The sequence below is a fragment of the Corynebacterium bovis DSM 20582 = CIP 54.80 genome, assembly GCF_030408615.1.
GTDB lineage: Bacteria > Actinomycetota > Actinomycetes > Mycobacteriales > Mycobacteriaceae > Corynebacterium > Corynebacterium bovis.
On record NZ_CP047187.1, the window covers coordinates 2,534,407 to 2,592,077 of the forward strand.

The following is a 57,671-nucleotide window of genomic DNA, read 5'->3' on the forward strand; positions in this document are numbered from 1 at the left end:
TTACCGAGGACCTTCGACTCGTCGGACTTGTCGACCAGCGACGCCGACAGGGTGTACTTCTTCCCCGGCACCAGGTCCTTGTACGTCACCGTGTCATTCACCGTGGCACCGGCGACAACAGCCTTCTTGCCGTCCAGCTTCGCCTGCGTGGCGATCTTCGGGTGCTTCGGCTCAGGCTTCGGCTGCTGCGCCGGGACCTCAGAGGTCGTCGCAGGAGCCGGCTCGGTCGTCGTCGGAGCCGCAGACGTCGTCGTCGGCGCCTCGGACGTGGTCGTCGGGGTCTCCGAGGTCGTCGTCGGGGTCTCCGACGGCTTGTCCTCCGGGATATCCAGACCCGGCTGATCGACCGGAATGATGCGCTGATTTCCGCCCTGGCCGGTCATCCACAGCTTCTCGATCGAGTAGTCGTTCGGCGGGATGACCGTGATGAACTCGTTCGGGCCGGACGTCGGGATCGGGTGATCCGAGTTGCCGGTGTACTCAAGGTACGGGTTGTTGTTGGCGTCCCGCAGCGCGAAGCCCGTGAGCTTCTCGAAGAACTCGGGGAACCCGGGGTCGTTCTGCAGCTGCTTGGACATCTCCGTGCCGAACCGCTGACGCGAGGACGTCAGGAGCGTCTGCAGCGCGACGTTGAGACGGAAAGCCTCGTCCGTGACGCTCCTGGGGCGCACACCGGACTTGTACTGCTTGATGAGCTCCTTGATGATGTACACCGCAGCATCCTTGCGGTGACCTTCCAGCGCGACCGGGGTGATCGGCTGGACCTTGTGGTCCGGACCGAGCTTCCCGTTCTCAGCCGTCATCAGCGGGGCGACGTGAGTCAACTTCTGCGGCGTCGTGTACTTGTTCGGCGCCTTGGACGGCTCAGGCACGCCGAGGTCGATGCACCAGCCGTAGCCCAGCTTGTCGTTGATGCTGATGACGCCACCGTCACCGAAAACTGTTCCGTGAGGAATGTTCGGGAAGGCCGGCTCGATATTCACCGTATCGTCGGATCCGGTGCTGGGGTCCGCGTGCGCAGACCCGTGTGGGACCACGATCGCCCACACCATGACGACGGCCACAGCGGCGAGCAGGGATAAGACCCTCCTCGCCGCCTGGCCTCTTAAGTTAAGTTCCATCTTTTCCCCTCTGAAGGTCAAGAGTACGAAGACACGTGCACAATGCCCATAATTACAATCCGCGCAGGCGGCTCACGTTTCCTCCGCTGCGGACCAATTAGGGTCAGCTCAGCCTGCTGGTGTGCCAGGTTGTGTGCTTCAGATTGCTAAGGGCCAAGGCGACGCTACCACCCAGTAGCACGACTGCTCCAGTCGAGTTTTACAGGCATTATGCTGCGCATCGACCTTCATTGAAGCCGCAGCGTATGCCGTTGGGCCCGGTGCCGCCGGCCGCGGCGAGCAGCGCGAACAGGTTCGTCGAATAGAAAATTGCCGCTTCAGACCTACCCCGCCTTCAGCCTCCTTATACGCAGCTTAAGCGTGCTGACCTCACGATTGAACGTGCGTCACGCGCGCTTTACCCGTGGATTTGGCCCGTGCACGCATTTCGTAACCGATAGCTTCACGCCCGCCACGCAGGACTGCCCGATATGCGAAAGTATACGTTCATCGATACTTTCGAAATATTGGGGTCTGCTCATCGGGACTTTAGTTTTTACAAATCCTCCCCCGGCCGGGGGTACGCAATACGTGCATTTCCCACCCATTGTCAGCCACCCTCCCCGCGGCGCCTCCTACCGGAGCGGCGGGGCGCCCGTCACTGCCGCACAATGCCGCCCCTTCGCCCGGCCCCCATGCCTACCTGCACCAATCGGACGTCGCGCCGTGTGATCGCCTCTATTTTGGCCAGAGAGCCGCGCACTGACGCTCTGTCACTGTGACGCCTTTCGTACTACTCATGGGACCGTCCTGATCGACCGTCTCACGGGTCCGGGACCGAATTCTGGCCCTCATCTCCGTTGCCCGCCCGACCCGGCCCGCAGTATTCTGCCCCGCATGACAAAGACCTCTCTTCTCCGCCGGGCTGTCTCGGCCAGCCTCGCCACTGCCGCCATCACCGGCGGACTGTCCGTCATCTCCACCGGAACGGCCACCGCCGCGGTAAGCCACGAGCAGTGTGTCGCGGCGACAGCCGCCGCCGAGGCCGGCCGCCCGATCGAGAACGTCGAGGCATTTCGCCTTCCGCGGACCTTCATCAACAAGGACCATGAGCTGCGCATCTACTTCAAGGGGGAGAACCCCAACCCGGCGGCGGTCACCAAGGCCGTCAACGACTGGAACACGGCACTGAAGGGCCGGGTCACCCTCCGCATGGTGACGGACCCCTCTGAAGCCGACGTCACCATGGTGAACGATCCCGGCCCGCTGAGCTGGTACGCCGGTCGGCTGGACATCCGGACGGGTCTCATCGAGGTCTACCTGTCGCGACTGCGCGGTGAGAGCGCGCCCAAGGTCGTGGCGCACGAGCTCGGCCACGCCCTGGGCTCCATCGACACCGGCTGTGTGAGCACCCTCATGAGCGGCCAGCCGGACAGCGCTCCGGCCTACACCCCGACCCCGCTCGACGTCGCCATCATCCTCCAGGGCCGGTACTGACCCGCCCCGGTCACCGGTCCCCCGCGCCGTCCCCGCAGGTCACCCCGCCCGGTCGGTCACAGGTCACCCCCCCCCGCCAGGTCACTCCCCCATCGGTCCCCCGCCCCCAGGCCCCCCGCCCCGGTCAGTCCCCCACCCGGTCGGCGTCGCGCCGGTGGTCGACGACGTCGAGCCGCAGCACGACCGTCGCGACGAGCAGCGCGACGGACACGACAGCCGCGGTGATGAACGCGACATGGATGCCGGCGCTGAGCGTCTCCCGCGGCCCGGCCCCGGGCCCGGCGGCGAGGGCCGACCCGATGCCCATGACGGCCACGAGCACGGTCGCCCCGGCAGCCCCGGCGACCTGCTGGAACGTGTTGACGATGGCGCTGCCGTGGGAGGCGATCCGCTCCGGCACGGCGGCGAGCGCGTTCGACATGAGCGGGGTCATGACGAGCCCCACGCCGAGGTTGAGGATGACGGTCACGCCGGTGAGGTACCAGGCGGAGGTGCTCTCCGTCATGAGGGCCAGCCCGACCATCGCGACCGTCAGGCACGCCGCCCCCGGGATGATGAGCGGGCGGGTGCCCCGGACGTCGAAGGCGCGCCCGACCAGCGGACCGGTGACGGCCATGACCACCCCGCCGGGCAGCGTCGTCAACCCTGTCGTGAACTGCGACAACCCCATGACATCCTGGGCGAACAGCGGCATGAGGATGATGAACCCGAAGAGCATGCCGAAGGCCAGCAGGAGCAGCACGAGCGAGAGGACGAACTCGCGGATGCGCATCGGTTCGAGGTTGAGCAACGGCGACCGGCCGCCGCGGCGGAGGCGCTCCTGCCGTCGGACGAACACGGCGAGCACGACGAGCCCGACGACCAGGCTCCCGACCGGCACGAACGGCGCCGCCCCCTGCGCGATCTCCCCGAGCCCGGACAGCCCGTAGAGCGCGGCGGCGAAGCCCACGGCGGAGAGCCCGACCGACGGCACGTCGAGAACCGGTCGCCCGGCCTGGCCCACGTTCTTCACGAGCACGGCCCCGACGACGAGCATGATGACGATGAGCGGCGTCATGACGCCGAAGATCCACCGCCACCCGAGGCCCTCGAGGATGAGCCCGGAGACCGTCGGCCCGAGCGCGGGCGCGGCGGCGATGACGACGGACATGAGGCCGAAGACCGAGCCGCGGCGTTCCATCGGCACGAGCTCGATGATCGTCGTCATGAGCAGCGGCATGACCAGCGCCGTGCCGACGGCCTGCACGATCCGGCCCAGGAGCAGCACCGCGAAGACGGGCGCGAACGCCGCGACGAGCGTGCCGGCGAGGAAGATCGTCAGCGCGGCGATGTACACCGCGCGGGTGCTGAACCGCTGCAGGATCCACCCGGTGAGCGGGATGACCACCGCGGTCGTCACCATGAAGCCGGTCGTGAGCCACTGGGCCGCCCCGGGGGTGACCGCGAACTGGTCCATGATGACGGGCATCGCGACGGAGAGGGTGGTCTCGTTGAGGATGACGACGAAGGCCGCCGCGACGAGGATGCCGATGAGCAGGCGCGTGGCGGGGGGCATGGGCGGGACGTCCCCCGGGGAGGCCGGCCGGGCGGCGGGCGCCCCGGCGTCCGGGGTGGTGGTCGGGCCGCGGTCGTGGTCGGGCGTGGGCACTGCTGTTCCTCCGGTGGTCGGACGGTCGCGTGGGGGCCGGCCCCGGGGAACGGGGCACGCCTCCGACGGGCCGACGCGGCGTGGCCGGGAGGGGGTCCGCGGCCGTCAGAGGCTGATCCGGCACGAACCGCCAACGGTACCGGCAGCGCGGTGGGTGCTGCAATTCCGTGCACCGCGCCCGGCCCGGCCCCGCCCGCCCGGCCCACTCCCGGCCGCCCGCGCCAGCCCAGCCCCGCCCGGCCCCGCGGTGTGGCTAAGTTTTTTGCACGAATCAGGCCCAAAACGTGCAAAACCTTAGCCACACCGGCGGGCCACCGGTGACCCACCGGCGCACCACCGCTGGACAACCGCCGCCGACCCGCACGCCAACCCTCCCCACCCCGACCCGCGGCGACGACCCGCGGCGGCGACCCGCGCGGCCCACGTACGGTGGGGGCATGGACGTTGCATGTTACGCGGCCCCGGCCGCCGGAGCCCCCCTGGAGAAGAGCACCCTCACCCGTCGTGAGCTGCGACCGGACGACTGTCTGCTCGCGATCCGCTGGGCGGGGATCTGCCACTCGGACATCCACACGGTCAACGGCGACTGGCCCCACGACAACTTCCCGATGACCCCGGGCCACGAGATCGTCGGCGAGATCCTCGAGGTCGGCCCGGAGGTCACCCGGTTCTCCCCCGGTGACGTCGTCGGCATCGGCTGCCTGGTCGACTCGTGCGGGGAGTGCACCCCGTGCTCGGAGGGGTTCGAGAACTACTGCGAGAACGGCGCGACCGGCACGTACAACGGGGTCGACCGGCACGACGGGTCGATCACCCAGGGCGGTTACTCCACCCACATCGTGTGCCGCGAGGCCTTCCTCGTCCGCATCCCGGATCCCGGGGACGGGCTCGGCGTGGACAGCCCGCGGGTCGCGGCGATGACGCCGCTGCTGTGCGCCGGGGTGACCACCTACTCCCCCCTGCGGCACTGGAAGGTCGGGCCCGGCACGAAGGTCGCCGTCGTCGGCATGGGTGGCCTGGGGCACGTCGCGGTGAAGCTCGCCGCGGCGATGGGTGCGGAGGTCACGGTCCTCTCGCACAGCCTGTCGAAGAAGGACGACGGCCTCCGCTTCGGTGCGTCGCACTATTACGCGACGTCGGAGGACGGTTTCGAGAAGGAGCACGACTCGGAGTTCGACCTTATCCTCAACACGGTCTCCGCGCCGCTGGAGATCTCCCGGTATGTGTCGATGCTCGCCTTCGACGGCACGCTCGTCATGCTGGGGCTGCCGCCCGGGGGCCTGCGGTTCGGGGCCGCCCAGGTCATCGGGAAGCGACGCAGTGTCGCCGGCTCCGCGATCGGCGGACTGCCGGAGACCCAGGAGATGATCGACTTCTGCGCCGAGCACGGCATCGTCGCGGAGTCGGAGGTCATCGCCGCCGACCGGATCAACGAGGCGTACGAGCGGGTCACCGCGTCGGACGTCCGCTACCGCTTCGTCATCGACGCGAAGACCTTCTGACCCCGCGGGCCGGTCCCCCGGCGCGCCCTGTCTCCCCGGCGCGCCCTGCCTCCCGCGGGCCGGTCCCCTCCCCCCCCCCCCGGCGCGACCGGCGTGACGGCCCCGCCGGGGTGTGCGGGCCCGCGGGCCCGCCGTCGCGGTCAGCTCTCCGCGGCGGCCTGCCGCGCCGTCGCGGTCAGCTCTCCGCGCCGCCGTTCTTCTCCGCCTCGGCGATCTGCCGGCGGACGTCCTCCATGTCCAGGGCCTCGACCTGCGCGATGACGTCGTCGAGCGCCTTCGCCGGCAGCGCCCCGGCCTCGCGGAACACGAGCACCCCGTCGCGGAAGATCATGAGCGTGGGGATGGACTGGATCTGCAGCGCGCCCGCGAGGTCCTGGTTCTCCTCGGTGTCGATCTTGCCGAAGGTGTGGTCCGGGTGGTTCTCGGCGGCCTTCTCGAAGACGGGCGCGAACCGCTTGCAGGGCCCGCACCACTCGGCCCAGAAGTCGAGCAGCGTGATGCCCTCGGCCTCGATGATCTGCTGGAAGTTCTCGCCGGTGACGGTCGTCGTGCTCATGCTGCGGTCCTTTCGTCGGTCCCCGGTGGCGGGCGTCTCCTGGCCCGACCGGTCCGGGCGGTCTGTGCCGGGGTCGTGTCCGTCGCGGTGGGAGGGGGTCGGGATCTCAGGTCCCGACGGCACCCTCCGCGGGCGACGGCGTCCCCGCTGTACGTGACCAACACTACGGATACGGCGCGTATTCCGCCCCCGGCCCGGCGCCGCGCCCGGCCTGCTCCCGGCCGTGCCGTGCCGCGCTCCTCCGTTCCGTGCCGTGCGTCATGCCGTCCCGTGCCGCGCCGCTCTCCCCCGACCCGCGCCGCACCGCGCTCCTCCGCCCGCGGCCGCCGGGAGTCACCCGGCCACGGCCGACCCGGCGACGAAGCCCGCCACCGCGAGCACCGCCATGAGCAGCGTCGAGACGACGGCGGCGACCACCGACCGGCGGCGCAGGAGCCGCACGACCTCGACGCTCGCGGTGGAGAACGTCGTGAACCCCCCACAGAAGCCCGTGCCGACGAGCGCCGTGAGCACGGCGGCCCCCGACCCGCCTCCCGACCCGGCGCCGGCCGTCGGCGCGAGACCCGCGGCGACGCCGACGGTCAGGCCCAGCAGGAGCGACCCCAGCGTGTTGACGACGACGAGCGGCCACAGCACCGGCGGCGAGCACCGGGACGTGCGGGCCGCGACGGCACCGTCGACGACCGACCGGGCCGCCGCCCCGACCCCGCCCCCGACGGCGACGAGCACGACCGTCGGGACGTGCGCGAGAACCGTCAGCATGTCCCACCCCCCGGCGTGGCGGCGGTGTCCGGGACGAGCCGCTCACCGGCGCGGATCCCGGCCCACGCCGCGACGAGCCCGAGCCCGACGCTCACGGCGACGTAGGCGACCCCGACGGGCGACGGCCCCGCGACGCCCGCCGCGCCGCCCGCCGCGGACCCCGTCGTGACGGCCGCCGCGAGGGCGGAGTAGGACGTGAAGCCCCCGAGGCCGCCCGTGCCGAGGCCGAGCCGGAGGGTGCGGCGCAGGCCGGTGTCCGGGCCGGAGCGGGCGAGAACCGTCGTGAGCAGGCCGAGGAGGAGCGCCCCGACGACGTTGACGGCGAGGAGCGGGCCGAGGTCTCCCCCGCCCGGGAGCGTGGTCGCGCACCACCGGAGGACGGACCCGAGGGCACCGCCGCCCGCGACCGTCGCGACGGCGGCCGGGCGGAGGTACGGCGGGAGGGCGGCGGGCGGGGCAGCCGGCCGGTGAGTAGGCCGGTCAGCGGGCGGGTCGGCGGGACGGTCAGCGGGCCGGTCAGCGCCCGGATCAGCGGGCGGTTCTGCGCGCGGGTGTCCTGCGGAGCCGTCAGCCATGGCGTCCACTGTAGTGGTGCCGGGGTGGCCCGGACGCAGCGCGGGAGGGGGCGCGACCGGCGCCGACGTCAGCCGTCGGGCACCCGGCCCCGGACGTCAGACGACGCCGGCCCCGGCGTGGTGGGCGCGGGGTCGGCGTCGTCGATGCACGTCAGTGCAGTTGCGGTCGTGGTGGCGAGGGTGGTGGCGGTGCTGCGGTGGTGGTGTGGTGGTGCCGTCACGACGGCCCGGGCCGGCGGTGGCCGGCCGGGTGGTCAGGCGTTCTTCGTCGCGGAGATGTCGAAGTGGAGGCCGATCTTCTCCGAGACGAGGGCGCCGCCGTTGTCGAGCTTCGTCTGCCAGGTCAGGCCGAAGTCGCGGCGGTTGATCTCCGCCTTGCCCTCGAAGCCGACGCGCAGGTTGCCCCACGGGTCGGTGGCGTCGCCACCGAAGTCGAACTCGACGGTGACCGGGTTCGTCTCACCCTTGACGGTGAGGTCGCCGGTGACGGAGAGGGTGGAGTCGTCCTTGGCGGTGACCGAGGTCGAGACGAAGGTGATCTTCGGGTACTTCTCGGCGTCGAAGAAGTCCTCGCCGAGGAGGTGGCCGTCGCGGTCCTTGTTGCGGGTGTCGATGCTGTTGACGTCGATCGAGAGCTCGATCTTGGCGTCCTCGAGGTTCGGGCCGGTGGTGGCCGTGCCCTCGAAGCTGTCGAAGGAGCCGCGGACCTTGGAGATCATCGCGTGGCGGGCGACGAACTCGATCTCGGAGTGGGAGGGGTCGATGGTGTAGGTACCGGAGAAATCGTTGACGCTGCTCATCGTTCACGCCTTTCCGGACGCGCTCGGCGTCCACTGTCTTCTGTGTGTGGTTTTCGCGGCGGGGCGGGACGTGGGCGTCCGGGCGGTGGCCGCCCGGTGTCACGGTCCCCGGGGCACCGGTGTCCGGGTGCCGGGGTCTCCGCCGTGCGGATCCCCGCGGATCACCGTGGTGTGCGTCACCCCGCTGACGGTGACCACGCTAGACCTCCCTAGGTGATGTGTCAACTACATGTCTGATGTGCAATACTTCGTCCATGACGGAAACGACAACGGCTCCCCCCGTGACGTCCGGGACGTCATCGGTGTGGTTGAGCGACGACGAACAGCGCATCTGGCGTCAGTGGCGTTCCGCGACCACCCGGATCGACTCCGAGCTCGCACGCCGGATGCAGAAGAACGGCAGCATCTCCATGTCCGACTACGCGGTGCTGGTCAGCCTCTCCGAGGCGGAGGACCAGCGCATGCGCGTCGTCGCCCTGGCCGACCAGCTGCAGTGGGACAGGTCCCGGCTCTCCCACCAGATCTCCCGGATGGCGCGCCGTGGGCTCATCCGACGCGAGGGCTGCCCCCGCGACGGGCGCGGCTCCTACGTCGTCATCGAGGACCTCGGCCTGGACCTCCTCGCCGCGGCCGCCCCCGGCCACGTCGCCGACGTGCGCGAACTGCTGTTCGCCCACCTCTCCGAGGAGGAGCTCGCCCAGCTCGACGCCATCACCGCGAAGCTCCAGGCCCAGTTCACCGAGGCCTGACCGGGTCCCGGGCGGGCCGGGCCCCTACTCGGCCGCCCCGCCCGACCCCGCCCCGAAGGCGAGGTTCGCGAACTTCGAGTAGTGCAGCTGGTGGGCGACCTGGATCGTGCCGATGGGCCCGCCACGGTGCTTCGCGAGGATGATGTCCGCCTCGCCCGCCCGCTCGTGGTCCCGGTTCTGGGCGTCCGGGCGGCTGATGAGCATGACCATGTCCGCGTCCTGCTCCAGCGAGCCGGACTCACGCAGGTCGGACACGCGCGGCTGCGCGTCCTCGCCACGGGACTCCACACCACGGTTGAGCTGCGAGATCGCGACGAGCGGCACGTCGCACTCCTTGGCCAGCAGCTTGAGCTGACGGGAGAACTCCGAGACCTCCTGCTGGCGGGACTCCACCTTGCGCCCCGAGCTCATGAGCTGCAGGTAGTCCACGACGATGAGCGACAGGTCGTGCTGCTGCTTGAGCCGCCGGGCCTTCGCGCGGATCTCCATCATGGTGAGGTTCGGTGAGTCGTCGATGAAGATCGGGGCCTCGTCGATCTCCCCGATCCGGCGGGTGAGCTTCTCCCACTGCGCGTCGTCCATCCGCCCGCCGCGCATCGCCGACAGCGGCACCTCCGCCTCCGCGGAGAAAATGCGCATCATGACCTCGGATTTGCTCATCTCCAGGGAGAACAGCGCGGAGGTCTTCCCCTGGTGGATCGAGCACGAGCGCATGAAGTCCAGCGCCAGCGTGGACTTACCCACACCGGGTCGCGCCGCGACGATGATCATCTGGCCGCCGCGCAGGCCGTTCGTGATGTCGTCGAGCTCATGGAACCCGGTCTTGATGCCCTGGGCGACGGACCCCTCGTGCAGCATGTCGAGCTCGTCCATCGTCGACTCGAGGAGGTCGTGCAGCGACTCGTAGTCCTGCGTCGACGCCTCGTTCGTCACCGCGAACATCTCCTGCTGGGCGCGGTCGACGACCGACTCCAGCTCCGCCCCGTCGAGCCCCGAGTAGCCGTACTGGACGATCCGCGTACCCGCCGACACGAGCCGGCGCAGCACCGCCTTCTCCGCGACGATGTCCGCGTAGTAGCCGACGTTCGCCGCCGTCGGCACCCGGGAGACGATGCTGTGGATGTACGGGGCGCCGCCGATGAGGTCGAGCTGCCCGTGGTTGTCCAGCCGACCGGCGAGGATGACGGGGTCGACGTCCTTGCCCTCGCCGTAGAGCTCCAGCATGACGTCGAAGATCGTCTGGTGGGCGGGGCGGTAGAAGTCCTCCGTCCGCAACCGCTCGACGACGTCGGCGATCGCGTCCTTGCTCAGCATCATGCCGCCGAGGACACCCTGCTCCGCCTCGACGTTCTGCGGCATCTCCCGGACGATCGGCCCACCGCCGGCGGCGTCCCCCGCCCGCCGGTCGCGGCCGCCCGCGGAGCCTCCACGGCCCCCGCGCGACGGGCCGGAGCCCGGTGCCCCGGCGTGCCGGCCCGGGGCGGCGGGACGCCCGGGCGCGCCCGTGACCGGCTCCGGGGGGAGGTCGTCCTCGGCCGGCGGCTCCGGCGGCAGGACGTACGGCTCCTCCGGCACGCTCGGATCGTCGAACGACATCCCGGTCTCCTTCGCACTCATGGCTGTCAGCGTAGTGCAGGCACCGGACAGTGGGGAGGGCGCGTCCCCACGTCCGCGGTCCCCGTCGACCCACGTGAGCGGGTGCGCGTCCGGGGGCTGCACACCGGTCCACCCCCGCCCTGCATGGCGGAGTTATCCACAGGGGGTTGGGGACAAACTGTGGACACTGTGTGGAGAAATCAGTTGTCCCCAGGTCAGCCTGTGGATAACATCCGCACCCCCAGGCCCCGGACCTGCGACGTTACAGGTTTCCGCAGGTCAGAGCACTTTCTGTGAGTGGCCTGGGTATGGACCATGCAGTGGATAACGACCTTTCCGCAGCGTTCGCGCAGGCCACGGAATCGACGTTCGTATAACCGCAGGTCATGGAGTTTCCCTATCATTCACCGTCCCGTCACCCCCGGACCACCGGTTTATCCACAACCCGGTCGCCCCCGGTCCCCACCTCCCCGCACCCTGCCCCGGGCACCCGAAAGGCCCCGCTCCCGGCGTCATGCCGGAGGCGGGGCCTGTCGGGGCTGTTGTCTACTGGTGTCGTCCGTCGTGCGGGCCGTGGGGCCACGTGCGCGTCGTCCGGTGACCGGGTGTCTGGGCCGGTCTGGCGCCGGGTGTCTAGGCCGGGCCGGTCGGACGGCGCGTCGGGTGGCTCGGCACCGCGACGGGCGTGAGGGGTCGTTACTCTGCGACGACCTTGAAGTTCAGGGACGCGGTGACCTCGGGGTGGAGCTTGACGTCGACGTTGAAGGAGCCGGTCGTCTTGACCTCGCCCTTGTTCACGAGGATGGTCCGCTTGTCCAGGTCACGGCCGTTGGCCTTCTTCACGGCCGCGGCGATGTCGTCCGCCGAGACGGAGCCGAAGAGCTTGCCCTGGTCGGAGGTCTTCACCGTGACGGTGACGCCCTCGAGGTGGTCGATCTCGTCCTTGACCTCGCGCGCGTGGTCGAGGTCGCGGATGGTCTTGGCCTCCTGGGTGCGGCGGATGTTCTCCACCTGCTTCTCCGCGCCACGGGTCGCCGGGATGGCGTACCCGCGCGGAAGCAGGTAGTTGCGTCCGTAGCCTGCCTTGACCTCCACGATGTCGCCGGGGACACCGAGGTTGTCAACGGCGGCGGTGAGGATCAGCTTCATGATCCGAGCCTTTCGTCGTCAATGCCGGGTTGTCCGGCGGAGTCTTGGGTGGGTGCCGACGCCGCGTCTCCGCGCGCCGGCCGCTGAACATGAGACGGACCGGGGGTCACGGTCCCGGGATCCCGGGCCGGTTCCCCGGCGCCGGGTCAGAACGGGGGCTCGTCGTCCCCGCCGAAACCGGACTGCGGGGCGGAGTTCCAGGGGTCGTCCTCGGCGGGTGCCCCGCCGAAGCCCTGGTTCCGCTGGCCGCCCTGCGCCGCGCCCGGACCGCTCTGGCCGCCCTGGGGTGCGCCCTGGCCGCCGAAGCCGCCCTGGCCACCACCCTGGGAGCCGCCGTTGCCGCCGAATCCACCCTGGCCGCCGCCGAAACCGCCGCCGCCGTTGCCGCCGCGGGGCGTCTTGGTGACGTCCGCGGTGGCGTACTTCAGGGACGGGCCGACCTCGTCGACCTCGACCTCGAAGACGGTGCGCTTCTCACCCTCGCGGGTCTCGAAGGACCGCTGCCGCAGCCGGCCGTTGACGATGACGCGGTCGCCCTTGGTGAGCGAGTTCGCGACGTTCTCGGCCGCCTGCCGCCAGACGTTGCAGGTGAGGAACAGGGCCTCGCCGTCGACCCACTGGTTGGACTGCGAGTCGAACCGGCGGGGCGTCGACGCCACCCGGAAGTTCGCCACGGCCGCGCCGTTGGGCGTGTACCGCAGCTCGGGGTCGGCGACGAGGTTGCCCACGACGGTGATCGGAGTGTCTCCCTGTGCCATCTCTGGTTCCTAACGCTGGTAGCGGTGATCTGGTAGCGGTGGTTCGGTGGATTCCGGGGGATCCGGGTCCGGGAACCGGTGCAGTGGTGCCGGCGGGTGCGGGGGTCCGCAGCCGCCGTCAGGTCCGTCTGTCCCGGTCAGCGCCTACTTGGCGTCCTTGCGGATCACCTTCGTGCGCATGATCGTGTCGTTCAGGTTCAGCACTCGGTCAAGCTCCTGCACGGTACCGGCCTCACACGACAGGTCCAGGACGACGTAGATGCCCTCTTCCTGCTTGTTGATCGGGTACTCCAGGCGACGCTTGCCCCAGATGTCGACCTTGTCGACGGAACCGTTGTCCTTGCGGACGACGTCGAGGAACTTGTCCAGCGACGTGCCGACGGTGCGCTCATCCTGTGAAGGGTCGATGATCATCATCATCTCGTATTGACGCACGGACCTCATCACCTCCTGTGGTCTCAAGAATTGTCGGCCACACCCGGGATTGGGCATGGCAGGAGGGTTCGTTGCGTCAGCAACCTGTACAGGATACAGGACCGGGGGGCCCAGGGCGAACGGCTTTCCACCGGCCCCGGGGCACCCCCGCGCCCAGCCCCCAACCGGAGCCCCGCCGAGGCCCCGTCCGGGCGTCGGGCGAGGCACCGGACGCCGACCCCGACGCGGCCCCCGGCGGCGCCCCGGCCACCCGTCGGGCACAGCCCCCAACCGGAGCCCCGCCCGCACCCCGCGCCGGCGTCAGCCGAGGCTCGCCCAGAACACCGCCACCGTCGTCGGCACGACCGTCATGCACACGATCGCGGCGGCGAACAGGGACCACACCACCTTCGGCGACCGGCGGTAGCTGAACGTCGCGAACGCCGCCCCGAACAGCAGGAACCCCACGAAGACACTGCTCATCGTCACGACGAGCTCCGGGGTGCTCACCGGGCCACCCCCCACGCCGGGTCGGCGCCGTCGTGCGCGTCGGACACCGGGTCGCGCGGGGGAGGGGTACGTCGAACCGGATCGGGCCTGACCAGCATCGACCGGAGAACGACGACGACGAGCGCGACGATCACCCCCACCCGCACGACACCGCCGACGGCGAGGAGCCAGTCCGGCGCACCCTTCCCACCCGGCAGCCGCCCCCACAGCGTGAGGTACCAGAGCACGGCCTCGACCGCGCCCCACACGAGGACCAGCCGCCACCGGGGCACGGCGAGGGCCGCGAGCGGCAGCAGCCACAGCACGGACTGCGGGTCGCCCGCGCGGCCCGTGAGGACGACGGCCGCCACCGCGAGGAACGCGACCTCCGCGACCCGGGGCACCCGTCGGGCCCGGGCGACCCCCACCGCCAACGCGACGAGGCACGCGGCCAGCAGCACCGCCTGGACGACGACGAGTGCCGACGATCCGCCGTCGGCCGCGGCACCAACGTCCGCGGCCGGGCCGCCCGCCGCCCGCCCGGCACCGGTCACCCGCGCGAGCAGGTCCCAGAGACTCAGCGGCCCCGCCGACCGGGTGAGGCCGAAGTGCAGGGCGGCGGTCCACCCGTCGCGGTCCCACAGCAGGGCGGGCACCGTCCACACGAGCCACGTCACGACCGTGCCGGCGACCAGCCGCACCGGCGAGGTCCGCCGGCGGAGGGACACCGCGACGACCGCCGCGACGACCGCCAGCGGCCACGCCGCCAGCGCCACCGCCGTGCCGAACGCGACGCCCGCGAGGACCCCCCGGCCGCGCCGCCGGGCGACGAGCCCGAGCACGACGGCCGCGACGGCGAGCATCCCCGTGCCCGTGAACGCCTGGACGACGACGGCGGGGGAGAGGGCCATGAGCAGCGCGTCCCACGGCCGGTCGCCCGCGAGGGAGACGACCCCCGCGACCGCCGCGAGCCACGCCGCCGAGAGAAGCACAGCTGTGACAGCGAAGACGAAGGTGGCGTCCGCCGTGGCGGGCAGACCGACGGCGTCCCACACCGCGCCGACGATCGCGCCGAGGAGCTCGACGACCCAGTGGAACACGCCCGCTGCCGGCGGGTACGCGAGCAGACCGGAGTCCCCGCCGACCATCCAGCCGGCGGCGTAGGGGACGTCCCCGCGGACGCCCGGGGTGCCGTGGAGCGCGAGGATGTCGGAGTAGCACGCGGCGGTGTACTGGCGGTTGCCGGACCAGTCGAGGACCGCGCCGGCGTCCGTGAGCGTCGAGCGCGTGCACGGGGCCTTCTGGAGCCAGGCGAGGCCGAGGACCGCCGCCGCGACGGCGAGGATGACCCGGGAGGGCGTCCACCAGCGGGCCCGGCCGATGAGGGCGTGCCGGCCGGGCGGGCCGCCGATGAGGTCGACGACGCCGCGCGCCGCCGGTTCCGTCTCCGAGGGGAGGACCCGGCGGTCACGGACCGAGGCGGTGCGCGGGGCAGTCAGGGTGGTCGTGCCGGTCGCGCCGGTCGCGGTACTCACGGCGGTCGCTCCGGTCGCGGGGGAGGCGGGGGGTGGACTCGTCACGGCCGGGGTCCTTCCGGGTCAGGGGCCGCGCCGGACGTCAGCGGGTGACGGCCGGCCGACCACGGGTCACTGAGAGGGGGACGACGACGCGACTACGGGTTGACGAGGTCGTTGAGCAGCTGGCCGAGGTCCGGTGCCGCCGGGGCGGGCGCCGGGGCCGGGGCGGGCGCGGGCGCGGGGGCCGGCGCCTGCTGCGGGGCGGGCGCCCCACCGCCGCCACCGCCGCCGGTTCCGCCGCCACCGGTTCCACCGGCGCCGCCGGGCGTGCCCGCTCCGGCGCCACCGTCGTCGGTCCCGGCACCGCCACCGGTGCCCGCGCCGCCGCCGGTGTCGGCCGCGCCGCCGCCCGTGCCGGACGAGGTCCCGCCGCCGGACGTCGAGCCCGTGCCGGACGAGGACCCGCCCGAGGACGAGCCCGTCCCGGAGGAGGAGCCGCCCGACGACGACCCGGAGCCGGAGGACGACCCGCCGGAGGACGAGGACGACCCGCCCTCCTGGCCGAAGTACTCGACGTCCTGCCCCTCGAGGGCGGTGTCCATGACGGACTTCCAGATGTCCGAGGGCAGGCTCGAGCCGTACATGCTCGTGCCGTTGTAGAACAGCGGCTGGTTGTTGATGTCGCCGACCCACACCGCGGTCGCGAGCTGCGGCGTGGAGCCGATCATCCAGGCGTCCTTGTTCTGGCCGCTGTTGCCGAGCTGCGCGGTACCGGTCTTCGCGGCGGAGGGCCGCCCGCCGGCGAGACTGTGCCCGCGGGAGTACGCGGCGATGGGGGCCATCGTCTGCGTCACGGAGTCCGCGACGTCGGGGTCGATGACCTGCGTGCCCTTGATGTCGCTGTTGTCGAGCAGCACCTGGCCGTCACTCGTCTCGACCTTCTCGACGAAGTGCGCGGGGTGGAACATGCCGGAGTCCGAGAGCGTCGCCAGGGCGGAGGCCATGTCGAGCGGGCGGGACTGGTACATGCCCAGGGTGATGCCCTCGAACGGCGGGGCGTCGGGCTCCGTGAGCGTCTTGCCGATGCCCGGGAGCTCCTCGGCGACGCCGAGCCGGTGCGCCATGTCCGCGACGTCCTGCGGGCCGCCCTTGAGGTCGCGGGTGAGGCGGATGAAGCTGGTGTTGAGCGACCGCTTGAGGGCCTCGGCGAGGCTGCAGTTGCCGCAGCTCTCGCCCTCGACGTTGTTGACCGTCGTCCCGCCGGTCGTGACGGGGGAGGAGTCGTACGTGGCGTAGGGGGAGATGCCCTGGTCGATCGCCGCCGCGAGGGCGAAGATCTTGAACGTCGACCCGGTCTGGAGCCCGGCGTTCGCGAAGTCGTACCCGTTCGGGTCGTCCCCGCCGTAGTAGGCGCGGATGCCGCCGCTCTTCGGGTCGACCGAGACGACCGCCGAGCGGACCGAGTCCGGCTCCCCCTCCATCCGGCTGTGGACCTGGTCCACGGCCGCGGCCTGGGCCTTCGGGTCGATCGTCGTCGTGATCTTGAGACCGCCGGTGTTCACGGCCGTCTCGCTGATCCCGGCGGCGCTGAGCTCGGAGAGGACCTGGGACTTGATGAGCCCGTTCGTCCCCTCGGCCACGGAGCCGTCGTCGACGGTGGACGGGTCGATGACCTGCGGGTACACGGCGGTCTCGCGGTGCTGCCGGTCGATCGCGCCCTCGGTGACCATCCCGTCCATGACGTAGTTCCAGCGCTCCTCCGCCGCCGGGCGGTTGGTCCACGGGTCCAGGGCCGACGGCCGCTGGATCGACGACGCGAGGACCGCGCCCTCCTCCGGGGTGAGCTGCTCGATGGGCTTGCCGAAGTAGGCCTTCGCCGCCGCACCGATGCCGTAGGCGTTCCGGCCGAAGTAGATGGTGTTGAGGTAGGCCTCGAGGATGTCGTCCTTCGACCACTCGCGGGCCATCTTCGCGGAGACGACGAGCTCCTTCGCCTTACGGGTGAGGCTCGACTCGTTGCCGACGACGGCGTTCTTCACGTACTGCTGCGTGATCGTCGACCCGCCGCCCGCGCCTTCCCGGCCGAGGATCTGGCCGACCGCCGCGCGGGCGTACCCGGTGACGGAGAACCCGGGGTTCGAGTAGAAGTCCCGGTCCTCGGCGGCGAGCACCGCCTGACGCACCGGCATCGGGACCTGGTCGAGGTCGACGTTCTGCCGGTTGCCTTCGGGCGGCACGATCCGCGCGAGCTCGGTGTTCGAGTCCGACGCGTAGATGTGCGAGATCTGGTTCGTCACGAGCTCCTCCGGCTCGGGGACCTTCGTCACCGCGTAGGCGGCGAAGAACGCCACGAGGGGGACGATGATGAGGACCGCGATGACGGCGGTGCCGATGGTCAGCAGACGGCGCCACAGCGGCGTCTTCTTGCGTGTCCTCCGGCGGGGCTTCACCGGCGTCTGGCCGCTGCGGGAGTGGTTCGCGGAGGGCGTTCTTCCGTTACTCAACTAGCTGGTCTTCCTGTCGGTGACAGTCTCGGTCTCCACCGGCGGCGCCGGCGACGGTGGCGGCCGCTCCCGGGGAACGGACCGCCGACGGTGCGGCTGAGGACGGGGGTGGCACAGGTGGCCCACCTCAACGCCCGTCGGACCGGGGGAGGGGAACCGTCCCGGGCGGGGGACCCGGGGCGGCTCCGGCGCACGTCCCGGCACCTCAGTCGCACTCTGTGCCCCATTACACTACGCGCAGTGCACGGTCCTCCCCATAATTCGACGCACCGGTCCGCGCGCCGTTCGGGTGCAACCGTGCCACTCCGGGCCCCGGGGATGACTCCGTGGAGGGGTCCCGACGCCCCGCTCCGCGGTCCCGCCACCGTCGCCGCGGCGGGCCGCTGACGGGCGGCGTCGACCCCTCCCGGGAGACCCCCGCCGGCCACCGACCGTCCCCGACCGCCCCCGCGACCGGGGGACGCCCGGCCCCGCGACTTGATCGGTACACGTCGTCGACTTGATCGGTACACCGCCCACCGGAGCCCGCGACCTGGCCTGATCCGCCGGGCGGCGGGTTAGCGTCGCGCCCATGACCGACTCGAACCCGTCCCCAGCCCGACCGTCCGACCCGTCCGCCGGCGCGTCCCCCGACGCCGCCACCGGTGCCTCCTCCCGCAGCAGCGCGGGGGCCGCCGGGGTGCGCGTCGCGATCGTCGGCCTCGGGAACTGCGCGACCTCCCTCATCCAGGGCATCCACTACTACCGCGACGCCGACGTCGACCAGGACGTGCCCGGCCTCATGCACGTGAAGTTCGGTGACTACCACGTCCGGGACGTGCACGTCGCCGCCGCCTTCGACGTCGACGCCGACAAGGTCGGCAAGGACGTCGCCGACGCCACCCGCTCCGGCCAGAACTGCACGGTGACGATCTGCGAGGTCCCCGAGACCGGCGTCACCGTCCAGCGCGGGCGCACCCTCGACGGCCTCGGCACGTACTACCGGCAGACCATCGAGGAGTCCGCCGAGCCCGAGGTCGACGTCATCGCGGCGCTGAAGGAGGCGGAGATCGACGTCGTCGTCAGCTACCTGCCCGTCGGCTCCGAGGAGGCCGACAAGTACTACGCGCAGTGCGCGATCGACGCCGGCTGCGCCTTCGTCAACGCCCTGCCCGTGTTCATCGCCAGCGACCCGGAGTGGGCGCAGAAGTTCGTCGACGCGGGCCTGCCGATCGTCGGCGACGACATCAAGAGCCAGGTCGGCGCGACGATCACCCACCGCGTCCTCGCGAAGCTCTTCGAGGACCGCGGCGTCCACCTCGACCGGACGATGCAGCTCAACGTCGGCGGCAACATGGACTTCAAGAACATGCTCGAACGCGAGCGCCTGGAGTCGAAGAAGATCTCCAAGACCCGCGCGGTGACGAGCAACGTCCAGCATCAGTTCGCCGACCGTGACGTCCACATCGGCCCGTCGGACTACGTCCCGTGGCTCGACGACCGGAAGTGGGCCTACGTGCGCCTCGAGGGCACCGCCTTCGGCGACGTGCCGCTGAGCCTGGAGTACAAGCTCGAGGTCTGGGACTCGCCGAACTCCGCCGGGATCATCATCGACGCCATCCGCGCGGCGAAGATCGCCCTCGACCGGGGCCACGCCGGGCCGGTCGAGGCGGCGTCGAGCTACCTCATGAAGTCCCCGCCCGTGCAGCTGGCCGACGACGTCGCCCGCGAGCGCCTCGAGGGCTTCATCTCCGGACGGTAGGCGACCCAGGTCACACCCGGTGGCCGGGCGCGCTGGTCACCGGCCCCGGGTGCGACGCACGTTAGTATCAAAGAATAATTTTGGGTACCTTAAAGTCATGACTTCGACCCCCTCAGAGATCGCGAAACGGCTGCGCCCGGCCCTGACGCGGCTCTACCTCCTCTACTTCCGCCAGGCCACGCACTCCCGCATCAGCATGGCCCAGCTGTCGATCATGATGAACCTCGGCGAACAGGGGCCGCTGCGGATCAGCCAGATCGCCGCCACGGAGTCCATCCGGATGCCCACCGCCTCCAACGCGGTCAACCAGCTGGAGACGATGGGCCTCGTCACGCGGGTCCGGGACGTCAGCGACCGGCGCGGGGTCCGGGTGAAGCTCACCGAGGAGGGCATCCAGGAGCTCCGCAGGATCGGGGAGGAGCGCGACGAGCAGCTCACGCACCTCATCGCGGGCCTCGACCCCGACGAGCTCGCGTTCGTCGAGCAGGCCTCCCCGGTCATCGACCTCATCCTCGAGCGCTACCAGCACTACATCAGCCACGACGTCGAGGGGTCCGCCGCCGCCGGGCACACCGCGACCGGGGCCGTGTCCGGTGCCGCGGGCGGGGCCGGCGGGTCCGGGTCCGACGCCACGGCCGCCGCGGGGTCGGGCACCCCGTCCGGGTCCGGGTCGGACGCCGCCACCGACACCACGTCCGGCCCCGCACCCCACTCCCGGTGACCCGCCCCACGCCCCGCCGCACCCGGCCGGGCTCGCGGCGTCGTTCCCACCCGGTTGCCCCCGACGACCGAACGGGTTCGCTCACGGCCCGTGAGGGGCCATACTGTTCCCGACACCCCCGACACCCCCGACACGTCGAGTTGAACAGTGGAGAATTGCCATGAGTAGCGAAGCGACCACCGCCGACCCCCGGTCGCCGCGCCCCCTGCGGATCCTCGTCACCTGGCGTCCCGAGTCCACGGGCACCGAGTGCGCCGACTACGCCGCCTGGCTCGCGCGGACCCAGCCCGTGGTCGTGCGCACCGTCACCGTCATCTCCCGGGTGTGGTCCCCCCAGCCGAACGGGCGGACGAACAGCGACTTCGAACGGTGGCTCGCCGCCGAGTCCACGGCCTGCGCCGCGAGCGCGCGCGACGCCCTCCGCGCCGCCGGGGTCCCCGCGTCGATGATCGACCCCGACCAGCCGTCCGTCGTCGAGATCGACCACTCCGAGACCACCGCGCTCATCTCCGCGGCGGAGGACTTCGACGCGGACCTCATGCTCCTCGGCTCCCACCCCGCCGCCCCCCGCGGCCGCTTCCGCATCGGCTCGACGGCGGACGCGCTGCTCCACTGCGCACCCCTGCCCCTCGGCCTCGCCCCCCGGCAGCCGAAACTCTCCAAACGGGGCGTGACCAGGGTCAACTGCTCCTACGTGGACACCGAGCAGTCCCACCAGGCGCTCCGGCACGCCGCCGACCTCGCCCACCGGTGGGGGGTGCCGCTCCGGCTCGTGGCGTTCAGCCCCCGGGGGGCGACGATGTACCCGACCGAGGTCTCGTTCGACGAGAGCTCCGACATGATGGTCGAGTGGCGCGAACAGGCCCTCGCCCTCCTCGACCGCGGCCGCGACCGGGCGCTCGAACGCCACGGTGACCTGCACGTCCTCACGGAGACCGGCAGCGGGTACGGCTGGTCCGGGGCGATGAACGCGCTGAAGTGGAAGAAGGGCGACCTGCTCGTCCTCGGGTCGTCCGTGCTGGGCGACTTCAACCGGGTGTTCATCGGCCCGTCGACGAACCAGATCGTGCGGCACAGCCCCGCGCCGGTGCTCATCAGCCCGGTGTGACAGGGGGCTCAGGGGCTCGCCGGCGTGCCCGGCCGGCGTGCGACAGCCCGGTGTGACAGGGGCGGTGGGGTGCGGGTGGGGCGGGGAGTACCCTCGGCCGTGCCATGCCACACGATCCACGCACCGCCGACGAACCGTTGCCACGCCGCTCCAGCGATGAGCTCGCGGCCGACCCCCTGCTCCGCCTCGACTACGAGACCGCCCGGCGGAACAGCCGCCAGGCCTGGGCACTCGCGGTCGCCGTCCCGGTGCTCACGCTGCTCGTCTTCGCCGTCATCCTCGTCGCCGGGCGGCTCGTCGGGGGGCCCGACTGCGAGCCGGGGGCGGCGCACCCCGCCCACTGGCTGTGCTCGGACGGGTTCGTCACCGCGTACGCGTTCATCCCGCCCGCTGTGCCACTCGTGGGGCTCGTCACCGCGATGGTCACGTGCTGGCGCCGCTACGCCCGGCACCAGCGGTGGTGGCCGTGGCTCGCGGTCGTGTGGTTCTTCATCCCGCTGTTCCTGCTGGTCATGACGACGACGACCCCCTCCGTCATCGTCCCCCGGAACTGAGCCGCGGCGCGCGCGGTGGGTGGGCGGCAACACCGCCGGTCAGCGGGGCCGCCGCGCGTACCGTCCGCCGCCGCGCCCGCCGCGCCGCGCGTGACGCGGGCTGGCGCACCACGCTCGGCGGGTGGGTGAGCGGGCCGCGCGCTACGGCGCGACGATGTTCACCAGCGTGCCCGGCACGACCACGACCTTCTTCACCTCGCGGTCCCCGATGCGCGCGACGATGGACGGCTCGGCCAGCGCGGCGGCCTCGAGGTCCTCGCGCGAGGCGTCGGCCGGCACGGTGATCCGCGCGCGGACCTTGCCCATGACCTGCACCGGGATCTCCACGGTGTCGTCGACGAGCCACGCCTCGTCCCACTCCGGGAAGTCGGTGTACGTGATGCCGCCGTCGTGGCCGAGGCGCTCCCACATCTCCTCGGCGATGTGCGGGGCGAGCGGCGCGATCATCTGGACGAGCGGTTCGACGGCGGCGCGCGGCGCCGGGGTGTCGCCCGGGTAGGCCTTCGTGAGGTGGTTGACGTACTCGATGAGCTTCGCCACGGCCGTGTTGTCGTGCAGCCCGGCGAAGTCCTCGTGGACGCCGGCGACGGTGCGGTGGAGGGCGCGCAGGTCGTCGTCGGTGAGCTCGACGTCGGCCACGGCGGCCTCACCGGTCGTCTCGTCGACGGCGAGCCGCCACGCGCGCTGGAGGAACCGCTGCGCGCCGACGACGTCCTTCGTGGCCCACGGCCGGGACGTGTCGAGCGGGCCCATCGCCATCTCGTAGACGCGGAGGGTGTCCGCGCCGAACTCGTCGCAGATCTCGTCGGGGGAGACGGCGTTCTTCAGCGACTTGCCCATCTTGCCGTACTCGCGCCGGACCTCGGTCTCCTCCCCGGTGTCGGGGTTGACGTGCACGAATGTGCCGTCGCGCTCCTCGACCTCGGCGGCGGGGACGTACACGCCGCGGGGGTCGGTGTACGCCCAGGCCTGGATGTAGCCCTGGTTGTAGAGCCGGTAGTAGGGCTCGTAGGAGCTCACGTGCCCGAGGTCGTAGAGCACCTTGTGCCAGAAGCGGGAGTACAGGAGGTGGAGCACGGCGTGCTCCACGCCACCGACGTACAGGTCGACGCCGCCGCTCGGCCGTCCCTCGCGGGGGCCGGTCCAGTACCGTTCGTTCTCGATGTCGACGAGCGCGTCGTCGTTCCGGGGGTCGATGTAGCGCAGCTGGTACCAGCTGGATCCGGCCCACTGCGGCATGACGTTCGTGTCACGGTGGTACGTCTTCTCGCCGTCGCCGAGGTCGAGGCGCACGTCGACCCAGTCGCGGGCCTTCGCCAGCGGGGGCTGGGGTTCGGTGTCGGCGTCGTCGGGGTCGAAGCTCACGGGCCGGTAGTCCTCGACCTCGGGCAGTTCGACGGGGAGCATGGACTCGGGCAGGGCGTGGGCGACGCCGTCGTCGTCGTAGACGACGGGGAACGGCTCGCCCCAGTACCGCTGGCGGGCGAAGAGCCAGTCCCGGAGCTTGTACTGGATCGTGCCCCGGCCCGCGGCGTGCTCCTCCAGCCAGGTGACGACGGCGGCCTTCGCGTCGTCGGTCGCGAGGCCGTCGAGGTCGAGTCCGTTGTCGTTCGCGCTGTTCACGGCGGTGCCGGTCGCGGTGAGCGCACCGTCGGCCGCCTCCGCGCCGTCGCCGCCGGCGGCGTCCCCGGCCCCGGTGTTCCCGGCCCCGGCGGCATCGCCCGCGGCGTCACCCGCCGCGACGACCTGCCGCACCGGCAGCCCGAAGGCCCGCGCGAACTCGTGGTCGCGGTCGTCGTGCGCGGGGACGGCCATGATCGCGCCGGTGCCGTACCCGGTGAGCACGTAGTCCGCGATGAACACGGGCACCTGCTCGCCGTTGACCGGGTTCACGGCGTACGCGCCGGTGAAGCAGCCGGTCTTCTCCTTGTTCTCCTGCCGCTCGAGGTCGGACTTCGCCGCGATGTCGGAGCGGTACGCGGCGACGGCCTCGGTCGGGGTCGCGGCGCCGTAGGTCCAGCGGGGGTCGACGCCGTCGTACGCCGCACGTCCCGCGGCCGCCGCGGCGGCCTCCGCGTCGGCGACGTAGCGGTCGACGAGCTCGTGCTCCGGGGCGAGGACGACGTACGTCGCGCCGAAGAGCGTGTCCGGCCGGGTCGTGAACACCCGGATGTCCCGGGGGAGCGTGGCGTCGTCCCCCTCACCGGAACCCTCGCCGGCCGCCGGGAGGGCCGGGGCGAAGACGACCTCCGCCCCGCGCGACCGGCCGATCCAGTTGCGCTGCATGCTCTTGACCTTCTCCGGCCAGTCGAGGTCGTCGAGGTCGTCGAGCAGCCGGTCGGAGTACGCGGTGATGCGCATCATCCACTGGCTGAGGTGCTTGCGGAACACCGGGAAGTTGCCGCGTTCGGAGCGGCCGTCGGCCGTGACCTCCTCGTTCGCGAGGACCGTGCCGAGGCCCGGGCACCAGTTGACCGTCGAGTTCGAGCGGTACACCAGGCGGTGGCCGTCGAGAATCTCCTGGCGCTGGGCGGGCGTGAGCTCCGCCCAGTCCGCGCGCTCCGCCGCGAGCCGCTCCTCCAGCTCGGCGATCGGGCGGGCGCGGCCGGGGGCGCGACCCGGGCCGTTGTCCCACTCCGCGTCGAACCAGGAGTTGTAGATCTGGAGGAAGATCCACTGCGTCCACCGGTAGAAGTCCGTGTCCGTCGTCGCGACGACGCGCCGCCGGTCGTGGCCCAGGCCCAGGCGCCCCAGCTGGCGCTCCATGTTCGCGATGTTCGCCGCCGTCGTCTCCCGCGGGTGGGTGCCGGTCTGGACGGCGTACTGCTCCGCGGGCAGGCCGAAGGCGTCGTACCCCAGGGTGTGCAGGACGTTCCGGCCCTTCATGCGGTGGAAGCGGGCGAAGACGTCCGTCGCGATGTAGCCCAGCGGGTGGCCGACGTGCAGACCCACCCCCGAGGGGTAGGGGAACATGTCCTGCACGAACAGCTTCTCGCCGGGCAGCTCCCGGCTGTCGTCCGCGAGGGCGCCGACCGGGTTCGGGGCGTTGAACGTGCCCCGATCCAGCCACCGGCGCTGCCACCGGGCCTCGATCTCCCCCGCGAGCTGCGGGGTGTAACGGAAGGAGGGGGACTGGCTGGGGTTCGTCATAATCGGCCATTGTAATAGACTGACGCCCATGATCATTCTCGCTGTCCTGCTCGTCGTCGTGGGCCTTGCCGTGCTGGTCGTGGGGGTCATGGGGCTCACGGGGACGCTGCCGGGGAACAGCGTCGTCGGGTTGCGCGTCCCGGAGGTCCGGGCGTCGCGGACGATGTGGGTCACCGGGCACCGGATCGCCGGGCCGGCGTGGATCGGGTCCGGCGTCGCGGTCGTCGCCGCGGGCCTCGTCGCGTGGCGCGCGTCCGGGTGGGGGTGGCTCGTCGTCGCGCTGCTCGTCGTCGGCGGGCTGTTCCTCCTCGGCATGGGGGCGGCGCTCGCCGCGCACGCGGTGGCGCGGATCGAACTGCGCACGGGGCAGGAGGCGGAGGCGCGGCGCGCGTCCGCCGGGTGCTGCTCCGGTGGGGGAGCCGGTGGCGGGGCCGGTCGGGGTGCGGGTGCCGCAGGCCGGGCCGCCGCCCCGACGGCCGCGCCGGACCTCGACGCCGCCCGGCGCGCCGCCGCCGCGCAGGACGGGCGTTAGGCCCGGGGCGGGGGGGCGTTCCCCGGCCCGCCCGGCTGCACGATCATCCCACCGGACGACATCCCCGGCCCCACGTCCGGCCGTAGGGTCAGGACCATGACAGCCAGCCTCCGCAGAGTGATCGGCCGCCCGTGGTGGGCCACCGCCGCCGTGGTGGCGGCCGCCGCCCTCGCCGGCGTGTTCACGTTCATGCTCTCGTTCGGGTTGTGGCTCGACGGTCAGCCGGACGACGTCGGACCCGCCGGTCCGGAGACCGCCTACACCTACGCGACGCTCGCCGCCTGGGTGGTCGCCGTCGTCACCCTCCCCCTCGCCATCCACCACGACCCCCGCGAGGCGGACCCGGAGCACCGGTTCCCCGGCACGCGCCTGACGTTCATCGCCGGGGTGGTGTGCACGGCGACGGGGTGGAGCGCCGCGGCGGGCCCCCTGGCGCTGGTGGCGTTCATCTCGATGGTGTCCCGGCGGTCGGTGCGGTGGGCGGTGGCCGCGGTCGTGGTGACGATCGCCGCGGTGCTGCTCGACCTGCAGCTCAGCCCGATGGACGCGGACCGGCCGGAGAATGCGGCGGAGAGCGTGACGTACATCCTGCTGGTGTTCGCGATGACCATTGCCGCGCTCCTGTTCAGTGTCGCCCGCGGGTCCCGTCGCGAACAGAAACTCATCCTGCACAACCGTGCCACTCTGAACGACGCGCTGCTCCGCGAGCGCGAGGAGGGCGCCCGGCGCGACGAACGCACCCGGATCGCGCGGGACATGCACGACACGATCTCCCACCGCCTCAGCCTCATCGCCGTCCACGCCGGCGCGCTGGAGTACCGCCGTGACCTGCCGCCGGACCGCGTCGCGGAGACCGCGGGCATCATCCACACCGAGGCCGAGCGGGCCGTCGCCGACCTCCGCACGGTCCTCCACGCCCTGCGCGACCCCTCGCCGGAGGACCCCCGGGGGACGGTGCGGCAACTCGTCGAGCAGGCCCGCGACGCTGGTATGGATGTGTCACTCGAGGTAACGGACGGGCTCCGGGACGACGACCTCGACCGGTTGTCGACCCTCGCCGTGCACACGATCCACCGGACCGCCCAGGAGGCGCTGACGAACGCGCGGAAGCACGCGCCGGGGCAGCCGGTGACCGTGACCGTCGGGCGCGCGCGCCGGGGGGTGCGGCTGACCGTGAGCAACCCCACGCCGGCCGTGCCCGTCGACGCGCCGGGGAGCGACACGGGGCTCGTCGGGCTCGCCGAGCGCGCGGAGCTCACCGGTGGCACGCTCACGGTGACCGGCCCCGGCGCGGGGACGATGACACTCGAACTGGAGGTTCCCTGGTCATGACGGATGCGACGGACGGGACGGCGGCGCCGGGCGAGATCCGGGTCATGCTCGTCGACGACGAGGCCCTCATGCGCTCCGGCCTGTCACTCATGCTCGACGGCGCGGCGGGGATGCGCGTCGTCGCACAGGCGGCGAACGGGCGGGAGGCCGTCCACACCCTCGCGACCCGCGACGACATCGACGTCGTCCTCATGGACATCCGCATGCCGGTCCTCGACGGCATCGGGGCGCTGCGGATGCTCCCGCCGTCGGCCCCGCCGGTCATCGTGCTCACGTCCTTCGACACGGACACGTACGTGCTCGACGCCCTGCGCGCCGGGGCGGCCGGGTTCCTCCTGAAGTCCGCGTCGCCGGGGGCCATCGTCGCGGCCGTCGCGGCGGCGACCGAGGGGCAGCCGCTGCTCAGCCCGGAGGTGCTGGTCTCGCTCGTCCGGCTCGCGGGGACGGAGGCCGCCACCGGGGGGTCCGACGCCGCCCCCTCCGCCACGCCCGCCCCCGCCGCCGCGGGCGCCCCGGCGGTGCCGGCGCGGGGCGACGGGGGAGACGGGGGCGACAGCGCCCCGGCCGGGCCGCTCGGGCAGCTCAGCGCCCGGGAGCGGGAGATCGCGGAGCTCGTCGCCCGGGGGATGTCCAACCCCCAGATCGGGGCGACGCTGTTCATCTCCCTGCCGACCGTGAAGACGCACGTCACCCGGATCATCGACAAGCTCGGGGTGGACAACCGGGTCCAGGTGGCCCTGGCGGTGGTGGAGGACCGGCAGCGTCCCGGCACGCGGTAGCGTGACCGGCATGAGCAGAGAGTCCTCGCCCCGCCCCGCCGGCACCACCGGCGCCCCCGCAGCACCCCGCCCCGCCGGCCCGACGGTCGTCGTGTGCGGCACGGTGAACATCGACACGTTCGTCGGACTGGAGACCTTCCCCCGCCCCGGCGAGACGGTCATCGGCCGCCAGGGCCTCCGCTCGCTCGGCGGCAAGGGCGCGAACCAGGCCGTGGCCTGCGCGAGGATGGGCGTCCACACCGTGCTCCTCGCGTCGGTCGGGTCGGACCCGCTGGGGGACAGCGCCCTCGCCGACCTGCGCGGCCACGGCGTGGACGTCACCCACGTCCGGCGCGTCGCCGAACCGACCGGCCAGGCGTTCATCATGAACGACCGCGCCGGGGAGAACATCATCGTCGTGACCTCAGGGGCGAACGAGGCGACGGACCCGCGGGACAGCGTCGGGACCGTCGGGAGCCTCCGGGAGCAGGGGAGCGTGCCTGTCGTTCTGGCACAGGGTGAGCTCACGCCGGAGCACAGCGTGCGGATTCCGGGGCTGCTCGCCGAGGGCACGCGGCTCGTGCTCAACCTCGCGCCCGTGACGACGCGCGACGCGGGGCTGCTCGCGGCGGCGGACCCGCTCATCGTCAACGAGCACGAGGCCGCCGACCTGCTCGGGGCCGACGCCGCGACCGCCGGTGGGGGTGCGGCCGGTGGGGCGGCGGCCGGTGGGTCCGCCGGTGGGGGTGCGGACGGGCTCGCCCGCGGGCTCGCCGGGCTCGCGCGGTCGGTCGTCATCACGCTCGGCGCGGAGGGGGCCGTCGTCCTCGACCCCCGCACGGCACCCGACCCCGTGCACGTCCCTGCACCGCAGGTCAGCGACGTTGTCGACACGACCGGGGCCGGCGACGCCTTCTGCGGCACCCTCGCCGCCGCCGTCGCGGAGGGGGAGGGGCTGGTCGACGCGGCGCGCCTCGCCGTCGCGGCCGGGAGCCTCGCCGTGCGCGCGCGGGGTGCGGCCGCGTCCTACGCCGACGGGGCCGAGGTCCGCGCGTCCGCCGTCGGCGGGTGAGGGCAGCCGGTGAGCGGGGCCGGGTGAGCGGGGGTGACCCCCGCGGGTGACGGCGCCGGCAGCCGGGGAACGGGGGCGGGTGAGCGGGTGTGACTGTCCGGGCGTGGCTGTCCGGGGGGGCGTGGCACAATCGGCGTCATGACTGACCCGAGCCCGATCATCCTCGACTGCGACCCCGGTCACGACGACGCCGTCGCCATGCTCCTGGCCTGGGGGAACCCGGCCGTCGACCTCCTCGCCGTGACGACCGTCGCCGGCAACCAGACGCTGGACAAGGTCACGCGCAACGCCCTCGGCGTCGCCCGCGCCGGGGGGATGGACGGGCTCACCGTCGCCGCCGGGGCGGACCGGCCGCTCGTCGGACCGCAGCTCATCCCGGAGGAGATCCACGGCGAGTCCGGGCTCGACGGCCCGGCCCTGCCCGCCCCCGACCGGGAGGTCGACCCGCGCCACGCCGTCGACCTCATGGCGGACATCCTCCGCGAGCGCGAGCCCGGCACGGTCACGCTCGTCCCCACCGGCGCGCTGACGAACATCGCGCTGCTCACGCGCATGCACCCGGACGTCGTCGACCGGGTGCGGCAGGTCGTGCTCATGGGTGGCGGGCACCACACGGGCAACATGACCCCCGCCGCGGAGTTCAACATCCTCGCCGACCCGGAGGCCGCGGCGCTCGTCTTCGACGCCCCGTGGACTGTCACGATGTGCGGGCTCGACGTGACACACAAAGCGCTCGCGACACCGCATTTCGTGCGGGAACTCACGGAGATCGGCACGCCGCTCGCCGGGTTCGTCGCCGAACTCCTGGAGTTCTTCGGCGCCAGCTACACCCGCGAGCGCGGCTACCCGGCGCCGCCGATGCACGACCCGGTCGCCGTCGCCGCCGTCATCGACCCGACGCTGGTCCGCACCGTCGCCGCGCCCGTCGCCGTCGAGACCCGCGGCGAGCACACGCGGGGGATGACCGTCGTGGACCTCCGGCGCACGTTCGACCCCGAGGACCCGTCGTCGCTGCTGGTCAGGGACACGCCCGGCGCGGTCGGTGCGGCGGGTGCGGGGGGCACGGTCGAGGGGGACGACGGCGACCTCCCCGCGGCCCCGCCCGTGCGGCACCGGGTGGCCGTGGACCTCGACGTCCCGCGGTTCCACCGGCTCATCCTCGACGCGATCCGCACCATCGGGACCACCGACCTGGGGTGACGTGACGGGCGGGCCGGCACCGCCGACGCCGGCCGGACCTCGCGCACCTGTGGACACACCGCGCCGGTGCCGCCCGGCCAACGGCGGACCTGTGGACAACCCACCGGCCCGGCCCCCCGTTGTCCGCCCCGTCCGCTAGTGTCACATCCGACACACCGCGCCGTCGGCCCCGGGGACGTCCCCGCACCCGCCGGTGCCGGACCGCACACCCGGAAGGGACCCCATGACCGCGCACCCGACCAGCCCCGTCGGCGACCACACCCCCACCTCGACCGGCCCTGACCCGGTGGACACCCGCCCGGGTGGCGTCGTCGTCCTCATGGCCGTGCTCCTCACCGCCTGCGTGGCGTTCCAGCTCAACGCGTCGATGCTCGCGCCGGTGCTCACGACGATGGCCCGGGACCTCGGCACGGACGAGGCGACCGTGGGGCTCACGCAGACGGCGTTCTTCACCGCCGGCGCGATGTGCGGGCTGTTCCTGCCGCGGCTGTCGGACATCGTCGGGCGGCGGCGGATCCTCACGATCATGCTCGCCGTCATGGCCCTCGGCGGGTTCATCGCGGCCGTCGCCCCGTCGGTGGAGCTGCTGCTCGTCGCCCGGGCGCTGCAGGGCATCGCCGGGCCGACGATTCCGCTGACCCTCCTCATGCTCCGCAGCCAGGTCCGCGACCAGGTGCGGCTCGGCACGCTCATGGGTCTCATCGCCGCGGTCAACGGCGGCATCGCCGGGATCGACGTGCTCCTCGCCGGGTGGATGGCCGACGCCGGCGGGTTCCGCGTCGTGTTCTGGTTCATCGCGGCCGTCGGCGCCGTCGCGGCGGTCGTCGTCCGCACCTGGGCCCCGGAGTCCCGGCCGAGCGGCTCCGTGCGCATGGACTGGGTCGGCGCGGCCGTACTCGTCGTCTCCGTGCTCTCGGTCACCCTCGCGGCGAACGAGGCGGGCAAGGCCGGCGACGCGGACTGGGCGTTCGTCATCGGGCTGGTCGTCCTCGGGCTCGTGGTCTTCGCGCTGTTCTGGCGCTGGGAGTCCCGCCACGCGCAGCCGCTCGTCGCCCCCGTCTACCTGCGGCGACGGGCCACGTGGGCGCTGCTGCTCACCACCGTCCTGACGATGGTCGGCGTCTTCGCCGCCGTCAACGGCGTGGCGGTGTCCCTCGCGCAGAACGGCACCGCCGGGTTCGGCCGGGACTCCGGGTTCGTGGCCCTCGTCATGCTCACCCCGTACGCGCTCATCGGGTGGCTCGTCGGGCCGTTCGCCGGACGGTTCGCCCCCGTGCTGGGCTACGGCACGCTCCTGCGCGTCGGCAACATCTCCTCCGCCGTCCTGCTCGTCGTCCTCGCCGTCGTCGGGGTGCGCTCGGAGGTCGTGCTCGTCGGGGCGGTCGTGCTGCTCGGCGTCACGTACGCGGGCATCGGCAACATCGTGCTGAACAACCTCGGTGTCGTGAACTCACCCGCCGACAACGAGGGCTTCCTGCCCGGGATGAACTCCGCGGCGTTCAACCTCGGGGCGGGGATCTCCTTCGCCGTCCTGCCCGTGTTCATGGTCGCCGGGTCGCCGAAGGACTCCTCCAGTGCCGCCGGGTACACGACGGCGTTCATCGTCGGCGCGGTGATCCTCGACCTGTCCGTCCTCACGTCCTTCCTCATCCCGCGCGTCGCGACCGACGAGCCGCTGGAGAGCGGGGACGCGGAGGTCCCGGTGTGAGCGCCCGCGCCACCGGCACCGGACTCCTGGACCGCATCATCCACTGGCGGCCCGACCGGCTGATCGTCCTCATCGTCCTCGCGGTCGTCGTCGCCGTGCTGTTCCCGGCGCGCGGCGCGGTCGCCGACACGATGGGCGGGGTCACGACCGGCGCGGTGGCGCTGCTCTTCTTCCTCTACGGCGCCCGGCTCTCTCCGCGGGAGGCGGTGCAGGGCCTCACGCACTGGCGGCTGCACCTGCTCATCCTCGCGTTCACGTTCGTCGTCTTCCCCCTCATCGGCGTCGTGCTCCACCCCCTCGAGGGGATCATCGGCCGCGACCTCTACCTGGGGATCCTCTTCCTCTGCCTCGTCCCCTCGACCGTGCAGTCCTCGGTGGCGTTCACCTCCGTGGCCCACGGCAACGTCGCCGGGGCGATCGTCAGTGCGAGCGCGTCGAACCTCCTCGGGGTCATCGTCACGCCGGTGCTCGTGCTCGTGCTCATGTCCGGCGACGGCCTGCACATCGACGCCTCGGTCTTCGGCACGGTCGCCCTCCAGCTGCTGCTGCCGTTCATCGTCGGGCAGCTCACCCGGCGGTGGGTCCTGCGGATCGCCGCGTCGCCGACGACGAAATGGGTCGACCAGATCTCCATCGCGCTCGTCGTGTACTCCGCGTTCTCCGAGGGGATCGTCGAGGGCGTGTGGAGCTCGGTGTCCTGGGTGACGGTCGTCGGGCTCGTCGTCGGGTCCGTCGTCTTCGTGTACGTCATGCTCACCCTCACGTCCTTCACCGCCCGGAAGCTGGGGTTCGGCTACGGCGACCAGGTGGCCATCCAGTTCTGCGGGACGAAGAAGTCGCTGGCCTCCGGGTTGCCGATGGCCGCCGTGATGTTCGGCTCCGGGGGACTGGGGCTGCTCATCCTCCCGCTCATGGTGTTCCACCAGGTCCAGCTCATGATCTGCTCCGTCCGCGCGGCGGCGTACGACCGCCGGGCACCCGACGACACCTGGTGACCGCCGCCCCGAATTGTTGCGGCATATCCACAACAATTCGCCGACAATGTCGGCGGGGGTCCGGTCGGCCCGCGGGCCCCGACAGCCCCGCGGAGATCGTTGTTTCCGCTGGTCAGGGCCGCGCCGCCGCGCGGGGGCGGAATTGTTGTGAATTGTTGTGAATTGTTGCGGGTTGTTGCGGGTTGTTGTCCGGGGGCGCGTCGCAGGGGGCCCGGAGTGGTGCAGGCCGTCGTGTGGCGTCACGGATGCCCGCGCACCGTGCCTCTCACGCCCCTCCGGCACGACGCCGGATCCACCGTGTTCCCCGTCCCCGCGACGGGCCGGACGGATCCTTCTCGATCGTCCCGTCGGCGCGCATCTGGCGGAGGATCTCCGTGACCTCCCTGGACGCTGCCCCGGTCCCGGCGACGATCATCGCGTTCGTGAGTGCAGCCCCGTCGGCCAGCTGCTCCGTGATCCAGCGTTCCACGCTCACCGTCGCCGGCTCAGTGGTGACACTCGACCCCGCCACCTCGCGGGCACGGTTCGTCAGCGCCCACTGCGTCCCGTCACCGTCGACCGTCCGCACCACCCCCTCCCGCGCCAGGAACCGCAGGTGCCGGACAGCGTCCGGCTGGGCCGACTGCATGGCCGACGCCGCCTCCCTGTCGGACAGCATCGGCCGATCGACGAGCAGACGGACAGCCACCAGGGTGTTGACGTCGTCGATGACCTCCTGACCGAACTCCGAGCGCAGCGCCTCCAACCCCCGGATGAACGCCGTGTCCGGGCGCTCGACGTAGAGCGTGACATCGACGGTGAACTCGTCCGTCTCCACCCGGGGAAACCCCGGCCCGCCATGATCATCGCCGCCCACATCCGGTCGAAGCCGCGGGAGGTCTGCTCGACGAGACCCAACGCGCCCATCGCCCGCATGAGCAGGGGGTTCCGCGGCCGAGACGGCGTCGAGAGCAACCGGTCCGGACGCACCTGCGGCGGAAGTCCACCCGGTGAACTGATGCGCACCGCAACGGGGGAGACGTCGATCTCCACCGCGGACGTCGCCGTCCAGTCGCGGTGCACCAGGGCATTCGTCACGGCCTCGTCCACGGCCGGTGCTGGCACCGACGGGGCCGACGCCTCCTGTCCGCCGCCGAGGTCGACCTGGGCGACCGGCGTCGCGGTCCTCCTCGTCACCGCCTCGACCACCGTCGTCGACGCCAGGACGAGCGGATCACTGAACGCCGTGGTCACCGGTTCCCCTGCCGGGGTGGACCTCACATGCAGGCGGACAGCCGGTCGCAGGCGGTGCGGCCGGGCAAGGAGGATCTCCGCGGCGACGGTGAGGCGGCCGTCGTCGCAGAAGAGATCGAGCATGTGGAGCAGTCCCTCAGCCGTCCCGGGTGCCGGGGACCGGTCGCCCTTCGCCCTCCACTGCCGCTCGATGAGTGCCCGCGCCTGCGCCACCGCCGCCGGATCGAGGTCCTCGACGCCGATCCGCGACGCCGTCGCGGTGTGGTCGGGGTTCCGCCGCCTGTACTCCAACTCCCGGCGCTCGTGCCCGGTCAGGGGTTCGCACCGGTTGCCGACCCGCCTCCGTGCGGACCCGTTGGTCCGTTCGTACACGTCGAGGCCCCGCGGGACACGGATGACGACGAGGCGTGTCCCGTGAACGAACGTCTCCTCCGCCTCGACGCGGAGACTGGGCCTCGTCTTGAGGAAGATCTTGGAGACCAGGTCGTCACCGGAGCGCTCGGTGCCGGTGAACGCGTCCGGCCCGCCGGTCCGGTCGTTCACGCCCACGACGATGAACCCGGCCTCGGCCGGGCCGTTCGCGAAACACACCGAGGCGTCGAGGAGGACGTCCACCATCTTCGCGTCCGGGTTCCCGGCTCCGTGGTGGACCGGGTCCTCCTTGAAGTCCAGCCACTCGCACTCCAGCGCATCCGCGGTCTCGCCTCGCCAGATCTGCTCAAGTGCGTCGGCCAGGGGTTTCGGCAGCAGCCCGTTGCAGGGGTCGGTCATGGGGGTCAGCGTAGCGCCCCCGGAAGAATTGTTGCGGCATATCCACAACAATTCTCCAACAATGTCGGCGGGGGTCCGGTCGGCCCGCGGGCCCCGACAGCCCCGCGGTGATCGTTGTTTCCGCCGGTCAGGGCCGCGCCGCGGCGCGGGGGCGGAATTGTTGTGAATTGTTGTGAGTTGTTGCGGGTTGTTGCGGGTTGTTGTCCGGGGGCGCGGCGCCCCCGCCGTCACCGCTCCCGCTTCGCGTACCCCATCCGCGGGCGGAACCCCGCCGGGTGCCGCATCTGCGCGACGGCGTCGCCGACGAGCAGCCGGAACCGCGGCGCCATCGGCGGCATTGCGGAGACGGGGAACCAGCCGACGTCGGTGGATTCGTCGTCGGCGACATGGGCGGTCGTGTCGCCCACGACCGAGCAGCGCACCGCCGTGTCCACGTAGCTCACGCGGTCCCCGTTGGGGTACGTGACCTCGCCGACGGCGCCGACGCCGAGGAGCGCCTCCACCCTCACGTCCACGCCGGTCTCCTCCTTCGCCTCGCGGACGGCGGCGACGTGCGGTTCCTCACCGGGCTCGATGATGCCGGTGACGGGCGTCCACTGCGCGTCGTCGGCGCGGCACACGAGCAGCACCTCCGGGACGGCGTGGATCGGGGCGTCGGCGGGGACGTCGCTGAGGACGACCGCGGTGACCCCGGGCAGGAACAGCGGGTCGTGCCCGATCTTCCTGCGGAGTTCGACGATGTACTGCGGGGTCGCCACGGCGGCCCACCTCCCTGTCTCACGTGCCTCGACGGCCGTGCTCGTGTCGTTCGTGCTGCGGTGTCCTGCGGCGGAACCCGGATCGACGGTCAGTGTAACCGCCGCCCCACCACCGCCGGCTCACCCGGCGCGGCCGACCACACCCCACGCGCCCGGCCGTCCACCCGCGGCCATGCGCCGCCCCACCACCGCCGGGTCACCCGGCGCGGCGGGCCCACCACGCCGCGACGGACTCGGGCCGCCTCCCGGTGAGCTGCAGGACGGCGTCGGACACCACATCGAGTTCCCCGGCGGCGATGGCCGTGTAGGTGCTGATCCAGGCGTCGACCTCCCAGTCCGGGGCCCCGTACCCGGCGCGCGACGCCCGGGCCTGCGCGAGGGTCTCGTCGACGTACCTCACGTCCCGGCCCGTCGCCCCGCGGACGATCTCCACGACCTCGCCGAGGGTCAGCGCCTCCGGCCCGGTGAGCGTGTACGTGCGCCCCCGGTGCGCGGCCGGGTCCCGCAGCACCGCTGCCGCGCACGCCGCGACGTCGGCGGTGGTCACGAACCCGGTGCGGCCGTCGGCGGCGGGCCCCGCGATCGCCTCGCCGCTGTCGCGCCACGGGTCGGGGACGATGAACTGCCCGGTGACCTCCGTGTAGAAGCTGTCGCGGAGGATCGTGAACGCCGGGCCGGAGTCCGCGGCGGCGGCCCGGAGCGCCTGCTCGGTCGCGTGGTGCTCGCGCGCGTGGGTGAAGACCGCGTCCTCCGCGGCGCCGACGAAGGACAGGTAGACGATGTGCCGCACGCCCGCGTCGCGCGCCGCGGCGACGGCCGCGCGGTGCGCGTCGACCCGGCCGGCGCTCTCGGTCATCGACACCATGAAGAACGTGTCCACCCCCGCGAGGGCGCGGCGCATCCCCTCCGGGTCCGTGTAGTCACCGACACGGATGTCACACTTCGATACCTGCGGGAGCGGCTCGCCGTGCTCCGGGTCCGTCAGGGTCTCGACGGCCCTCTCCGGCGTCCGTGACAGAAGAACCAGGTCAGACAGGTCAATGGGCCGGCCGCGGGTCGAGCCGGCGAGGCCGCCGGTGAGGAGGTCGGCGACAACCTGGCGTGACACTCGCCCCGTCGCGCCTGCCACAGCTGTGATAGTTCTGCCGGTGCGCGGGGTGGCGTCCGGGCTGGTTGCGGTCCCGGCGTGCGGGCTGGTTGCCGTGCCGGCGTCCCGGCTGTCGTCCCTGCTGGTGCCCATCGGTGTGCGCTCCTCCACGGTTGCGTGCGTCGTCTCCGAGCGTAGGCGCCCTCCGCGCGCCCGCCCACGTCCGCGACCGGCAGCGCCAGGTCACCGCGCGCCCGCCCATGTCCGCGACCGGCAGCGTCGGGTCAGAAATCGCCCCGAAAACGACCCCGAACTGCCGGTGACGGACACAGTCAAGGGCCGGTGCACAACACCAGGTCAGAACGACAGGTCAGAACACCACGCTGACGAGCAGCATGTACACCACGGTGCCGACGAGGATGGACACCGTCGCGGAGCGTCGCCAGAGGTGCAGGGCCACCGTCACCGCGAGGGCGGGCAGGACCGCCGCCCACCCGCCGGGACCGGCGCTGTTGCCGTGCGCGGTGTACATGACCAGCACCGTCATGACACCGACGGGCATCGCGAGGCCGAGCCACCGGACAAGTCGGGACTCCCGGAGCATCCGTACCGCGGCGAACGGCAGCGCGCGCAACGCCACGGTCACCACACCCACGCAGACGAGGATGAGCAGCGTGTTCGTGAGGTCGACGCCCGCCGGCAGTCCGTGCGCCCCCGTCAACGGTCACCACCCGGTCCGTCGGCGCCCGCAGCGCCGTCACCACCACCGCCGGCACCGCCCGCACCCACGCCGTCGCCGCCGGCACGCACGCCGGCACCACCGCCACCGCCGTCTTCACCGCCACCGGCGGGGGAGCCGACGGTCCAGCGGAGACGCACGTCGAACCCCGTCCACCGGTGCCGCGCGACGAGCAGCAGGAAGTACAGCACCAGCCCGATGACCAGCATCTGCGACGGGGACACCAGGTACCCCACCACCCCGCACACCGCCGCGGACACCGGCAGGGACAGGTCCCGGGCGGCGTCGAAGGACTCGATGAGCAGCACGGCGAACAACGCCGTCAGCGCGAAGTCCATCCCGTGCAGCACCGGCGGCACCGCCGACCCCACGAGCGCGGCGACCACCCCCGACCCGACCCACGCGACCTGGCACACGACCTCGACGGTGATGACCCGCGCCCCCGTCCACCGCACCCCGGGACGCGCGGAGAGCACGGCGTACGTCTCGTCGGTCAGCGCGTACACGCCGTACGCCCTGGCCAGCGGGTTCCTCACCGCGCCGGTGGGGAAGCTCAGCCCGTAGAACACGTGCCGGAAGTTCACCAGCAGCCCGTACAGCGCCGCCGCGGCCGGGGCGACGCCGCCGGTGACGAGGGACACGGCGAGGAACTCGATCGACCCGGCGTAGATGACGACGCTGAAGACCGGCGCCCACCACCAGGCGAACCCGGACTGCGTCACGAGCAGCCCGAACGCCAGGCCGAGGGGGACGAGACCGAGGGCGACGGTCCACGCGTCGGCGAGGCCGGCGGCGATCTCGCCGCGCCGGGGGGAGTCCTCGTTGGTCATGGACCCCGATCCTACGACGTGCACCCGCCCCGCCACGCTCAGTTCCGGTCCGGGTGCTCCGCCCACGTCGACCACAGCAGCGCCGGGTACGGCTGCCGCCGCTGGATCCGCCGCCACGTCTCCCACGGCCGGTCGCCGAAGACGTCGTCGGGCAGCGCGGGCGTCACGGCGACCGACCCGACGCGCCCCAGCGCCCGCAGTTCCGCGCGGCTCACCCGGACGTAGCTGTGGAACACGCGCAGGGCCGTGATGCTGTCGCGGTACTCGGCGGGGGAGTGGCCCGTCTTGACGTGCATGAACGCCCCGCCCGCCGGGGGTTCGACGCCGACCTCCGCGGGCCTGCCGAACCGGCGGGGGTCGTAGGGGTTGGTGCCCTCCCGGACGAGCCCCACGCCGATGAGCACCGGCTCCCGGTCCCCGCCGATGAAGAGCACCTTCGGGACGGTCATCATGTCCGCCCACTCGGGGAGGTGGGTCACGGCGGCCTCGTCGCTCATCACCCCGAGCTGGACGGCGAGGACGGAGGAGGCGTCGGTCTCGACGACGAACAGCACCTCCGCCCCGGCGGGGGCGAAGCCCTCGAGCGCGGTGCGGTCGACGTCCAGCCGGGACGTCACGGCGAGGAAGACCAGGTCACCGGGGACGACGTCCCCCGCGTCACCGCCGGTCACGCCCCCGGGCCGGCCGCCCGCGCCGTGGCCGGTCATCCCCGGTCGCCCTCCCCGCGCCGGCGCTTCCTCCCCGACTGCTCCGCGGCGGCGACCTCCGCGGACCCGCCGTCGTCCCACCACCGCCGGAGTTCGGCGACGGCGGCCTCCCGGCCGAGCGGGCCGCGGTCGAGCCGCAGGTTCAGCAGGAACGTCCGCGCGACGCCGACGCCGGGCCCGGGCCGCAGGCCCAGGACCTCCATGATCTCGTCGCCGTCGAGGTCGGGGCGGACGGCGGCGAGGTCCTCCCGTTCCCGCAGCTCGGCGATGCGCTCCTCCAGCTGGTCGTAGGACCTCCGGAGCCACGCGGCCTTGTTGACGTTGCGGGTCGTGCAGTCCGCCCGCACGAGGAGGTGCAGGTGCGGCAGCAGGTCCCCGGCGTCCGCGACGTACCGGCGCACCGCGGCGTCGGACCACAGGCCCTCGGAGTAGCCGTGGAAGCGCATGTGGAGGAACACGAGCGTCCCGATGTTCTCGGTCATCCGCTTGGGGAACTTCAGCGCCTTGAGGCGGCGGCGGACCATCCGGGCCCCGACGACCTCGTGGTGGTGGAAGGTCACGCCGCCCTCCTCGGTGAACTCGCGGGTCTCCGGCTTGCCGCAGTCGTGGAGGAGAGCCGCCCACCGCAGCTGGAGGGAGTCGTCGTCGGTCTTCTCCCGGACCTCCCCGTCGCCGAGGGGGATGCCGTCGGCCCACCGCTCGGCCTCCAGCTCGACGGCGTTGGAGAGCACCTGGAGGGAGTGCAGGTAGACGTCCTTGTGCTGGTGGTGCTCGTCCTGGGTGAGGCGGAGGGCGGGGAGCTCGGGGAGGACGACGTCGCCGAGGCCGGTGTCCACCATGAGGTCGAGGCCCTGACCGGGGGCGACGCCGAGCAGCAGCGTGTTGAGCTCCGCCTGCACGCGTTCGACGGTGATCCGCGCGATCTCGCCGGACATCGCGGTCATGGCCTCGCGCACGCGGGCGCTGACGTCGAACCCGAGCTGTGCGACGAACCGGCAGGCCCGGAGCATCCGCAGCGGGTCGTCGTGGAACGACGTCTCCGGGGCGGCGGGGGTGTCGAGGATCCCGGCCTCGAGGTCGTCGAGGCCGCCGAGCGGGTCGTGGAAGACGTGCTCGCCGACGGGGGAGAGCTCGAGGGCCATGGCGTTGCAGCGGAAGTCGCGGCGGACGAGGTCGCCCTCGAGGGTGTCGCCGTAGGTGACCTCCGGGTTGCGGCTGTCACCGTCGTAGGTGTCCGCCCGGTAGGTCGTGATCTCGACGACGGTGCCGCGGATCATCGCGGAGACGGTGCCGTAGGCGATGCCGGTGTCCCACACGGTCTCCGCGAGGGGGGTGAGGATCTCGACGACCTGCTCCGGGCGGGCGTCCGTCGTGAAGTCGAGGTCGTGGGAGAGCCGGCCGAGCAGCGCGTCCCGGACGGACCCCCCGACGAGGTGGAGGGTGTGGCCCTGCGCCCGGAAGGCCTCCGCCACCGGGAGGAGGTCGCGGTCGAGGCCGCGGATCGTCCGCCAGGCCGTGGCCAGCATCACGCTCCTGTCCTTCGTGGTCGCCACCGGCCGGTCCGTCGTCGTCACCCTCGTCTCGTCTGTCACGCGCCGGATACTACCCGGTCCGGGGAGGGACAGGGTCCGGCGCCGGGTGCCACGCCGGGTCCCGGGCCGGTCCCACGCCGGTGCCACGCGGCGTTCCCACATTCACCGCCCGGGATACTACCCTGGTGAGAATGAGTGACAACGCAGGACCGGGTGGCGGCGAACGCCGTCGTCGGCGTCGCCGGGGGGGCCGTGGCCACCGGCGCGCCGGCGGTGACGCGGCCACCGGGCGGGGCACGTCCGCGTCGTCACCGACGACGTCGGACGGCGGGTCGCAGGGGGCCTCCCCGGAGGGGGCCGCGGACCGGGGCGCGCCGGCCGCCGGATCCGGCACCGGCTCGGGTGCCGGCCCAGCCACCGGCTCGGGCGCGCGGAAGGCCGGCCAGGGCGGCCAGGGCGGACGCCGCTCCGGCCGGCGGCAGGGCGCGAAGAACCCGCGGACCGCGCGGACCGCGAAGGGCCCGAAGGGCGGCCGGACGGCGGCCCACGGCTCCCGCGCGGACCGCCAGGCCGAGCGCCGCGCGGGCGGCGGCGACCGCCACACGCCGCGCGGCCCCCGCACCACCCCGGCCCGCCAGGCCGCACCCCGCCAGTCGACGGCCCGCCGCAGCCCGGCGCGCCCGGTCACGGCGGAGCACAACGACCTGCCGACGTCGGTGGAGACCTCGGCCGGCGGCCTCGTCCTCTCGGGTCTCCCGGAGGCGGTGCAGCCGGACGGGAGCGTGGACTTCTCCCGCATCTACGTCGCGCTCATCGGCCGGTTGGACCGCCGGGGCCGGCTCCTGTGGTCCATGCCGAAGGGCCACATCGAGCCCGACGAGTCCCACCACGCCACCGCCGAGCGCGAGGTGTGGGAGGAGACCGGCATCGCCGGGGAGGTCTTCGCCGACCTCGGGACGATCGACTACTGGTTCGTCTCGGACGGCGTGCGCATCCACAAGACCGTCCACCACCACCTCCTCCGGTACGTCGACGGGGACCTCAACGACGAGGACCCCGAGGTCACGGAGGTCGCCTGGCTGCCGGTGAGCCACCTCGTCGAGCGCCTGGCCTACGCCGACGAACGCACGCTCGCCCGCCAGGCCTACGACCGGCTGCCCGACCTCGCCCGCGCCGACGCCGCCGCCGGGCGTGCCACCCCGCGGTAGGTGTGGACGTGCAGGTGATCGGATGAGAACGCTGACGCGCGCCGCCGCGGCCGTCGCCGCCGCCGCCCTCGTCGCGGGGGCCGGGGCGACCGGCCCGACCGGCCCCGCCGCCGGCCCGTTGGGGGCACCCGTCGCCGCCGCGCAGGACGGCGTGGCGGTGAACCCCCGCGACCCGGACTCGGCGGGGGTGTGGGACAACCCGGACGCCCGGGGCTCGGACCCCCGCACGGGGGTCGAGGTCGCCCTCACCTCCGTGTCCCCGTCGCGCCCGACGGTCGACGGCGTCGTCACCCTGGGCCTGCGGGTGCGCAACACGACCGCGGGGGACGTCACCGGGCTGTCGGTGCGGCTGCGCACGCGGCCGGCGGTGACGGACCCGACCGGGGTCGGGGTGGCGCTCGTCGCGAACCGGGGCGACTACCCGGTCGCGGGTGACTTCGTCCCGGTGCCGGGGGACGTCCCCGCCGGCACGAGCCGGGACATCACGCTCACGGTGCCGGTCGGGAAGGACCGGGTCCCGGCCGGTGGGGGGCAGGGGGAGGGGGACGACGCCCCCCTCCGCGGCGACACCACCGCGCCCGGGGAGCCGACGGGGGACGCGGCGTCGACCCCGACGACGGCGACCTCCCCCGACCGGGACCGGTCGACGGTGCGCACACCCCCGCTCGGCGTGACCTCCGCCGGCGTGCACCCGCTGCTCGTGTCCGTGAGCGGGACCCCGGCCGACGGCGACGCCCGGCCCCTCGGGGAGACCCGGACGATGCTCCCGGTCGCCGCCGCCCCGGACGACGGGCGGGGCACGGGTGCGGCCGCGGGGGAGGGCGCCGACGCCACCGGCGACCCGGACGGGACCGGTGCCGACCGCTCCGCGCGGACCCCGGCGACCCCCCTGACGTTCCTCTGGCCGCTCGCCGCGACGACCGGGGCGACACCCGGCCAGACCGGTGACGCCCCCGACCCCGCGGAGCTGTACCTCAGCGACGACCACCTCGCCGCCGACCTCCGCGAGGGCGGCCGGCTGCGGAGCCTCCTCGACGTCTACCGGGACGCCGTGGGCGGGCCCGACGGGGCGGCGGTGCGGCAGGCGTCGTGCGTCGCCGTCGACCCGGAGCTGCTCGAGGTCGTCAACCGGATGACGCACGGGTACCGGGTCGGGCCGCGCGTGCCCAGCCCGGTCGACGAGCCGACGCGGCTGCGCGACCGGTGGGAGCACGGCTCCGACGGGCCCCCCTCCACCCCCGGCGCGGGGGTGGAGGACGCGCGGCGGTGGCTCGCCGACCTCCGGGAGCTCGTCTCCGGCGGCTGCAGCGTCGCCCTCCCGTACGCGGGGGCGGACCCGGACGCCCTCGCGCAGACCGGCGACGCGTGGCTGAGCACGCTCGCGGTGAGCCGGGGGCCGCGGATCATCCACGACGTCCTCGGCGTGTGGCCCGTCCAGGACGTGGTCGTCCCCGGGTCGGGGATGCTCGCGCAGGACACGGTGCCGTCGCTCGCCGCGGCGGCGACGCAGGGGCGCGACGTCGACGTCGACCGGCTGTTCGAGGAGACGGTGGCCGGGGCCTCGCCCCTGCCCACCCCGTCGCAGGTCACGGCGCTGGTCAGCGACAACACCGTGGAGGTGACCCGGCCCGCGCCCGCGTCCCCGGCGGGCTCCGGGTCGGGCCCCGGTGACGGGTCGGGGTCGGGGGACGACGACGGTTCCGGCTCCGGTGACGGGTCCGGGGACGACGACGGTTCCGGCGACGGCGGCGCCTCCACCGCCGCGGACGACGCGTGGAACGACCGCCTCGTCAACGTCTCCGGCGCCGGCACGACCGTCCGGGCCGTGCGCTACTCCGGGCAGCTCGGCGCGGCGCTCCTCGCGACGGGGTCCCGCCCCCAGGTCGCGGGCTACTCGAACCCGGCCACCCGCTACCGCCTCGAGGAGGACAGCCCGGTCGCCCGGATGTCCGACGCCGTCGGCACCCTCGACCTCGAACTCCGCGACGGGGCCCCGGTCCTCGCCGTCCCCCCGGCGGAGTGGTCCGTCGACGCCGCCGGGGCCCGGACGTGGCTGGACGCGCTCACCGACGCGCTCACCGACGGCCGCGCCGCCCCGACGGGGTTCAGCACGACGGTCTCCCCCCGCGGCCGGGGCGCGGACGAGCTCGCCACCGGCGAGTTCACCCGGCCCTACACCGACCCCGGCGCGCCGACGTCCCCCGACGTCAACCGGATCCGCCTCCTCGCGCAGTACATCCGCGACCTCACGCTCATCATGAGCAACGACCGCTCGATCGCGCTGCACCGCCAGACCTTCACCCAGCCCCTCCTCAACGACCTGCTGCGGGCGTCGTCCTCGAACGCCGCGCGGAGCCGGGACCAGTGGGACAGCCTGCGGCGCGACCGCTCGGACCGGATGAACACCGTCGAGTCCGTCGTCGGCGGGCTCCGCCGCTCGGTGTCCCTCCTGCCGCCCGGCAACGTCTTCACCCGGACGTCCGAGTCCTCCCCGCTGCTCGTCGTCGCCCGGAACGGCCTGCCCCTCCCGGTGGCCGTCGACGTCGACTACACGGCCGGGGACGGCGTGGACCTCAACGTGCCGGGTCGGCAGACCCTGCCCGCCAAGGGCTCGGTCACCCTCCAGATGACGACGGACATCCCCGACCCGACGGCCCGGACAAGCCTGACGATCTGGCTGTCCACCCCGAGCGACGAGCAGATCTCCCAGCCCGTGACGCTGCAGGTCGCGTCGGTGCCGGGCATCGGCCTGCTCGGCACCGGGGCGGTCGCGCTGCTCGTCGTGGGCGTCGGGATCGTCGGCCGGGTCGTGTGGAACCGTCGGAACCGGCGGCCGCGGCGCTGAGTCCCCCGGGGCGGCCCACCGCCCCGCCCCGCCCCGGCCCCGGCGGGGGTCCCCGCCCTCCCGGCCGCACTCCCGCCGCCCTCCCCGCCGCCCCGTCGCCACCCTCCCACCGCCCCGCCCCAGGTCCAGGCACTTCCGACACGCCCCGGGGGGCGTTCGCCATCTCCGGGCGACGTAAAGGATGATGGGGGGGTGCATTCCTCCAACGGATCCCCTGACGACAGTCAGCCGACGGCCCCGCAGGACCCCGACCGACCATCGGGGGCGGCCCCCGCCGCCGGGCAACGCGGCCGCTTCCGGGCGGCCCGGCCCCCGGCCCAGGCGCCCGCCCCCCGTCGCCGGTCCACCGCGCGCCCGGCCCCGGCCGAGGACCACTCACACCTGGACAAGTCGCCCGCCGAACGCGCGGCGACCGGGTCCTGGCCCGCCGCCGGGGGCGCCCCCGGGGACCCGTCCCGGGACCCCTCCCACGCGGGCGACCACCCCTCCCCCCGGGGTGACGGCGACGCGCACCGGTCCGCCGCCCGCGGCACCACCGCCGTCGCCACCGTCGAGGACGACCCGCACGCCCACCGCCCCACCGGGACCGGCGGCGACGGTCGGCGTCGTGACCCCGACGGCGGGTCCGGCACCACCGGCGGGGACCAGGCGCAGGAGGCCAGCGACGCCGACGTCGTCCGCGCCGGCGGGTCGATGGCGGTCGCGACCCTCCTGTCGCGCATCACCGGCTTCCTCCGCACGGTGCTCATCGGCGCGGCGCTCGGCCCGGCGGTGAGCTCGGCGTTCAACGTCGCGAACACCCTGCCGAACCTCATCACCGAGCTCGTCCTCGGCGCGGTGCTCACGTCGCTCGTCGTCCCGGTGCTCGTCCGCGCGGAGAAGGAGGACGCGGACCACGGCGAGGCGTTCATCCGCCGGCTGCTCACCGTGACGATGACGATGACCCTCGTCATCACGGTCGCGTCGGTGCTCGCCGCGCCGCTCCTCACGAGGGTGACGCTCGACGCGGACGGCCAGGTCAACGTCGGCATGTCCACGTCCTTCGCGTACCTCGTGCTGCCGCAGATCGTGTTCTACGCGATGTTCGCGGTGTTCATGGCGGTGCTCAACACGAAGGGTGTCTTCCGCCCCGGGGCGTGGGCGCCGGTGGTGAACAACGTCGTCACCCTCCTCGTCCTCGGCCTGTACTACATGCTGCCGCAGGACACGAAGCTCCACGCGACGGACACCGTCACCGTCGCGAACCCGCACGTGCTGCTCCTCGGGCTCGGCACGACGGCGGGTGTCGTCGTCCAGGCCCTCATCATGGTGCCCTACCTGCGGAAGGCCGGCATCCCCCTGCGGCCGCTGTGGGGGATCGACGAACGCCTCCGCTCCTTCGGCGGCATGGCCCTCGCCATCGTCGTGTACGTCGCGATCTCCCAGCTGGGCTACGTGCTCAACAACCGCATCGCCGGTGACGCGGACGCCGCGGCGCCGACGATCTACGCGAACGCCTGGCAGATGCTCCAGGTGCCGTACGGCGTCATCGGCGTGACCCTGCTCACGGCGATCATGCCGCGGCTGTCCCGCAACGCGGCGGACGGCGACGACCGCGCCGTCGTCCGCGACCTCACGACCGCGACGCGCCTGACGATGCTCGCGCTCGTGCCCGTCATCGTGTTCTTCACGGCGTTCGGCACGGTCCTCGGCCCGGCGCTGTTCAACTTCCGCGAGTTCGACCTCGCGTCGGCGAACGTGCTCGGCCTGACGATCAGCTTCTCCGCGTTCACCCTCATCCCGTACGCGCTGGTCCTCCTGCACCTGCGGGTGTTCTACGCCCGCGAGGAGGTGTGGACGCCGACGTTCATCATCACCGGCATCACGGTCACGAAGGTGGCGCTGGCGTACACGGCCCCGCTCGTGGCGACGGAGCCGCGGATGGTCGTCGTGCTCCTCGGGGCGGCGAACGGGTTCGGGTTCGTCACCGGCGCGGTCGTCGGCCACCTGCTGCTCCGCCGGTCCCTGGGCAGCCTCGGGGTGCGCGAGGTGTCCCGGACGGTCGTGTGGGCGCTCGGCTCGTCGGCGGTCGCGGCGCTCATCGTGTGGCGGGTGGACGTGCTCCTGGAGACGTACGTGTTCCCGGCGGAGAACCCGTGGTTCATCGTCCGGCTGCTCATCATCGGCCCGCTGTTCCTCCTCATCACCGGGCTCATCCTGTCCCGGTCGCGGCTGCCGGAGGTCCTCACGGTCGGTGCGGCCCTGTCCCGGCTGCCGGGTCTCGGCCGGGTCATCAGGGTCAGGGGGGAGGACGACGCCGTCCCGGCCGCCGGCCGCCCCGCCCCCGTCAGTGCGGTGGACCTCGCCAGCGAGGCGGTGCTCGGCGGCGGCGACAACATGACGACGCTGCTGCCCCCGCTGTCCGCGGGGCGGGTCCGTGGCCCGCGGCTCGTGCCCGGCGCGCCGATCCTGCGCGGCCGGTTCCGGCTGCTCGCCGACCACGGCGGGTCCCGGGCGGCCCGGCTGTGGCAGGCCCGCGAGATGGTCAACGGCACGGCCGCGACGGGCGACGTCGTGGCCCTCACGATCCTCGACCCCGTCGTCGCGGCGGGGTCGCAGGACCGGGCGGCGGTCGCGGAGGCGCACCGTCGCATCCTCGACGACACGGCGCTGCTGGGCCGGGTCACCGGGCCGGGCATCGCCCGGGTCCGGGAGGTCGTCGACGGCGGGTCGCTCATCGTCGTCGTGGCCGACTGGGTCGAGGGCGCGCCGTTGCCGTCGGTCGCCGAGTCCGGTCCGGACCCGCTCGCCGCCGGGTACGCGGTCGCGGACCTCGCCGACGCGGTCGCGCTCGCCCACGGGTGCGGCACGTGCCTCGGCCTCGACCACCGCAACCGGCTGCGCATCTCCACGGCGGGGTCGGCGGTCGCCGCGTTCCCCGGTGTGCTGCCGGGCAACAGTCCGCGGCAGGACATCCACGGCATCGGCGTGGCCCTCGACCTGCTGCTCGCGAACGTGCCGGAGGAGGAGGTCCCCGGGGCGCTGCGGGACCTGTGCGAGGAGGCGCGGGGTGTGGAGGGCGTCGACCCCCACGACCTCGCCCGACGACTGCGGGAGATCACGACCGGCGGTGCCGGGACCGGGGACGTCCGTGACGACGGCGACGACGGGGTCGACGGCGGCTCCGGCGGCGGGCGCGGCGGGTCCGGTGCCCGGGCCGGCGCCGGGTCGACGGCCCGCCCGGCCGGGGACGCGGTCGCCCAGGCGTGGGACGTGCGCGCGGACGAGACGCCGGACCCGCACGCCCGGGCCGGCTTCGGCGCGGGCAGCGCGACCCGGACGCGGGTCGTCCTCACCGCGGTCGGGGCGGTGCTCGCGGTCATCGTCGCCGCGGTGGTCATCGCCGTCGCGGTGACGACGCTCGGCGGGGACCGGCAGGACGCGCCGCTGACCTCGGACTCCCTGCGCCAGGGTGTCGAGCGGTCCGGTGCCCCGGCGACGGTCACGCCGACCTCCGCGGAGGAGTGGATGCCCGTCGACGGGCGCGGCACCCCCGACAGTCCCGCCGACGCCCCGCGGATCATCGACGGTGACCCGGCGACCGCGTGGCGGAGCGCGACGTACGACGCCCAGCTCGGCCCGGACGCGACGTCGGTGAAGGCCGGTCTCGGCCTGCTCCTGCGCCTGCCGTCGCCGACGACGGTGACGTCCGTCCACGTCGAGGGCGGCCGCGCCGGCACGGCGGTCGAGCTCCGGGCCGCGACGGGCGACCCGTCGACCCTCGGTGACACGCACCTGCTGACGACGCAGACGCTCAGCGACGGGGCGACCGACATCACCGTGCCGGACGGGGTGCCGGGCGACCGGCTCCTGCTGTGGATCACGGCGCTGCCGATGCCCGACGCCGCGAGCGTCGGCGAGGTCACGGTCGCCGGGACGGTGTCCGGTGGCGGGAGCGGCAGCGGCTCCGAAGGCGGGTCCGGGTCGACGACAGCGCCGGAGCCGGCCGTCACGGGCGCCGCGGGGGCGCGCTCCGCGCACTAGCGCAGATCCCGGCCTGGGCGGGGGCGGGGGCGGCGCACACTCCGGGGGGCGGGGGCGGAGGCGCGGTTCGCGCACTAGCGCAGATCCCGGCGCGGTGCACGCCGCGACCGCGGCCCTGTGGACACCGCCCCGCGTCCCGCCGCGGTCATCCACAGGCCCGGCCGCGCGGCGCGGTGGCGGACCCGCCCGGCCACCCGGAGCAGTTACACTGAAGCCCTGCATCCGCCTGTCTCCGACGGGCACGACTCCGCCGGGGGGAGGGGAGGGGGACGACGCCTCCCGGCGCCACAGCCGACACGGACCACGGGCCGTCAGGGGGCGGGGGACCGCGGCCGGCGGCCGGACCCCGGGGACAGGAGGTGCAGGGAATGCAGGGGATCACGGAACGGGGGAACCATGGAGGGACACGCACGGTCGAGCGGCCACGCGCGCACGGGGCCGGCAGGCGTCCTGCCCGGGCGGGAGGGCGTCGGGGCCGGGGGTGTCGGGCGGGCGCAGGGCGAGTCCGGCGCAGCGGGGGAGGACAGCCACGCGACCGGCGTCGACCCCACCCACGGCGACCCCGACACAGCAGCACACGACAGCGACGCGGCGGGGGACGCGGACCTGCTCCGCCGGTACCGCGCGGGGGACGCCGAGGGCTACCGCGAACTGCTGCGCCGACACCAGGTGCGGCTGTGGTGGGTCGTCCACCGGGCCGGTGTGCCGTGGGACGAGTGCGGGGACGTCCTCCAGGAGGCCATGTTCAGCATCCACCGGGCGGCGCCGGCCTTCCGCGGGGGCAGCTCCGTCGCGACGTGGATGCACGCCATCGTCCGGAACGTCGCACTGACCTACATGCGGCAACGGTCGCGCGCCCCGGAGACGACGTCCCTCGACACGCCCCGGTCCCTCGACGCGCTGCAGGCCGTCGCGGACGTCGGCGTCCCCGACCCCGCGGACAACGCCGTCACGCAGGACCAGCTCCGGGCCGTCCGCGGTGCGCTCGCCGCACTCGACCCGCGGTTGCGGACCGTCATGGAACTCACCGAGATCGAGGGGTTGTCCGTCGCCGGTGCCGCGGCGACCCTCGGCATCCCGCCGGGAACGGTGAAGTCGCGACGGGCCCGGGCGCGCCGGCACCTCCGCCGCCGGCTGCTCGAGGACGGGCCGTTCCGGTGCGACGCCTGACGCCCCCGCCCCCGGCACCCCGGGGACCGTCACGGCCGGGGGCCTGCGCCGCCCGTGCAGCCGTTAGACTGGTCCCCGCACGGACCCGGGCACGCCCCACGGACACGCCCGCGGCCCACCCCGGGAATAGGTCCGCCGACCACACGTTGATGCCGGTGGAGACGCCGGTGAGCCGGGTGGTGGCGTCGAACCCCCACCTCCCGACCCCGCACGGCGCGTGCCCGGACGCCACCGACGACAGACCCAGGAAACGAGGATCCCGCATGAGTGAATCCACCACCGGCACACCCACCGGCACCGTCACCGCACCCCCGACGTTCGTCACCGCCGGCGCCGGCGTCACGGCGGGCGGCCCGACGGCCGGCGGCACCACCGGGGACAGCGGGACGGTCCACGACGTCATCATCATCGGCTCCGGCCCCGCCGGCTACACCGCCGCCGTGTACGCCGCGCGCGCGGAACTGCGGCCGGTCGTGTTCGAGGGCATGGACTACGGCGGACTGCTCATGCAGACGACCGAGGTGGAGAACTTCCCCGGGTTCTCCGAGGGGATCATGGGCCCGGCGCTCATGGAGGAGATGCGCGCCCAGGCGGAGCGCTTCGGCGCGGACCTGCGGATGGAGGACGTCGAGAAGGTCGAGCTCGACGGGCCCGTGAAGACCGTCCACGTCGACGGCGAGGTGCTGCGCGCCCGCACGGTGATCCTCGCGACCGGGGCCGAGCCCCGCTACCTCGGGGTCCCCGGGGAGCGCGACCTCCTCGGGCGCGGCGTGTCCGCGTGCGCGACCTGCGACGGGTTCTTCTTCAAGGAGAAGCAGATCGCCGTCATCGGCGGCGGTGACTCCGCGATGGAGGAGGCGGACTTCCTCACGAAGTTCGGGGACAACGTCACGATCATCCACCGCCGCGAGGAGTTCCGCGCGTCGAAGATCATGCTCGAGCGGGCGCAGAACAACCCGAAGATCTCCTTCATCACCAACGCCGTGGTGTCCCGGGTGATCGGCGACACCGCCGTGACCGCGCTCGAGATCACCGACACGGTCACCGGCGAGACCCGGGAGGTGCCGATGGACGCGATGTTCGTCGCGATCGGACATGATCCGCGCACCGCCGTCTTCGAGGGGCAGGTCGAGCTCCGCGAGAACGGCTACGTCCGGGTCGACGAGCCGACGACCGCCACGTCCGTCCCCGGCGTCTTCGCCGCCGGCGACCTCGTGGACTCCCGGTACCAGCAGGCGATCACCGCCGCGGGCTCCGGGTGCCGCGCCGCGCTCGACGCGGAACACTACCTGTCCGCCCTGAACGCCTGAGCGGGCCCGGGGGCGGGCGACGCCCCTCCGGCGCGGGTCTCCGCACCTGTCGGCGGGTGCCGCGCCCTCGCCCGACGCCCTGCCCCCTCCCGCACCGGCCCTCATCCCGGCACCGGCCCCCTCCCGCACGGGCCCCGCACCCCGGCGCTGGGCCCCTCCCACACCGGCCCCCACCCCGGCGCTGGACCCCTCCCGCACGGGCCCCGCACCCCGGCGCTGGACACCAGCAGCGGGTCCTCACCGGCGCGGACGGCCCGCCGGAGTAGGCTCAGCACACGTCCGTTCCACCACCGACCCCCACACACTGGAGGCTTCACCATGGCCAGCCCGGTCCACGTCACCCAGGACACCTTCCGGTCCACCGTCGTCGAGTCCGACGTCCCGGTCCTCGTCGATTTCTGGGCGGGATGGTGCCAGCCGTGTCTCCGCATGGACCCGGTTCTGGCACAGATTGCTGAAGAGTTCGACGGTCGTGCCACTGTGGCCAAGGTCAATGTGGACGAGCAGCGCCTGCTCGCGTCCATGTTCCAGGTGATGTCCATTCCGGCCCTGCTCATCTTCAAGGACGGCAAGAAGGTCGCGGAGCTCCACGGTGTTCAGCCCAAGGACGACTTGAGCGCTAAGCTGGACTCGCTGTGTTGACAACTGTCACACGAGTAACTGGAATTGCTCGTCGTGATCGTGGAGTCCAAGCCGCTGTCTGACTGGAGTGGAACGTATTTTGTACTACAACAACTCTTTCCAGGTGGGTGACCGGAGCCCCCGCATCGCGGAGGTCCGTGGGACACTCGCCCGCCTGGGCATGATCGAAGGATTCTCCGGGGACGCCACGGGTGCCGAGTCCCAGCGGTGGACCCAGGAGGACGAGTACTTCGACAAGGACCTGGCGAACGCCCTCCGCGCGTTCCAGCAGCAGCGGGGCATCATCGCGGACGGCCGGATCACGGAGACCGTCCTCCGGGCGCTCCGGGAGGCCTCGTACACGCTCGGCGCGCGGGTGCTCAGCCTGGAGGCGAACCAGTTCGTCGGTGACGACGTCGCCCAGCTCCAGGGCCAGCTCCACGACCTGGGGTTCTACACGTCCCGGGTCGACGGGCACTTCGGCGTCGCGACGCACCGGGCCCTGCAGAACTACCAGCGGGACTACGCCCTGACCCCGGACGGCATCTGCGGGCCGGAGACGCTCCGCGCGCTGTCCTACCTCGGGCGACGGATCACGGGCGGGTCCCCGCAGGCGATCCGCGAGACGGAGCAGATCCGCGCGGCCGGGCCGCAGCTGTCCGGCAAGCGCGTGGTCATCGACCCCGGCCTCGGCGACGGTGAACCGGGCCTCACCGTCCGTGGTCCGTACGGTCCCATCACGGAGGAGGAGATCCTCTGGGACCTCGCCTCGCGCCTCGAGGGGCGGATGATCGCCGCGGGCATGGAGACGATCATGTCCCGCCCGCGGTCGGGCAACCCGTCGTCCCAGGACCGGGCGTCGCTGGCGAACGCCTTCGGCGCGGACCTCATGATCTCCCTGCGGTGCGACTCCTACCCGAACGACCGCGCCAACGGGGTCGCGTCGTTCTACTTCGGGTCCGAGCACGGCTACTCCTCGATGACCGGCGAGAAGCTCAGCGGGTTCATCCAGCGCGAGGTCGCCGCCCGCACGCCCCTGCGCAACTGCTACAACCACGGCCGGACGTGGGACATTCTGCGGCTCACCCGCATGCCCACGGTGCAGTTCGTCACGGGGTACCTCTCCAACCCGTCCGACGTCGCGGTCCTCACCGACCCGCACCTCCGCGACACGATGGCCGAGGCCATCCTCGTCTCCGTCAAGCGCCTGTACCTCATGGACAAGGACACGCAGCCGACCGGCACGTACACCTTCACCGAGCTGCTCGCCCAGGAGGCCGCGCACTCCTGACGCCGCCCCGCCGGAGCGCGGAATGTCAGCAGGTCAGACGGGAATTCCTCCGCCGAGGACGGTCCGCAGCGGCTTCACCTCGTTGACGGCGGTGTGGTCGTCCTCGGCGAAGCGGGCGAACATCGAGTACCCCGCATCCAGTTCAATGCGGTACCGCGGGTACCGCGGGTGCGCCGCCACGACGCTGAACCCCTCCTGTTTGAGGATGTCCACGCTGAGGATCGGGGCCCGCAACAGGGGATCGCGGTCCGCGTCGGCGTGTCCACGCAGGTCAGGGAGTTCCCACCCGCGGTAGCCCTCGGGTACGTAACTCGCCCCGTCGAGCAGCGGGTCCCGCCACCGCTTGATGCCCGGGTAACGGCCGCGCGGTGGTCCATCGTCGGCGCCCTCTGGGCCTCCCTCCGAACCGCTGTCAGGCGAGCTCTCCGGGCCGCTCTGCGACCCACCGTGCGGCCGGCTCGGCTGCCCACCCTCAGGCCCGCCCTCCGGGCCCCGCTGCGGTCCGCTCTCCGGCCCGTCTCCGCTGCTGCGTGCGTGGCCTGGCCTCGTGGCCGCTTCCCCCCGGTCCGACGTTCCCTCGCCGGGGAGCCGCCCCGACCAGGTCCCCTCCGCTCCGGCACCGCTCATCCCGTCCTCGTCGCCGTCCGCGCCCCGGCCGCCACCGTTCGCCACGCCGCCGTCGCCGTTCGCCCCGTGGCCACTCGCTCCACCGGCACCACCGGCCCTCCCGCGGGACGGATCCTGCCCCTCCGGCCCCGCGGACCGCTGTCCGCCGTCCGCTGAGCCGTCCCCGTCGGAACCACCGGGGAAAAGGCTCCCTGCGTCCGGCTCGTTGCCGGCCACGATGTCGTCGTCGTTCCTGCCGAAGGCCTCAACGGCCTTGATTCCGCGGCGCGCCGCCGCGGTCATGACGGTGTCGATGAGCGTGTGCTCGAGGTAGAGGCCCATGTACGGCTCGTCGACCCAGACGTTCGCGATCAGCACCGCATCGGGCGAGGCCGGCGCCGTGGGCAGCGCGAGGTGTCCGGGCAGGTAGCGGGCCGGGGCGAAGGTCACGGTGGCGGCGGGCCGCTGTCCCGTCCCCGCGTCACCGGTCCCGACGTACGCCGTGTACCCGCAGATCCCCCACTGGAACAGCACGGACTGCAGCCAGAGTTCCTTGTCGAACTCGGGGTCGTCGCTCCGGCACGGTGTCCCCCCGTGATCGCAGGGCAGCTCCCAGAAGACGCTGCGCGCCGCCGCATGTTGGATCTCCGCCCCGTTGTCGTGCGTCAGCGCTCGAACTGTAATTTCCACTGACTACCCTTCCTGCGATCCCGTGCCCATCACACTGTAGTTCGCCGAGGTATCCCCCGGTCCCGAAATTCCGCTCCGGGGGGCTTCACATGTCTGATTTTCCCGGCTTCTCGACGTCACGCTTCCCCCCTCTCGCCCTCCCGACCCCCGCGACCGCGGTCCGGCACGACGCTCGTCCCCCCGAGCCTGCCGACCCGCCCCCGCCCGTCGTCACTGCCCGCCGGTCCCCGCTCTCGCCCCCCGAGGCCACGTCCCCACATCTCTGCGGAGGGTCCCGGCCCCACGGCGACGCCCCCACCCGTCGTCACTCGCTGCCGTTACCCGCCCCCGGCCTCGATGTTTCACGTGAAACATCCCCTCCACCGGCGCCCTGGGCCGGCACCAGCGCGGCCGGCCCCACCCGACCGCACCGCCCCCCGGTCCGAGTTCCGTCAGTCCTCGCTCCGGAACCTCAGCAGCTCGGTGATCCGCTCGAAGTCGTCGGCATCACCGAATTCCACGACGATCTTCCCCTTTCGCTTGCCCATCTGGACCGACACCTTGGTGTCGAGCACATCGGAGACGTCTGTGGCCCACGAGGTGAATCGCTCGGGAGGCTCGATAGACGACCGCTTCTTCCCGACCTTCTTCTCGTCACCGCGGTTCAGGAGCGTGACAGCCTCCTCGGTCGCGCGGACGCTGAGCCCCTCGGCCACGATGCGTCCGGCGAGCCGCTCCTGGGCCTCCGCGCCGACCTTCACCCCGAGCAGCGCCCGGGCGTGCCCGGCGCTGAGCACCCCGGCACCGACCCGCCGCTGAACCGAGACGGGCAGCTGCAGCAACCGGATCATGTTGGTGATGAGCGGCCGCGAGCGTCCCAGCCGGTCCGCGAGCTGCGCCTGCGTGACCCCGAACTCCTCGAGCAACTGCTGGTAGGCCGCCGCTTCCTCGAGCGGGTTGAGCTGCACGCGGTGGATGTTCTCCAGGAGCGCGTCCCGCAGCATGTCCTCGTCCTGGGTCTCGCGGACGATCGCAGGAATCGTCGTCAGCCCGGCCTCCCGTGACGCGCGCAGGCGGCGCTCACCCATGATGAGCTCGAACCGTTCGTCGCCCTCGCCTCCCGTGGGGGAGGGGAGTGGCCGCACCACGATCGGCTGAAGAAGCCCGAACTCCTTGATCGAGTGCACCAGCTCCCGCAGCGCGTCTTCGTCGAAGACCTCGCGCGGCTGCTTCGCGTTCGCCTGGATGCTGTCCAGGGGCAGCTCCCGGTACGTGGCCCCGAAGTCGTTCCCGGTTGTCTGCGCCTCGCCGCCCGTCGTGGCCTGTCGACTCCGGCCGCTCGTCGCATCGGCCCGGGTCGGTGTCGCCCCGCGCCCGGCTCCGGTCACCGCGTCGGTGCCCCGGCCCGTCCCGGGTGTCCCGTCGGTGCCCCGGGCGGTCGCGGCGTCCTCACGGTCGGCTGCCGAGGAGGGTGTCCGGGTTCGACGCCGCCCTCCCGCGGCCCCGGCCTCCGACGTCGTCGCCGACGCCTCTCCATCGCGGCGCGGCGTCGATTCCGCGGCCTCGGGACGCGCGTTATCGGCATTTTCGCGGCCGTTCCCGTCACCCCGCCGGCCCGCGTCCATTTCGTCACGGTGACGCGCGGGACCGAGGATGACGTCAGCCGCACTGTGACCCAGGGTCGGCTTCGAGGGGCCGGTGGGGATCAGGCTGGCGAGTCCCCGCCCGAGCCCGCCTCGCTGTGCACTGCCGCCCGCGGCCTTGGGCATAGCGGACGTCGCCGGCTTCCGGGCAGCCGTCGACTTCTTTACAGGTGTGCCACCGCCTGTCGAAGCATCTCCGCTGGTCATCGCACCCTTCTTCCTCGATCGTGTTACTTTAGACTGCGTGCCGTCCATCGATCTGTCGTCCTGACTATTGGATTCGTCCATTATCAGAGACTCCCGTTATGGAGGTCCGGGGCGATCCCGATCGGAGCTGTTTCATCTGAGGGCAGGAAGTCCCCACGTTCTGCGAATTCAACTGCTGCGTCAAAGTATGCGAGAGCCCCACGGGATCCGGAGTCGTACTGGAGGACGGTCTGGCCGTACCCCGGCGCCTCGGACACCTTCACGCTCCGGGGCACCTGATTCGTCAGGACCACAGACCCGAAGTGCTCCCGAACCTCCTCAGCGACCTGCTCCGAGAGCTTCGTCCGGGCGTCGTACATCGTGAGCAGAACGGCCGAAATGTGGAGGTTCGGGTTGAGGTGTTCACGGATCATCGAGATGTTGTTGAGCAGCTGGCCGACACCCTCGAGCGCGTAGTACTCACACTGGATCGGGATGAGGACTTCTGTCGCGGCATTCATGGCGTTGATCGTCAGGAGCCCGAGCGATGGGGGGCAGTCGACGAAGACGTAGTCGAAGCCTTCGGCTTCGAGAAGATTCGCGTTGACCGCGTCGTGGAGGCGGTACTCCCGCCGCACGACGCTGACCAGCTCGATCTCGGCTCCGGCGAGGTCGATGGTGGCGGGGATGCAGTAGACGTTTGGGTTGTCGGGGTTCTGCTGCATCGTCTCGTGGATGGACTTCTCACCCAGCAGGAGCTCGTAACTGGACGGCGTCCCCATGCGATGCTCGGCGCCGAGAGCCGTCGAAGCGTTTCCCTGCGGGTCGAGGTCGATGACCAGGACTTTCAGGCCGTGAAGGCCCAGCGCCCACGCAAGATTAACCGCCGTTGTGGTTTTGCCGACACCACCTTTTTGGTTGGCGATAGTGATTCGACGGGGCGCCGACGGCTTGGCGAGATGAAGCCCGTGAGGGTTCTGAATCTTCGCAGCCCGCTTCGCAGCGGCGGCGATCGGCGTGTCATCCCAGTCTTGAGGACGCATCATTCTTCCTTCTGTATGTCGGCGACGGAAAGAGGGCCAGATAGACACAAGCCGGACGAGCGGGAGAGCGCACACGACTCGGTGCTGTGGTTTTCACCTGCACAGAGAACACAGCTGAGAGACCGACAGATGGCGGCGCGATGTTTCACGTGGAACATCGCGCGAACTTCCCCCTACAGTAGTCGGTCGGTGTCGGCACAACAACGCCACCCCTGCGTCCTGTGGACAACGCGCTGAATGTCCACAGGGCGATGACCTGCTCATTTGCATGGCAGCACATGGACTGTCCAGCCGCCGGGGGCACCTGCGGACCCATTCCGGTGAACTTTCTAGGAGACGTCCGCGAGCACCGTCATCCGGACTTTCGCGACACGTGAACCGCGCGGGATCGCCCGGGAGGCTCCCGTGCTCCCGGCGACCCCATCACGTCGCCGTACCAACTGCATCCCGGCCAAATCGAAGGCGACCTGTCACAGTGTCGCTTCCTGTTGTCACCAGGAGTATCGGGTTCGCCCGAGCCATCGCCCAGAAAAAGGGTCGTTTTTGGCCTGCGGGAAGCACGATCCGTCGGGCGCTCACCGCGTCGTCCCCGGCAACACTGCTGCCACCGTCGACGCCTCCGCATGACCCGTCGATGCCGACACCTCCTTCCGGAATCCCTCGACCGGGTGCCCGGGAGGACTGAACCCTGCCGATCAGATTCCGTTGGTCGGCACACGTCTCTACGCACACGGACAACCAGTCGAGAGCCTCAGGAGTGGCTACGACACACGCCCTCAGGCGTCCCATCTCGTCCGGCGAAGGGTGGCGGATGCCTGCGCGCGGCACACGTTTCACGTGAAACATCGGTGCGTTCCGTCAGAGGTTCGCGAGCGACGGCGGATGCTCTGCCCGGGGGAGGGGAGCCGGGCA

The 57,671-nt window shown here is 72.6% G+C and carries 46 protein-coding genes (1 of these 46 running past the window's edge); 21 read left to right on the plus strand and 25 right to left on the minus strand.

The features are described 5' to 3' along the window. Nucleotides 1-1,121, minus strand: the 5' end (the start) of a protein-coding gene (locus CBOVI_RS10280; protein ID WP_010268137.1) for a VaFE repeat-containing surface-anchored protein. Its footprint begins 1,897 nt before the window's first position; the window shows 1,121 of its 3,018 coding nt (coding positions 1-1,121); it begins with the start codon at nt 1,119-1,121; its stop codon lies off the left edge, out of view. An 876-nt stretch (nt 1,122-1,997) separates the two neighbouring features. Between CBOVI_RS10280 and CBOVI_RS10285 the strand changes: the two genes are divergently transcribed. Further along, a complete protein-coding gene (locus tag CBOVI_RS10285; RefSeq protein ID WP_010268134.1) occupies nt 1,998-2,597 on the plus strand; it encodes a zinc metalloprotease in 600 nt (199 codons plus the stop codon). A gap of 124 nt (nt 2,598-2,721) precedes the next feature. Here the strand turns inward: CBOVI_RS10285 and CBOVI_RS10290 are convergent, their stop codons facing one another. After that, entirely contained in the window at nt 2,722-4,245 is a 1,524-nt protein-coding gene (locus tag CBOVI_RS10290) for an MDR family MFS transporter (RefSeq protein ID WP_010268130.1), read from the minus strand. Between the two features lie 437 nt (nt 4,246-4,682). Between CBOVI_RS10290 and CBOVI_RS10295 the strand changes: the two genes are divergently transcribed. Next, the gene (locus CBOVI_RS10295) at nt 4,683-5,747 is read left to right on the plus strand and encodes an NAD(P)-dependent alcohol dehydrogenase (RefSeq protein WP_010268128.1); all 1,065 of its coding nucleotides are present in this window, start codon (nt 4,683-4,685) and stop codon (nt 5,745-5,747) included. A gap of 175 nt (nt 5,748-5,922) precedes the next feature. Here the strand turns inward: CBOVI_RS10295 and trxA (CBOVI_RS10300) are convergent, their stop codons facing one another. The 4 genes from trxA (CBOVI_RS10300) to CBOVI_RS10315 form a co-directional block, all read right to left on the minus strand. Continuing rightward, nucleotides 5,923-6,303, minus strand: a complete 381-nt coding sequence (gene trxA / locus CBOVI_RS10300) for a thioredoxin (RefSeq protein ID WP_125173779.1) — start codon at nt 6,301-6,303, stop codon at nt 5,923-5,925. Between the two features lie 333 nt (nt 6,304-6,636). Further along, nucleotides 6,637-7,065 (minus strand): fluoride efflux transporter FluC, encoded by a 429-nt coding sequence (locus CBOVI_RS10305; RefSeq protein ID WP_125186368.1) that lies wholly within the window; start codon nt 7,063-7,065, stop codon nt 6,637-6,639. After that, nucleotides 7,059-7,640 (minus strand): CrcB family protein, encoded by a 582-nt coding sequence (locus CBOVI_RS10310; protein ID WP_125186795.1) that lies wholly within the window; start codon nt 7,638-7,640, stop codon nt 7,059-7,061. The genes CBOVI_RS10305 and CBOVI_RS10310 overlap by 7 nt, the downstream gene beginning before the upstream one ends. Before the next feature lie 254 nt (nt 7,641-7,894). Beyond that, complete coding sequence (locus CBOVI_RS10315; protein ID WP_010265548.1) at nt 7,895-8,440, minus strand: YceI family protein; 546 nt, start codon at nt 8,438-8,440, stop codon at nt 7,895-7,897. A 254-nt stretch (nt 8,441-8,694) separates the two neighbouring features. On the opposite strand from CBOVI_RS10315, the gene CBOVI_RS10320 reads away from it, so the two are divergent. Continuing rightward, nucleotides 8,695-9,189 (plus strand): MarR family winged helix-turn-helix transcriptional regulator, encoded by a 495-nt coding sequence (locus CBOVI_RS10320; protein WP_043360637.1) that lies wholly within the window; start codon nt 8,695-8,697, stop codon nt 9,187-9,189. 24 nt (nt 9,190-9,213) lie between these two features. Here the strand turns inward: CBOVI_RS10320 and dnaB are convergent, their stop codons facing one another. The 7 genes from dnaB to CBOVI_RS10355 all read right to left on the minus strand — a co-directional run bounded on the left by dnaB (nt 9,214) and on the right by CBOVI_RS10355 (nt 17,616). Continuing rightward, nucleotides 9,214-10,806: a replicative DNA helicase gene (gene dnaB, locus CBOVI_RS10325; RefSeq protein ID WP_125187257.1), complete on the minus strand. Its 1,593-nt coding sequence runs from the start codon at nt 10,804-10,806 to the stop codon at nt 9,214-9,216. A gap of 675 nt (nt 10,807-11,481) precedes the next feature. Next, nucleotides 11,482-11,934, minus strand: coding sequence for a 50S ribosomal protein L9 (rplI, locus tag CBOVI_RS10330; RefSeq protein WP_010264188.1), 453 nt, complete (start codon nt 11,932-11,934; stop codon nt 11,482-11,484). Between the two features lie 146 nt (nt 11,935-12,080). Further along, on the minus strand, nt 12,081-12,692 hold the full coding sequence (locus tag CBOVI_RS10335; RefSeq protein WP_010264192.1) for a single-stranded DNA-binding protein: 612 nt from the start codon (nt 12,690-12,692) through the stop codon (nt 12,081-12,083). 144 nt (nt 12,693-12,836) lie between these two features. Further along, entirely contained in the window at nt 12,837-13,127 is a 291-nt protein-coding gene (gene rpsF, locus CBOVI_RS10340) for a 30S ribosomal protein S6 (protein ID WP_010264196.1), read from the minus strand. Between the two features lie 300 nt (nt 13,128-13,427). After that, on the minus strand, nt 13,428-13,616 hold the full coding sequence (locus CBOVI_RS10345; RefSeq protein ID WP_010264200.1) for a hypothetical protein: 189 nt from the start codon (nt 13,614-13,616) through the stop codon (nt 13,428-13,430). Then, on the minus strand, nt 13,613-15,175 hold the full coding sequence (locus CBOVI_RS10350) for a hypothetical protein (protein ID WP_125187256.1): 1,563 nt from the start codon (nt 15,173-15,175) through the stop codon (nt 13,613-13,615). The genes CBOVI_RS10345 and CBOVI_RS10350 overlap by 4 nt, the downstream gene beginning before the upstream one ends. A gap of 92 nt (nt 15,176-15,267) precedes the next feature. Continuing rightward, a complete protein-coding gene (locus CBOVI_RS10355; protein WP_183273675.1) occupies nt 15,268-17,616 on the minus strand; it encodes a transglycosylase domain-containing protein in 2,349 nt (782 codons plus the stop codon). 571 nt (nt 17,617-18,187) lie between these two features. On the opposite strand from CBOVI_RS10355, the gene CBOVI_RS10360 reads away from it, so the two are divergent. The 4 genes from CBOVI_RS10360 to CBOVI_RS10375 all read left to right on the plus strand — a co-directional run bounded on the left by CBOVI_RS10360 (nt 18,188) and on the right by CBOVI_RS10375 (nt 21,740). Further along, nucleotides 18,188-19,357, plus strand: a complete 1,170-nt coding sequence (locus CBOVI_RS10360; protein WP_010266948.1) for an inositol-3-phosphate synthase — start codon at nt 18,188-18,190, stop codon at nt 19,355-19,357. Nucleotides 19,358-19,454: 97 nt separating this feature from the next. Further along, on the plus strand, nt 19,455-20,078 hold the full coding sequence (locus CBOVI_RS10365) for a MarR family winged helix-turn-helix transcriptional regulator (RefSeq protein ID WP_375781338.1): 624 nt from the start codon (nt 19,455-19,457) through the stop codon (nt 20,076-20,078). 160 nt (nt 20,079-20,238) lie between these two features. Then, complete coding sequence (locus CBOVI_RS10370; protein WP_010272853.1) at nt 20,239-21,186, plus strand: universal stress protein; 948 nt, start codon at nt 20,239-20,241, stop codon at nt 21,184-21,186. A gap of 104 nt (nt 21,187-21,290) precedes the next feature. Next, nucleotides 21,291-21,740 (plus strand): hypothetical protein, encoded by a 450-nt coding sequence (locus CBOVI_RS10375; RefSeq protein WP_125175398.1) that lies wholly within the window; start codon nt 21,291-21,293, stop codon nt 21,738-21,740. Nucleotides 21,741-21,881: 141 nt separating this feature from the next. Here the strand turns inward: CBOVI_RS10375 and CBOVI_RS10380 are convergent, their stop codons facing one another. After that, nucleotides 21,882-24,890, minus strand: a complete 3,009-nt coding sequence (locus CBOVI_RS10380; RefSeq protein ID WP_010267901.1) for a leucine--tRNA ligase — start codon at nt 24,888-24,890, stop codon at nt 21,882-21,884. Nucleotides 24,891-24,918: 28 nt separating this feature from the next. On the opposite strand from CBOVI_RS10380, the gene CBOVI_RS10385 reads away from it, so the two are divergent. From CBOVI_RS10385 to CBOVI_RS10415, 7 genes are all read left to right on the plus strand, one after another. Then, a complete protein-coding gene (locus tag CBOVI_RS10385; protein WP_125187254.1) occupies nt 24,919-25,422 on the plus strand; it encodes an SdpI family protein in 504 nt (167 codons plus the stop codon). A 96-nt stretch (nt 25,423-25,518) separates the two neighbouring features. Then, entirely contained in the window at nt 25,519-26,754 is a 1,236-nt protein-coding gene (locus tag CBOVI_RS10390) for a sensor histidine kinase (RefSeq protein WP_139016732.1), read from the plus strand. Beyond that, nucleotides 26,751-27,533: a response regulator transcription factor gene (locus tag CBOVI_RS10395; protein WP_183273676.1), complete on the plus strand. Its 783-nt coding sequence runs from the start codon at nt 26,751-26,753 to the stop codon at nt 27,531-27,533. The genes CBOVI_RS10390 and CBOVI_RS10395 overlap by 4 nt, the downstream gene beginning before the upstream one ends. A gap of 10 nt (nt 27,534-27,543) precedes the next feature. Beyond that, entirely contained in the window at nt 27,544-28,584 is a 1,041-nt protein-coding gene (locus CBOVI_RS10400) for a ribokinase (RefSeq protein WP_125187252.1), read from the plus strand. A gap of 138 nt (nt 28,585-28,722) precedes the next feature. Beyond that, complete coding sequence (locus CBOVI_RS10405) at nt 28,723-29,784, plus strand: nucleoside hydrolase (RefSeq protein WP_010274965.1); 1,062 nt, start codon at nt 28,723-28,725, stop codon at nt 29,782-29,784. A 223-nt stretch (nt 29,785-30,007) separates the two neighbouring features. Further along, on the plus strand, nt 30,008-31,492 hold the full coding sequence (locus CBOVI_RS10410; protein WP_010274961.1) for an MFS transporter: 1,485 nt from the start codon (nt 30,008-30,010) through the stop codon (nt 31,490-31,492). Then, entirely contained in the window at nt 31,489-32,487 is a 999-nt protein-coding gene (locus tag CBOVI_RS10415; protein ID WP_010274958.1) for a bile acid:sodium symporter family protein, read from the plus strand. The genes CBOVI_RS10410 and CBOVI_RS10415 overlap by 4 nt, the downstream gene beginning before the upstream one ends. Nucleotides 32,488-32,752: 265 nt before the next feature. Here the strand turns inward: CBOVI_RS10415 and CBOVI_RS10420 are convergent, their stop codons facing one another. The 8 genes from CBOVI_RS10420 to CBOVI_RS10455 all read right to left on the minus strand — a co-directional run bounded on the left by CBOVI_RS10420 (nt 32,753) and on the right by CBOVI_RS10455 (nt 40,138). Further along, nucleotides 32,753-33,055, minus strand: coding sequence for a hypothetical protein (locus tag CBOVI_RS10420; protein ID WP_010274955.1), 303 nt, complete (start codon nt 33,053-33,055; stop codon nt 32,753-32,755). After that, nucleotides 33,016-34,491: an RNA/DNA-binding domain-containing protein gene (locus CBOVI_RS10425; protein ID WP_010274951.1), complete on the minus strand. Its 1,476-nt coding sequence runs from the start codon at nt 34,489-34,491 to the stop codon at nt 33,016-33,018. The genes CBOVI_RS10420 and CBOVI_RS10425 overlap by 40 nt, the downstream gene beginning before the upstream one ends. Nucleotides 34,492-34,718: 227 nt before the next feature. Continuing rightward, entirely contained in the window at nt 34,719-35,249 is a 531-nt protein-coding gene (locus CBOVI_RS10430) for an NUDIX hydrolase (protein ID WP_010274947.1), read from the minus strand. Nucleotides 35,250-35,445: 196 nt separating this feature from the next. Next, nucleotides 35,446-36,378: an NmrA family NAD(P)-binding protein gene (locus tag CBOVI_RS10435; protein ID WP_373419196.1), complete on the minus strand. Its 933-nt coding sequence runs from the start codon at nt 36,376-36,378 to the stop codon at nt 35,446-35,448. 328 nt (nt 36,379-36,706) lie between these two features. Further along, the gene (locus CBOVI_RS10440; protein ID WP_010274942.1) at nt 36,707-37,057 is read right to left on the minus strand and encodes a branched-chain amino acid transporter permease; all 351 of its coding nucleotides are present in this window, start codon (nt 37,055-37,057) and stop codon (nt 36,707-36,709) included. Next, nucleotides 37,054-37,905 (minus strand): AzlC family ABC transporter permease, encoded by an 852-nt coding sequence (locus CBOVI_RS10445; RefSeq protein ID WP_010274938.1) that lies wholly within the window; start codon nt 37,903-37,905, stop codon nt 37,054-37,056. Before CBOVI_RS10445 ends, CBOVI_RS10440 begins: the two co-directional genes overlap by 4 nt. A 38-nt stretch (nt 37,906-37,943) precedes the next feature. Then, nucleotides 37,944-38,612 carry a YqgE/AlgH family protein gene (locus CBOVI_RS10450; protein WP_010274934.1) on the minus strand — a complete coding sequence of 223 codons (669 nt, stop codon included), beginning with the start codon at nt 38,610-38,612 and terminating at the stop codon, nt 37,944-37,946. After that, the gene (locus tag CBOVI_RS10455; RefSeq protein ID WP_050798289.1) at nt 38,609-40,138 is read right to left on the minus strand and encodes a CCA tRNA nucleotidyltransferase; all 1,530 of its coding nucleotides are present in this window, start codon (nt 40,136-40,138) and stop codon (nt 38,609-38,611) included. The genes CBOVI_RS10450 and CBOVI_RS10455 overlap by 4 nt, the downstream gene beginning before the upstream one ends. A gap of 197 nt (nt 40,139-40,335) precedes the next feature. Here CBOVI_RS10455 and CBOVI_RS10460 point away from each other — a divergent pair, with 197 nt between their 5' ends. From CBOVI_RS10460 to CBOVI_RS10490, 7 genes are all read left to right on the plus strand, one after another. After that, entirely contained in the window at nt 40,336-41,352 is a 1,017-nt protein-coding gene (locus CBOVI_RS10460; RefSeq protein WP_244925722.1) for an NUDIX hydrolase, read from the plus strand. A gap of 22 nt (nt 41,353-41,374) precedes the next feature. Further along, on the plus strand, nt 41,375-44,197 hold the full coding sequence (locus CBOVI_RS10465; RefSeq protein ID WP_125206789.1) for a hypothetical protein: 2,823 nt from the start codon (nt 41,375-41,377) through the stop codon (nt 44,195-44,197). A gap of 192 nt (nt 44,198-44,389) precedes the next feature. Then, entirely contained in the window at nt 44,390-48,220 is a 3,831-nt protein-coding gene (locus CBOVI_RS10470) for a lipid II flippase MurJ (RefSeq protein ID WP_290214738.1), read from the plus strand. A 396-nt stretch (nt 48,221-48,616) separates the two neighbouring features. Next, nucleotides 48,617-49,390 carry an RNA polymerase sigma factor gene (locus tag CBOVI_RS10475; RefSeq protein WP_010265754.1) on the plus strand — a complete coding sequence of 258 codons (774 nt, stop codon included), beginning with the start codon at nt 48,617-48,619 and terminating at the stop codon, nt 49,388-49,390. 263 nt (nt 49,391-49,653) lie between these two features. After that, entirely contained in the window at nt 49,654-50,700 is a 1,047-nt protein-coding gene (gene trxB, locus CBOVI_RS10480; RefSeq protein WP_010265757.1) for a thioredoxin-disulfide reductase, read from the plus strand. Nucleotides 50,701-51,018: 318 nt separating this feature from the next. Next, nucleotides 51,019-51,342, plus strand: coding sequence for a thioredoxin (gene trxA / locus CBOVI_RS10485; protein WP_010265761.1), 324 nt, complete (start codon nt 51,019-51,021; stop codon nt 51,340-51,342). Between the two features lie 160 nt (nt 51,343-51,502). Further along, entirely contained in the window at nt 51,503-52,612 is a 1,110-nt protein-coding gene (locus tag CBOVI_RS10490; RefSeq protein WP_125173721.1) for an N-acetylmuramoyl-L-alanine amidase, read from the plus strand. 33 nt (nt 52,613-52,645) lie between these two features. Here the strand turns inward: CBOVI_RS10490 and CBOVI_RS10495 are convergent, their stop codons facing one another. From CBOVI_RS10495 to CBOVI_RS10505, 3 genes are all read right to left on the minus strand, one after another. Next, complete coding sequence (locus CBOVI_RS10495) at nt 52,646-53,908, minus strand: hypothetical protein (protein ID WP_010265765.1); 1,263 nt, start codon at nt 53,906-53,908, stop codon at nt 52,646-52,648. 431 nt (nt 53,909-54,339) lie between these two features. Next, nucleotides 54,340-55,656 (minus strand): ParB/RepB/Spo0J family partition protein, encoded by a 1,317-nt coding sequence (locus CBOVI_RS10500; RefSeq protein ID WP_029157730.1) that lies wholly within the window; start codon nt 55,654-55,656, stop codon nt 54,340-54,342. A 164-nt stretch (nt 55,657-55,820) separates the two neighbouring features. Beyond that, complete coding sequence (locus CBOVI_RS10505; RefSeq protein ID WP_029157731.1) at nt 55,821-56,759, minus strand: ParA family protein; 939 nt, start codon at nt 56,757-56,759, stop codon at nt 55,821-55,823. Between the last annotated feature and the right edge of the window lie 912 nt (nt 56,760-57,671).

What these genes read in the sequence shown, in the direction of transcription:
- CBOVI_RS10400 (WP_125187252.1), top strand. Translation starts at nt 27,544, where the DNA reads ATGAGCAGAGAGTCCTCGCCCCGCCCCGCCGGCACCACCGGCGCCCCC.
- CBOVI_RS10465 (WP_125206789.1), top strand. Translation starts at nt 41,375, where the DNA reads ATGAGAACGCTGACGCGCGCCGCCGCGGCCGTCGCCGCCGCCGCCCTC.
- CBOVI_RS10405 (WP_010274965.1), top strand. Translation starts at nt 28,723, where the DNA reads ATGACTGACCCGAGCCCGATCATCCTCGACTGCGACCCCGGTCACGAC.
- CBOVI_RS10395 (WP_183273676.1), top strand. Translation starts at nt 26,751, where the DNA reads ATGACGGATGCGACGGACGGGACGGCGGCGCCGGGCGAGATCCGGGTC.
- CBOVI_RS10365 (WP_375781338.1), top strand. Translation starts at nt 19,455, where the DNA reads ATGACTTCGACCCCCTCAGAGATCGCGAAACGGCTGCGCCCGGCCCTG.
- CBOVI_RS10370 (WP_010272853.1), top strand. Translation starts at nt 20,239, where the DNA reads ATGAGTAGCGAAGCGACCACCGCCGACCCCCGGTCGCCGCGCCCCCTG.
- CBOVI_RS10450 (WP_010274934.1), bottom strand. Translation starts at nt 38,612, where the DNA reads ATGACCGGCCACGGCGCGGGCGGCCGGCCCGGGGGCGTGACCGGCGGT.
- CBOVI_RS10445 (WP_010274938.1), bottom strand. Translation starts at nt 37,905, where the DNA reads ATGACCAACGAGGACTCCCCCCGGCGCGGCGAGATCGCCGCCGGCCTC.
- dnaB (WP_125187257.1), bottom strand. Translation starts at nt 10,806, where the DNA reads ATGAGTGCGAAGGAGACCGGGATGTCGTTCGACGATCCGAGCGTGCCG.
- CBOVI_RS10475 (WP_010265754.1), top strand. Translation starts at nt 48,617, where the DNA reads ATGGAGGGACACGCACGGTCGAGCGGCCACGCGCGCACGGGGCCGGCA.
- CBOVI_RS10310 (WP_125186795.1), bottom strand. Translation starts at nt 7,640, where the DNA reads ATGGCTGACGGCTCCGCAGGACACCCGCGCGCAGAACCGCCCGCTGAT.
- CBOVI_RS10385 (WP_125187254.1), top strand. Translation starts at nt 24,919, where the DNA reads ATGATCATTCTCGCTGTCCTGCTCGTCGTCGTGGGCCTTGCCGTGCTG.
- CBOVI_RS10425 (WP_010274951.1), bottom strand. Translation starts at nt 34,491, where the DNA reads ATGACCGACCCCTGCAACGGGCTGCTGCCGAAACCCCTGGCCGACGCA.
- CBOVI_RS10490 (WP_125173721.1), top strand. Translation starts at nt 51,503, where the DNA reads ATGATCGAAGGATTCTCCGGGGACGCCACGGGTGCCGAGTCCCAGCGG.
- CBOVI_RS10360 (WP_010266948.1), top strand. Translation starts at nt 18,188, where the DNA reads ATGACCGACTCGAACCCGTCCCCAGCCCGACCGTCCGACCCGTCCGCC.
- trxB (WP_010265757.1), top strand. Translation starts at nt 49,654, where the DNA reads ATGAGTGAATCCACCACCGGCACACCCACCGGCACCGTCACCGCACCC.
- rplI (WP_010264188.1), bottom strand. Translation starts at nt 11,934, where the DNA reads ATGAAGCTGATCCTCACCGCCGCCGTTGACAACCTCGGTGTCCCCGGC.
- CBOVI_RS10285 (WP_010268134.1), top strand. Translation starts at nt 1,998, where the DNA reads ATGACAAAGACCTCTCTTCTCCGCCGGGCTGTCTCGGCCAGCCTCGCC.
- CBOVI_RS10305 (WP_125186368.1), bottom strand. Translation starts at nt 7,065, where the DNA reads ATGCTGACGGTTCTCGCGCACGTCCCGACGGTCGTGCTCGTCGCCGTC.
- CBOVI_RS10295 (WP_010268128.1), top strand. Translation starts at nt 4,683, where the DNA reads ATGGACGTTGCATGTTACGCGGCCCCGGCCGCCGGAGCCCCCCTGGAG.
- CBOVI_RS10335 (WP_010264192.1), bottom strand. Translation starts at nt 12,692, where the DNA reads ATGGCACAGGGAGACACTCCGATCACCGTCGTGGGCAACCTCGTCGCC.
- CBOVI_RS10460 (WP_244925722.1), top strand. Translation starts at nt 40,336, where the DNA reads ATGAGTGACAACGCAGGACCGGGTGGCGGCGAACGCCGTCGTCGGCGT.
- CBOVI_RS10455 (WP_050798289.1), bottom strand. Translation starts at nt 40,138, where the DNA reads ATGCTGGCCACGGCCTGGCGGACGATCCGCGGCCTCGACCGCGACCTC.
- trxA (WP_010265761.1), top strand. Translation starts at nt 51,019, where the DNA reads ATGGCCAGCCCGGTCCACGTCACCCAGGACACCTTCCGGTCCACCGTC.
- CBOVI_RS10315 (WP_010265548.1), bottom strand. Translation starts at nt 8,440, where the DNA reads ATGAGCAGCGTCAACGATTTCTCCGGTACCTACACCATCGACCCCTCC.
- CBOVI_RS10380 (WP_010267901.1), bottom strand. Translation starts at nt 24,890, where the DNA reads ATGACGAACCCCAGCCAGTCCCCCTCCTTCCGTTACACCCCGCAGCTC.
- trxA (WP_125173779.1), bottom strand. Translation starts at nt 6,303, where the DNA reads ATGAGCACGACGACCGTCACCGGCGAGAACTTCCAGCAGATCATCGAG.
- CBOVI_RS10320 (WP_043360637.1), top strand. Translation starts at nt 8,695, where the DNA reads ATGACGGAAACGACAACGGCTCCCCCCGTGACGTCCGGGACGTCATCG.
- CBOVI_RS10505 (WP_029157731.1), bottom strand. Translation starts at nt 56,759, where the DNA reads ATGCGTCCTCAAGACTGGGATGACACGCCGATCGCCGCCGCTGCGAAG.
- CBOVI_RS10500 (WP_029157730.1), bottom strand. Translation starts at nt 55,656, where the DNA reads ATGCCCAAGGCCGCGGGCGGCAGTGCACAGCGAGGCGGGCTCGGGCGG.
- CBOVI_RS10410 (WP_010274961.1), top strand. Translation starts at nt 30,008, where the DNA reads ATGACCGCGCACCCGACCAGCCCCGTCGGCGACCACACCCCCACCTCG.
- CBOVI_RS10390 (WP_139016732.1), top strand. Translation starts at nt 25,519, where the DNA reads ATGACAGCCAGCCTCCGCAGAGTGATCGGCCGCCCGTGGTGGGCCACC.
- CBOVI_RS10375 (WP_125175398.1), top strand. Translation starts at nt 21,291, where the DNA reads ATGCCACACGATCCACGCACCGCCGACGAACCGTTGCCACGCCGCTCC.